Origin of the sequence: Burkholderia sp. AU19243, assembly GCF_018148075.1 — a bacterium.
Classification (GTDB): domain Bacteria; phylum Pseudomonadota; class Gammaproteobacteria; order Burkholderiales; family Burkholderiaceae; genus Burkholderia; species Burkholderia latens_A.
This window is the reverse complement of record NZ_JAGSTV010000003.1, coordinates 1-55,524: the sequence shown is the minus strand read 5'-3', so window position 1 is coordinate 55,524 and position 55,524 is coordinate 1. Positions and strand designations below refer to the sequence as shown.

The window sequence follows — 55,524 nt, the reverse complement described above, 5'->3', positions numbered from 1 at the left end:
TTCGGCGGCGACCTGCGCACGTCCTTCAGCATCAGCGCGAGCGCGTCGTCGGGCGCCTTGCCCGCATAACGCGCGTAGTAGCGCTTCACGTACACCTTGCTTTCGCCGTCGACGAACTGAGCGAGGTAACGCTTGCGCTGTTCCGGATCGCCGAGCCACGACGACGACGGGCCGGCAGCCTTCAGCATCTCGTAATGGACGATGTCGCGCATCAGGCGCACGAACACGAGGTTCACCGAATGCTCGAACGCCGCATGCAGCGTCAGGATGCGGCCGTTGTCGGATTTTTCGAAGTTCGAGAACACCTGTGCGCCGCCGCCCGTGTAGAACACGTCCGGGCTCGCCGAGTACTTGCGTTCGACCGACGCGTCGAGCATTGCCTGCAGCGAGCGGTCGCGCGTGTGCGACAGGTAGTCGAGCGCCCAGCGCGACAGCCCGTCGAGCGGATCGGGCTTCACTTGCGCGAGCTGCGCGTTCGACAGGCTGCCGTAGCGCGCGTGCAGATCGGACACGATCTGAAGGTACGTGATCAGCGTGCGCAGCTTCGCGGTCGAGCCGAGGTTGATGCGACCGCCGCGGTTCACGTCGAACGGCTGGTTCACGCTGTCGGTCTGCACGCGCAGCAGGTTCGCGCCGTTGCGATGCTCGTACAGCGTGAAGCTGTACGTAAGGTGCGACGGGTCGTCCTTCGGTGCGAGCATTTCGAAGCCGTACAGGCCGGCCGCCTGGGCGCCGTCGCGGGTCGACGCCTGCGCGAGCCGCTCGGCGACCGCCTGCTGTACGCCGTTGTCGAGCGTGCTGGTCGCTTCCAGGTCGAGCTGGTCGAGCTGGTACAGGTCGCTGATCCCGAGCGCGGCCAGCAGCGACGCGCGCGCGGACGACACGGCCTTGCGCGACACGAACGACTGCACGCGCGCCGCGGGCGGCGGCGCGCTGCGATCGATCCGCGCGGCGAGCGCGGCATCGCGCAGCGCGGGCGAGATCACGCCGCCGTTCGACAGCAGCCGAAGATAGCTGTCGGTCAGCTTCTGCAGCGCCGGATAGCCGCGATTCAGGAAGTACGACGGCGCGCGCTGCGCGATGATCAGCGACAGCACCTCGCGAAACGCCTTGCCTTGCTCGTCGACGTTGTCGCCGGTCGTCGGCGCGGACAGGATGCGATTCACGTCGTTGAAGTCGCGGCCGTACCACGCGGCGAGGCCATCGCCCAGGCCGGTGATTTCGCCGATGTGCGGCCGTGCGGCGAGCGGCACCGAATTCAGGTAGCGCACCAGAATTCCGCGCCGCGCGAGCATCGTCTGCGGGCCGTTCATATACGCAAGCACGGACGCGGATGCAATCTGCCGCAGCTTCTCCGGCGGCGTCGCCGTACGGCCGTCAGGCGAATGGCGGAACTTCTCGATCTGCGTCGCTAGCGTGCTGCCGCCGGGGCGCGCCTGGTGATGGTTGACGACGTGCAGCGCCTGATCGGCGAGCGCGCGGCTGAAGCGTCCCCAGTCGATCGCCGGATTGCGGTTCGGCTGGTTCGGGTCGAGCAGGTAGCGATCCTCGATGAACATCAGCGAATCGGCGACCACGCGCGGCACCGTGTCGAAATCAGCGTACACGCGCTGCGGGAACACCGTCGCGAACAGCGGCGCGCCGGTCGAGTCGAACAGCATCAGCCCGGTCTGGTCTTTCTCTTCATAAGGCAGGAACAGCCCGTGATCGGCGAGCGCCAGCATCCGGTCGGAATCGCGCGCCTGTTTGCCGACGACAAAGCCGTGCGCGAGCAAACGCTGCTGGAATGCAGGAATCATCGAATAGCCGAGGCGCTGATCGTACGGCCCGTTCGCGGGAAAGCGGATGTGGTCGCTCGCGCCCGCCTCGACGGTGTAGCCGACGTCACGGGTGAGCTCGGACAGATAGTGGGCCTGCAGGCGCGACGTCTCGATCTCGGTCATCACGAGCCGCGCGAGGATCGCGATCGCGATCACCAGCGCGGCCAGCAACGACCACTTGATCCACGTCCAGACCGATGCAGTCCCGGTCACCCGCGGCAGGATGCGATTCAGCGGCCGATTCATGGCGGCGTCTCCCTGAAGGCGCGGGCTCCGGCCGCACCTCATTAAGGATTAGTGTAGTCCTCCGCAGCGGGCTGCCAAGGGCGTTCACTACTGAGATGCGCGGGCGCAACGCGCATGCCCGCGACCGCGCAGCGCCGGTGCTGCACTGCCGCTGTGCATGCGGACCCGGTTCAACGTTTGCGCGTTTCGCGCGGGACCGCGTGCATGCTGCGCGCGGCGGCAGACGGCCGGGGCGCCGACGTTCCGACTGCGCGTGTCGCGGTGTTGCACACAAACAGGGCCGGATTATCGTTGCCGATTCAGGGGTGGCGCATGACGCCGCTACGGGTTTCCGAGATGGTCCGGCGCCGGCTGCCCACGGGTACGATCACCGGTTGTGCGGCGATTGCCGCTTTGGCTCCGGGGGTTCCATGTCGATTCATCCCGTCGCGCTCGTTTGCGCGGCAATTCTCGGAATGCTGCTGTTCGGGCTCGGGCTGTTCGTATCGGTCACGCGCTTTCGGCACACGACCGGTTGCGGGTGCACCTCCGATCCGGACAACGGGCTGCACAAGGTCGTGCGTGCGCACGGCAACACGGCCGAGTACGCGCCGTTTCTCGCGGTGCTGTTTCTCTATTTCGGTGCACACGATCCGTCGCGCGCCGTTTTGTCGTTGATCGTCGCGGCTACCGTTTGCCGGTGTCTGCTCGTGATCGGACTGCTCGCGTGGCCGACGATGGCGACGCCGAATCCCGCTCGCTTCGTCGGCGCGTTCGGTACGTATCTGTGTGGCGCCGCGCTATGTGTCGCGCTGTTGTTCTGATGGTCTGATCGCAGAACGCCGCTGCGCTGAACCGCGTGCATCCGGCGAGCTGTCCCCCGCGCGACGATATCCTCGCGACACGCCCGCCACCGACAGGCGGATTCCGACTGCCCGTGCGTGGCTCGACGCCGTGCTGCGCGGCGTTTTCCGAGGGAGAGCGGAACCATGAGCCGCAAATCATTCTGAAGGGCGACGCGACCGACCATGGCGACGTCGTGCTCGACGGGATCGCCAATTCGTCGTTCGACGGCCGCGAACTCGCGTATCTCGGCGCGCCGGTGTTCTGCGCCGCGTGCAAGACGGAGGGCGTGATCGTGTCCGACGGCGGCGAACGGACGATGACCGTGATGGGAAAGGTCGTCGCGCTCGAACACGACCTGTGCCAGTGCCTCTGCACGCCGCAGCCGAAGCCGATTCCGTCGCAGGGGACGGGCACCGTGTCGGGCTGAAGCCCGGCGAATCTGCACGACGCCCGCGGCGCGGCGTCGATCTTCAGACGCTGCCTTCGGTCTCGATCACGAGAATGCGCGCGTCGCCAAGCGGATGCGCGACGTGTTCCGTGCCGGCCGTCGCGTGGAATACGTCGCCCGTTTCGAGCACCGTCGCGTGCTCGATGCCTGCTTCCCGGTAGCGCATCTCGACACGGCCGTCGAGCACCGCGAAAACTTCTTCTCCGTCGTTCAGGTGCCAACGGTAAGGCTGATCGGTCCAGTGCAGACGCACCGTGATGCCGTTCAGATTCGCGATTTCCAGCGCGCCCCACGCGCGCTGCGCGGTGAATTCCGTGCTGCGGATGATCTTCATCGATAGGTTCGTGAGTGCGATTGCGAGGGATGGCGGCCAGGCGGGCCGCACATGTTTCCTGCGTGCGTGCCTGCCTGCCGATTGCCGTGTGCGGATTAGCGCGACGTCGCGCGCAACGCGGCGTCGATCGTCTTCCTGCGCTTGTCGAGCCCGGCCGCGGAGCGCTCGGTCACGCGCGCAAGGACCGACGCCGGCGCGGTGTCCGGCGAACCGGCATCGAACGGCGGTGCCGGCGCGTATTCGAGCTGCAGTTGAATCGCCTGCGCCTCTTCGTCGCCGACAAGCTCGGCGGCGATCGTCAACGCGAAATCGATGCCGGCCGTCACGCCGCCGCCGGTGATCAGGTTGCCGTCACGGACCACGCGTTCGCGCACCGGTACCGCACCCAGCGGTTCGAGCAGCGAATGAAACGCCCAGTGCGTCGTCGCGCGGCGCCCGCGCAGCAGGCCGGCGACGCCGAGCAACAGCGCGCCGGTGCAGACCGACGTCACGTAGCGTGCCGAGGCCGCACGCTGCTGCACGAACGCGATCGTCGCGGCATCGAGCAGCAGATCGTTGATGCCGATTCCGCCCGGCACGCAGATCACGTCGAGCGGCGGGCAGTCGTCGAACGTGCAGGTGGGCGCGAGCGCGAGGCCGCTGCTCGACGCGACCGTGTCGCGCGATTTCCAGACCAGATGGACGGCCGCGTCGGGCAGTGACGCGAGCACGTCGTGCGGGCCGGTGAGATCGAGCTGCTGGACGCCGGGAAACACGAGAAGGCCGATATGCAGGGTCATGCGAACACTCCGACGGAAAGGGAAGGCGCCGCGGCCGGCGCTCGATGGACAGATCGATTGTAGGCGCGTAGTGTTTGGCGAAATTGCCATATCGCCCACGATTTCAGCCAACGCTCATGTCCGCCTCGCCACGCCCGATCCTGATCCTCGCGTTTCCCCGTGCGCAGTTGCTCGACGTCACCGGGCCGCTGCAGGTGTTCGCCTCCGTCAACGAACTCGCGCAAGAGCGCGGTCAGCCCGCACCGTATGCGCCGCGCGTCGTTGCCGCCGAGGCCGGGCCGATCGAGACGTCGTCCGGCCTCGTCGTGATGGCCGACTCGCTGCGCTCGGCCGGGCGGCCGGACACGGTGATCGTCGCGGGCGGCAAGGGTGTGCACGCGGCGTCGACGGACGCGCGGATGGTGCGTTGGGTACGGCAGCAGGCGCAGCGCGCGCGACGCATTGCGTCCGTCTGCACCGGTGCGTTCCTGCTTGCCGAGGCTGGCCTGCTCGACGGGCGGCGCGCGGTCACGCATTGGGCGCGCTGCGGCGAATTCGCCGCGCGCTATCCAAACGTGCGTGTCGAGCCCGATCCGATTTTCATCCGCGAAGGTACGTTGTGGACGTCGGCCGGCGTGACGGCCGGCATCGACCTCGCGCTCGCGCTCGTCGAAGAGGATCTCGGACGCGCGGTCGCGCTCGACGCCGCGCGCGAACTCGTCGTGTTCCTGAAACGGCCGGGCGGGCAAGCGCAGTTCAGCGCGATGCTGTCGATGCAGCGCACCGACGACCGCTTCGGCGAACTGCATGCGTGGATCGCCGAGCACCTGGCCGCCGATCTGTCGGTGCCGGCGCTCGCCGAGCGCGTCAGCATGAGCGAGCGCAGTTTCGTGCGCCACTATCGCGCGGAAACCGGGCGTACCCCCGCGCGGGCGGTCGAGCAGATCCGTGTGGAGGCCGCGCAGCGCCTGCTTGGCGAAACCGCGTGGCCGGTCAAGCGAATCGCGACGCGCTGCGGCTTCGGTTCCGAGGAAACGCTGCGGCGCAGCTTCGTGCGTGTGCTCGGCGTGTCGCCGCAGGGCTATCGCGAGCGGTTCGTGCGGTAGCGAGGCGACGGGCGGCAACCGGCGCGCAGCCGTCGTCGCGCGCAACTGCACGAAAACGGATCAGTTTCGACTCCGAAGCGTGTCGACTGTTCGGGCGATGGGAACAATGGACCGGGGCTTGTGCCGTGCCCGCCGCGCGCTCTATTCTGTCCCGTTGGCGATTCGAAGGGGGCGCAGCATGGACCGCATCCAGGCAATGGAAGTTTTCACCCGCGTGGTCGACGCGAACAGTTTTACGCGCGCGGCCGAAACGCTCGCGATGCCGCGCGCGTCGGTCACGACGATCATCCAGAATCTCGAGGCGCTGCTCGGCGTGCGCCTGATGCACCGGACGACGCGCCGGCTGTCGCTGACGCCGGAGGGCGCCGCGTACTACGAGCATTGCATGAAAATCATCTCGGAGATCGCGGAAGCCGACGCGAGCTTCCAGACCGGCAACCGCAAGCCGAGCGGCGTGCTGCGCGTGCACATGCCGAGCTCGCTCGGGCGGCGCGTGGTGTTGCCGTCGTTGTCGATCTTCCGGCAGCGCTATCCGGACATCACACTCGACCTGGGCCTGTCGGACCGATACGTGGATCCGGTCGAGGAGGGCATCGACTGCATGATCCGGGTTGGGCCGCTCGAGGATTCGTCGATGGTTGCGCGGCGGATCGGGATGCTCAAACGCGTGACGTGCGCGTCGCCCGACTATCTGGCGCGCCAGGGCGAGCCGCAGGAGATCGCCGACCTGGCTGACCACCATGCGGTGAATTTCCGGGCGAGTCACGGTGCGCGCGCGATTCCGTGGGTGTTCATGATCGAGGGCAAGCCGGTGGAGGTACGGATGAACGGCACTGTGACGGTCAACGATTCGGATGCGTACGTGACGTGCGGGCTCGAAGGGTTCGGGATGATCCAGCCGACGCTGTTCATGGTGCTGCCGCACCTGCGCGACGGCTCGCTCGTCGAGGTGCTGCCCGACTGCAATCCGAAACCCAAGCCGATTTCGATCGTGTATCCGCACAACCGGCATCTGTCGCAGAAGGTGCGCGTGTTCGCGGACTGGATGGCGGAGCTGTTCGAGTCGACGCCGGCGCTGGAGGGCGGCGAGAACTGGCGCGGGAAGGTGCGGGCCGAGGCGCCGGATGTGCGGCGCGGGGCGGTGGTGGCGTAGCGGCGGTGCGCACGCGGCTCGGACGAGTCGCGGCGCAGGGCACCTGCGTGCGTCGCGCCGGATGACGCAATGAAAAAAGCCGCTGATCCTTGCGGAACAGCGGCTTTTCGCATTTGGTGGCGAATCAGGGACTCGAACCCCGGACCTGCGGATTATGATTCCGTCGCTCTAACCGACTGAGCTAATTCGCCGAAGACTTGAATTATGTCGATCTACCGTGAGGCTGTCAACACCTTTTTCGATCTTTCCCGAAAAAAGTTGCCGGCGGCCCGTTCGGGGCAGGCTAGCGGGTGGGAGGCGCCCGCTAGCCAATCTCAACGATCTCAATCCTGCGCGTAGATGTTGGAGTCCTTCGTCTCCTTGACGAACAGCAGACCGATCACGAACGTGGCCAGCGCGATCACGATCGGATACCAAAGGCCCGAGTAGATGTCGCCCTTGGCGGCGACGATCGCGAACGCGGTCGCCGGCAGGAAGCCGCCGAACCACCCGTTGCCAATGTGGTAAGGCAGCGACATCGACGTGTAGCGGATCCGCGTCGGGAACATCTCGACCAGCATCGCGGCGATCGGACCGTAGACCATCGTCACGTAGATCACGAGGATCGTCAGGATCACGATCGTCATCGGCCAGTTGAGCTGCGCCGGATCCGCCTTGGCCGGGTAGCCTGCCGCCTTCAGCGTCGACGCCAGCGTCTTGTCGAACGCCGCACCCTGCGCCTTCGCATCGGCCGCCTTGCCGTCATAGCCGGGAATCACCGTGTCGCCCACCTTGATCTCGGCGGTCGCGCCGGCCGGCGCCGCGACGTTCTCGTAGTTCAGGCCTGCCTTCGCCAGCGCGCTCTTCGCGATGTCGCACGAGTTGGTGAACTTCGACGTGCCGACCGGATTGAACTGGAACGAACAGGTGGCCGGATCGGCGACGACCGAGATCGGCGCCTTCTGCGTCGCGAGTTCGAGCTGCGGGTTCGCGTAGTGCGTGAGCGCCTTGAACAGCGGGAAGTACGTGAGCGCAGCGATCAGGCAGCCGGCCAGGATGATCGGCTTGCGGCCGATCTTGTCCGACAGCGAGCCGAAGAACAGGAAGAACGGTGTGCCGATCAGCAGCGCGATCGCGATCAGGATGTTCGCGCTCGCACCATCGACCTTCAGCGTCTGCGTGAGGAAGAACAGCGCGTAGAACTGGCCCGTGTACCACACGACGGCCTGGCCGGCGGTCAGGCCGACCAGCGCGAGGATCACGATCTTCAGGTTCTTCCACTGGCCGAACGCTTCGGTCAGCGGTGCCTTCGACGTCTTGCCCTCGGCCTTGATGCGCAGGAACACCGGCGATTCGTTCAGCTGCATCCGGATCCACACCGACACTGCGAGCAGCAGGATCGATGCGACGAACGGCACGCGCCAGCCCCAGCTGCCGAACGCCTCTTCGCCGACGAACGTGCGCACGCCGAGGATCACGAGCAGCGACAGGAACAGGCCGAGCGTCGCGGTCGTCTGGATCCACGCGGTGTAGAAGCCGCGCCGGTTGGCCGGTGCGTGCTCCGCGACGTAGGTCGCCGCGCCGCCGTACTCGCCGCCGAGCGCAAGACCCTGCAGCAGCCGCATCGCGATGAAGATCACCGGTGCGGCGATGCCGATCGACGCGTAACCGGGCAGAAAGCCGACCACGAACGTCGAGATGCCCATGATGACGATCGTCACGAGAAACGTGTGCTTTCGGCCGACGAGGTCGCCGAGCCGGCCGAATACGATCGCACCGAACGGACGTACGGCGAAGCCGGCCGCGAAGCCGAGCAGCGTGAAGATGAAGGCGGCGGTCGGATTGACCCCGGAGAAGAAGCTCTTGCTGATGTAGGCCGCGAGCGAGCCGGCCAGGTAAAAGTCGTACCACTCGAACACGGTGCCGAGCGACGACGCGAAGATCACCTTCTTCTCTTCGCCCGTCATCGGCGAGTGCGAAATTTGCCCGCCTAACGTTGCCATGAATCGTCTCCAAGTCCCTTGATAATAGATATGCGGCCGCCTTGGGTGGGCGGGCCTGTCAACGATTATTGGCACGGAAACTTACGGCGCACTGACTCGCGCGGACAAAACGACTGCGCGTTAACCCGCGAAGAATCGGCCGCTTTACGCGCCGATCATGCCGCAAACGGGCGGCAAAGCGTGCGTTCCGACGCGTTCGCGACGCGTCCGGTCCCGCGAGATGGTAGCCGGTGGATCACGATCGATCCGCAGCGGCTTCCGATAACGGCAGGCTGATGCGCACGAGCGTGCCGGCGAGGCGCGGGGCGTGCTGGTACACATGATCGTCGAGCGTCAGCGTGCCGCCGTGCTGTGCGGCGATCTCGCGCACGATCGCGAGCCCGAGGCCGCTGCCGTCGCCTTCGCGGCCGAGGATCCGGTAGAAGCGTTCGACCACGCGGTCTCGCTCGGCAGCCGGGATGCCAGGCCCGGTGTCCTCGACTTCGAGATGCACGCGCCGCGCCGCCGGCTCGGCCCGCACGCGCACCGTGATGCGGCCGCCTTCGGGCGTGTAGCGGATCGCATTGTCGACGAGGTTGCCGAGCATCTCGCGCAGCATCACCGGGTTGCCGTCGACGTCGAGCGGCGCGTCGTCGTCCGGGCCCTCGTAACCGAGGTCCATGCGTTTCGCGAGCGCGGCCTGCACCCAGTCGCGCACGGTGCGCCGCGCGAGCGAACCGATCTCGACCGGCTCGAACGTGAGCCCGCTCGCGCGGTTCTCGGCGCGTGCGAGCGCGAGCAGTTGCGTGACGAGCCGCGCGGCCTGCTCGGAACTGGTCGCGATCTGCTCCAGCGAGCGCTGCACGTCGGGAGGCACGGGGTGGCGCAGCGCGAACTCGGCCTGCGTGCGCAGCCCCGCGAGCGGCGTCTTCATCTGGTGCGCGGCATCCGCGATGAAGCGCTTCTGCAGCGCCATGTTCTGCTCGAGACGCGCGAGCAAATCGTTGAACGACGTGACGAGCGGCTCGATCTCGGGCGGCGCGCGCTGCGCCTCGACGGGCGACAGGTCGTCGGGCCGCCGCGCGCGGATGTGCGCCTGCAGCGCATTGAGCGGCGCAAGCCCGCGCGACAAGCCGAACCAGACGAGCAGGATCGCGAGCGGCAGGATCACGAACTGCGGCAGGATCACGCCCTTGATGATGTCGTTCGCGAGCGCGTTGCGCTTGTCGAGCGTCTCGCCGACCTGCACGAGCACTGGCTGCGCACCGTTCGACTGCGGCAGCTCGACGGTCGTATACGCGACGCGCACGTCATTGCCGCGCAGCAGATCGTCGCGAAACACGACGACGCCCGGCGGCGGGCGATCCTCGTCGCGCGGCAGCGGCATGTCGGCCTCGCCTGCGACCAGTTCGCCGCGCGTGCCGAGCACCTGGAAATAAACGCTGTCGACGTTGTCCGCGCGCAGAAAGTCGCGCGTCTGCTGCGGCAGCGTCAGTTCGGCGACGCCGTTGACGGGATGAATCTGCCGCGCGAGCACGTACGCGTTGGTTTCCAGCGCGCGGTCGAACGGGCCGTTCGCGATCGTCTTCGCGACCAGATACGTGACGGCGATGCTCATGGGCCACAGCAGCAGCAGAGGCGCCAGCATCCAGTCGAGGATCTCACCGAACAGCGAGCGCGGGCGGGTTGCCTCGGGCGCTTCGATTTCGTCGGGCGGCGCGAACGGGTTCGCGTAACGCGCGTCGCGCGCGACGTCGGCGGCGGACGGCTGCTCGCCGGTCGGATGGCGGGAATGGGCCGGCGTGGCCATCGCGGGCAACGGCCGGGGTCAGCGCAGCGGCGTGCCGGCTGCCGCGGGCGGGGCCGTGGCCGGGTCGGCCGGCGCCGCGGGTGCGACTTTTTCCAGGCAGTAGCCGAGCCCGCGCACGGTGGAAATCCGCACGCCGCTCGGCTCGATCTTCTTGCGCAGCCGGTGTACGTACACTTCGATCGCGTTGTTGCTGACTTCCTCGCCCCATTCGCACAGGTGGTCGACGAGTTGCTCCTTCGACACGAGCCGGCCGATGCGCTGCAACAGCACTTCGAGCAGTCCGAGTTCGCGCGCGGACAGATCGAGCACGCGCTCGTTCGCATACGCGATGCGGCCGACCTGGTCGAACGCGAGCGAGCCATGCCGCACGACGGTCGGGCCGCCGCCTGCGCCGCGCCGCGTCAGCGCGCGCACGCGCGCCTCGAGCTCGTTGAGCGCGAACGGCTTGGCCATGTAGTCGTCCGCGCCGAGGTCGAGTCCCTTCACGCGCTCGTCGACGCTGTCGGCGGCGGTCAGGATCAGCACGGGAAGATTGGAATTGCGTGCGCGCAGGCGCTTGAGCACGTCGAGCCCGGACATCTTGGGCAGCCCGAGATCGAGGATCAGCAGGTCGAAGGTCTGCATCGACAGCGCGGTGTCGGCCTCGACGCCGCTCTTCACGTGGTCGACCGCATAGCCCGATTGGCGGAGTGACCGGGTGAGGCCGTCCGCGAGTATGCTGTCGTCTTCGGCGATGAGGATTCGCATGTTGCTGACCGATGGCCGGCGGGCGCGCGCGCCGGCGCGGTTGTCTCCGAAGTTATCCGTGTACAACGCAGCCTGCATTGCGGGCTTGCATAAAACACTGTTTTTTTATACAGTGTCTGCATTCGTGGGCGGCGCTTGAAAGCGGGCGCGCCTCTAACAGACGCTGCTCATCATAGCAAAGGACGATTCATGGAAGATAGCAAGAAGGGCTCCGGGATGACCGCCGAGAAGAGCAAGGCGCTGGCGGCCGCACTCGCGCAGATCGAGAAGCAGTTCGGCAAAGGGTCGATCATGCGGATGGGCGACGGCGAAGCGAAGGAAGACATCCAGGTCGTCTCCACGGGCTCGCTGGGCCTCGATATCGCGCTCGGCGTCGGCGGCCTGCCGCGCGGCCGGGTGGTCGAGATCTACGGTCCGGAATCGTCCGGTAAAACGACGCTCACGCTGCAGGTGATTGCAGAGCTGCAGAAGCTGGGCGGCACCGCGGCATTCATCGACGCCGAGCACGCGCTCGACGTGCAATATGCGGCGAAGCTCGGCGTGAACGTGCCGGAGTTGCTGATCTCGCAGCCGGACACCGGCGAGCAGGCGCTCGAAATCACCGACGCGCTGGTGCGCTCGGGTTCGATCGACATGATCGTCATCGACTCGGTCGCCGCGCTCGTGCCGAAGGCCGAAATCGAAGGCGAAATGGGCGACTCGCTGCCGGGCCTGCAGGCTCGCCTGATGTCGCAGGCGCTGCGCAAGCTGACGGGCACGATCAAGCGCACGAACTGCCTCGTAATCTTCATCAACCAGATCCGGATGAAGATCGGCGTGATGTTCGGCAACCCGGAAACCACGACGGGCGGCAACGCGCTCAAGTTCTATTCGTCGGTGCGTCTGGATATTCGCCGGATCGGCTCGATCAAGAAGAACGACGAGGTGATCGGCAACGAAACCCGCGTGAAGGTCGTGAAGAACAAGGTGTCGCCGCCGTTCCGCGAAGCGATCTTCGACATCCTGTACGGCGAAGGCATTTCGCGTCAGGGCGAGATCATCGACCTCGGCGTGCAGGCGAAGATCGTCGACAAGGCCGGCGCCTGGTACAGCTACAACGGCGAGAAGATCGGTCAGGGCAAGGACAACGCGCGTGAATTCCTGCGCGAGAATCCGGAAATTGCGCTCGAGATCGAAAACCGCATTCGCGAGTCGCTCGGCGTCGCAGCGATGCCCGATGGCGTAGTCGACGAAGCCGAGGCGATGGACGAAGAAGAGTGATGGTCGGGCGCCGAGGTCCGGCTGGCGAATCGGAGTCGAGCGACGCGCCTGAAACGGCAGATCGCTCGGGCCGACGAGCCGCATCCTCGGGTGCCGACCGGCGGCGCGCGGACAGTCATGCCGCGCACCGCACCGCGACGAGGGCATCCGACGATGCCCTCGTTTCGTTTGAGATCACTGCACCGGTCGATCCGTTCGACGACGACGAATCGTTCGATGCGCACGACAGGTCGCGCCGGCGCGTGTCCGGCGTCAGCTTCCCCGGCGAGCGCACGGGCGCTGCGGCCGCTGTGGACGATAAGGCCGCGCCCCCCACCGAAGATGTTTATACGCGCAGCAGCCAGCATCCGCGGCGCACTCGCCGTGCGTCAGGCAGCGCTGCCGGCGCCGCTTCCAGCGACGAGTCCGGTGCCGCGGGGCGCAAATCGTCGAAGCCGCCGCGTTCCCTGAAGGGGCGCGCGCTCGGCTATCTGTCCCGGCGTGAATACAGCCGCGCGGAGCTCGCGCGCAAGCTCGCGCCTTACGTCGGCGAGGACGAATCCGTCGAACCGGTGCTCGATGCGCTGGAGCAGGAAGGCTGGCTGTCCGACGCACGCTTTGCCGAAAGTCTCGTGCATCGCCGCGCATCGCGCGTCGGCGTCGCGCGGATCGTCAGCGAACTGAAGCGCCATGCGGTCGGCGACAGTCTCGTCGACGAAGTGAACGCACAATTGCGCGAGACGGAGTTCACGCGCGCGCAGGCTGTCTGGCGCAAGAAATTCGGTGCGCTGCCGCAAACGCCGGCCGAGCGCGCGAAGCAGGCGCGCTTTCTTGCCGCGCGCGGTTTCTCGAGCGCCACCATCGTGAAGTTGCTGAAGGTCGGCGACGATTTTCCGCTCGACGACTGACCGGCCCGGGCACGCGCGCCGCGCGCGATTTTGCTGCAATGCAACCGTTTCCGGACAGGCGGGAATACCCGCCGTCGGGGCCGAATGCCGCAAATACCCAATATGCTAAAATCCACGGGTTTTCCTCTTCGGCCTCAACCTCCAGCATGCCGCTATCCGAGCCCGTGCCCCGTCAGTTGCGACATCGACGCGCAATCCGAGCGGAAGCCTACGAGCGCGGCGACGGCTTGTGGGACATCGAAGCCTGCCTGACCGACCACAAGCCGCGCGATGTCGCGCTTGCGTCGGGCATCCGGCCGCAGGGCCTGCCGATCCACGAACTCTGGCTGCGCGTGACTATCGATCGTGACCTCAATGTCGTCGACGCCGAAGCGTCGTCGGAATGGGTTCCGTATCCCGGTCACTGTCAATCCGCCTCTCCTGCCTATCGGGCCCTCATCGGGCTCAATCTCTTCCGCAATTTCCGCCGCAACGCGAACCGGCTGCTCGCCGGCGTCGCGGGCTGTTCCCATCTCACCGAGCTGTGCGCCGTGCTGCCGACCGCGGCGATCCAGGCGTTCGCCGGTGATGTTTGGAATGTGCGCGAGGAGGGCGGCGAAGGGCCGGACCATGACGGCGTGCACGCCGAACCGCCTTTCCAGCTCGGCCGTTGCCGGGCGCTGCGGTTCGACGGCGAGGTCGTGCGGCAGTACTACCCGCGGTGGTATGGCCCGCTCCGGCCGGATCTGCCCGGTGAAGGCAGCACGAAGGAATGAACGGAAATCATTCGAAGAAGCGTCTTAAGCGACATTTCATCCAACTCTCAGACTGAAGGGAATCACGCATGAAGATTCACGAGTACCAGGGTAAGGAAATCCTGCGGAAATTCGGAGTCGCGGTACCGCGCGGCAAGCCGGCGTTCTCGGTGGACGAGGCCGTCAAGGTGGCAGAAGAGCTCGGCGGCCCGGTTTGGGTCGTGAAGGCTCAGATTCACGCGGGTGGCCGTGGCAAGGGCGGCGGCGTGAAGGTGGCGAAGTCGATCGAGCAGGTGCGCGAATACGCGAGCCAGATCCTCGGCATGCAGCTCGTCACGCACCAGACCGGTCCGGAAGGCCAGAAGGTCAACCGTCTGATGATCGAAGAAGGCGCCGACATCAAGCAGGAACTGTATGTCAGCCTCGTCGTCGATCGCGTGTCGCAAAAGATCGTGCTGATGGGTTCGAGCGAAGGCGGCATGGACATCGAAGAAGTCGCCGAAAAGCACCCGGAACTGATCCACAAGGTCATCGTCGAGCCGTCGACGGGCCTGCTCGACGCCCAGGCAGACGAGCTCGCCGCGAAGATCGGCGTGCCGGCCGCTTCGATTCCGCAAGCGCGCGCGATCCTGCAAGGCCTGTACAAGGCATTCTGGGAAACCGACGCATCGCTGGCCGAGATCAACCCGCTGAACGTCTCCGGCGACGGCAAGGTTGTCGCACTCGACGCGAAGTTCAACTTCGACTCGAACGCGCTGTTCCGCCACCCGGAAATCGTCGCGTACCGCGATCTGGACGAAGAAGATCCGGCTGAAATCGAAGCGTCGAAGTTCGACCTCGCATACATCTCGCTCGACGGCAACATCGGCTGTCTCGTGAACGGCGCAGGCCTTGCGATGGCGACGATGGACACCATCAAGCTGTTCGGCGGCGAGCCGGCGAACTTCCTGGACGTCGGCGGTGGTGCGACGACCGAGAAGGTCACCGAAGCGTTCAAGCTGATGCTGAAGAACCCGGGCCTGAAGGCGATTCTCGTGAACATCTTCGGCGGCATCATGCGCTGCGACGTGATCGCTGAAGGCGTGATCGCCGGTTCGAAGGCCGTGAACCTGAACGTGCCGCTCGTCGTCCGCATGAAGGGCACGAACGAGGACCTCGGCAAGAAGATGCTGGCCGATTCCGGCCTGCCCATCATCTCGGCGGACAGCATGGAAGAAGCAGCGCAGAAGGTCGTCGCGGCTGCAGCAGGCAAGTAAGCGCGCTAATGAATACGCATGGCGGCGCGGCTTGCACGCGACGCCAATCGAACAGAGGTCAAAATACATGTCGATTCTGATCAACAAGGACACGAAGGTCATCACGCAGGGCATTACCGGCAAAACCGGTCAGTTCCATACGCGTGCCTGCCGTGAATACGCAAACGGCCGCGAAGCATTCGTCGCGGGCGTGAACCCGAAGAAGGCCGGCGAAGATTTCGAAGGCATTCCGATCTACGCGAGCGTCAAGGAAGCGAAGGCCGAAACCGGCGCGACCGTGTCGGTCATCTACGTGCCGCCGGCAGGTGCAGCGGCTGCGATCTGGGAAGCGGTCGAAGCCGACCTCGACCTCGCGATCTGCATCACGGAAGGCATTCCCGTCCGTGACATGATCGAAGTGAAGGACCGCATGCGTCGCGAAGGCCGCAAGACGCTGCTGCTCGGGCCGAACTGCCCGGGCACGATCACGCCGGACGAACTGAAGATCGGGATCATGCCGGGTCACATCCACCGCAAGGGCCGCATCGGCGTCGTGTCGCGTTCGGGCACGCTGACGTACGAAGCGGTTGCTCAGCTGACGGCGCTCGGCCTCGGCCAGTCGTCGGCAGTCGGTATCGGCGGCGACCCGATCAACGGTCTGAAGCACATCGACGTGATGAAGATGTTCAACGACGATCCGGACACGGATGCTGTCGTGATGATCGGCGAAATCGGCGGTCCGGACGAAGCCAACGCCGCTCAGTGGATCAAGGACAACATGAAGAAGCCGGTCGTCGGCTTCATCGCTGGCGTCACGGCGCCTCCGGGCAAGCGCATGGGCCACGCCGGCGCGCTGATCTCGGGCGGTGCCGATACGGCCGAAGCGAAGCTGGAAATCATGGAAGCGTGCGGTATCACCGTCACGCGCAACCCGTCGGAAATGGGCCGTCTGCTGAAGAAGGCGCTGTAATTTCCAACGGATTCGTCCTGCAAAAAACGCCGGCTCTGCCGGCGTTTTTTGTTATGCTCGCGCAATGAATTTGTAAGCCCCGGCCATGCGCGACGCATTGGCCGGCGACGAAGCGGGCCGCGTGCCCGACCGCCGTTCCTCCATCCGATACCACTCATGCTTGAATTCCTGACGTCGCTGCACTGGGGCGCCGTGTTCCAGATCGTCATCATCGACATCCTGCTCGGCGGCGACAACGCGGTCGTGATCGCGCTCGCGTGCCGCAACCTGCCGGCCAACCAGCGGTTGCGCGGCGTCGTGTGGGGCACTGCCGGCGCGATCCTGTTGCGGGTCGCGCTGATCGCGTTCGCGGTCGTGCTGCTCGACGTGCCGTTCCTGAAGTTCGGCGGCGGCCTGTTGCTGCTGTGGATCGGCATCAAGCTGATGGCGCCGGACGCCGACGCGCATGACAACGTGAAGCCGGCCGACCGGCTGTGGGATGCCGTGAAGACGATCGTGATCGCCGACGCGGTGATGAGCCTCGACAACGTGATCGCGATCGCCGGCGCGGCCGAGCAGGCGGATCCGTCGCACCGGCTGGCGCTCGTGATCTTCGGGCTCGTCGTGAGCGTGCCGATCATCGTGTGGGGCAGCACGCTGGTGCTGAAGCTGCTCGACCAGTTCCCGATCGTCGTCGCGCTCGGCGCGGGGCTGCTCGGATGGATCGCGGGCGGGCTGATGGTGCACGACCCGGTCGGCGATCGCTGGCCGGTGCTCGATACACCGGCCGCGGTCTACGGCGCGAGCATCGCCGGCGCGCTGTTCGTCGTCGCGGCCGGCTATGCGTTGCGCCGCCGCCGCGCGGTCTCGCACGCGCAGTGACATTGGCCGTCCGGCCGACTGCCGGGTTCGCGGCCCGCTGGCTACGATCGAAACGCCTGCCTTGTTCGGCAGGCGTTTTTCGTTTCCGGAGCCAGTCATGTTTGAAGCCTTTTCCGTTTCCCTGTTCCGCCGCATCGCCGCCGACCTGCGGCGCGCGCGCCGGCCGGCGCCGCGCTGGCGGCCGGCTGGCTTCACGCTGATCGAGCTGATGATCGTCCTCGCGATCGTCGGCGTGATCGCCGCGTACGCGATTCCCGCATACCAGGACTACCTCGCGCGGTCGCGCGTGGGCGAGGGCCTCGCGCTCGCATCGTCCGCGCGGCTCGCGGTCGCCGACAACGCTGCGAGCGGCGCTGCGCTCGATGGCGGCTACAGTCCGCCCGCCGGCACCCGCAACGTCGAATCGGTCGCGATCGACGGCGACACGGGCCAGATCACGGTGACGTTCACCGCGCGCGTCGCCGCGGCGGGCGCGAATACGCTCGTCCTGGTGCCGTCCGCACCGGACAAGGCCGACACGCCGACCGCGCGCGTACCGCTCAAGAAGGGCTCGATGCAGGCCGGCGCGATCGCATGGGAATGCTTTGCTTCCGGCAAGACGGCGTCGTCGCTGCCGGCGCCTGGAGCCGGTCCGTTGCCGACGGAGGCCGCGACGTTGCCCGGCAAGTATGCGCCGGCGGAATGCCGCGCGTAGCGTCGCAGGCGTGCAGGCCCGTGCCGGGCTGTGGGCACGGGGCGGCTCAGGCCGCGTCGGAGCCGGCCGCACCGGTGCTGCGGCATCGCAGGGCGGCACGACGGCGGCCGCACAGACCGGGGAAAGTTTTGTATAGTGCGCCGGTTGCTGACATCCGGTTCGCTCATGCCTTCTACTTTTTCCCGCTCGTTGCCGCTCGTTGCGCTGGCTGTCGCCCTGATCGTGCCGTACGCGATCACGAATCACACGTATCCGATCCCGACCTTCTATTCCGAATTTGCCGCGCTGGTGCTGTACTTGCTGTTGGGGCTCTCCGTCGTGCTGCTCGCGCGCACCGGCCGCCCGACGCAGCCGTTCGCCGCACCGGCCGCGTTCGTCGCGCCGCTCGGGTTCGCCGCGGTGTTGATCGCGCAGGTTGCGCTGATGCCGCTGAAGGTTCCGTCGATGAACTGGCTGGCGGTCGGCTATCTGGCCGCCGCGCTGGTTGCGATGCAGGCCGGCTATACGCTGGCGCGCGAAGGGCTCGCCGAAGCCGCCGCGCGCATGATGGCTGGCGCGCTGCTCATCGGCGGGGTATTTGCGGTCGCGAGCCAGGTCGTCCAGCTGTTTCATCTCGAGTCTGCGGTGTCGCCGTTCGTCGTCGTGTACAACATCGCCGTCGATCGCCGTCCGTACGGCAACATGGCGCAGGCGAACCACCTGGCGAGCTACATCGCGTTCGCGCTCGCGGGCGCACTGTATCTGGTGCAGACGCGTCGCCTCGCGGCATGGGTATGGCTCGCGCTGTCGATCGTGCTGTCGGCCGGCCTCGCGCTGACGGTGTCGCGCGGCCCGTGGCTGCAGGTCGCGGTGATGGTGGTTGCGGGCTTCTGGATGGCATGGGTCGAGTCGCGCCGCGCGCCGGGCAATCGCCGCGCATGGTTGATGCCCGTTGTGCTCGCCGTGGTGTTCGTCGCGGTGAACGTCGCGGTGCGCTGGGCCAACGTGCATTTTCATCTCGGGCTCGCCGAGTCGGCGGCCGAACGCATGCGCGACGCCGGCCAGATCGCGCCGCGCCTCGCGTTGTGGAAGTACGGGCTCGCGATGTTCCGCGAGCATCCGCTGCTCGGCGTCGGCTGGGGCGAATTCCCGTCGCATCAGTTCGCGCTCGCGCGCACGCTTGGCGGGGTCGAGATCGCGAACAACTCGCACGATATCTTCATCGACTTGCTCGCGAAGTCCGGCATCGCCGGCCTCGGCGTGCTGGTCGTCGCGCTCGTCGCGTGGTTCGTGCGCGCGGTGCGCGCGCCGCAGTCGAGCACGCGCGTGTTCGGCTTCGCGCTGATCGGCATCCTGCTGATGCATGCGCTCGTCGAATACCCGCAGCAGTACATGTTCTTCCTGCTGCCGGCGATGTTCGTGATCGGCCTGCTCGACGTGAAGCCGCTGCGCATCCTGCCGGGCCGCGCGGCGTTCGCGCTGTTCGCGGTGCTGTCGGTCGGCGGCGTGCTGGCGGCGGTGCCGGTGCTGCGCGACTACCAGCGCGCGGAAGTGCTGTATTACGGCAGCGATCCGGCCGCGCAGTACCGCGACGCGCCGTCGTTGCTGTTCGGCGCATGGGGCGACTACGGCGCGGCGACACTGCTGACCATTTCGCCGGACAACCTGCCGCTGAAGCTCGCCGCGCACGAGCGCGCGATCGCGCTGCTGCCCGGCGAAACGGTGCTGCGCCGCTATGCGGCGCTGCAGGCGCTGGCCGGCCGCGAAGCCGACGCGCTCGATACGGTCGCGCGGCTGCACGTGTTCGCGAAGGAGTTGAAGGACTGGCCGCAGCAGCTCGCGTCGCTGTACAAGCTGTGCGACCAGCAGCCGGCGCTGAAGTCGTTCAAGGCGGCCGTCGTCGCGAAATACGGCGAAGTCCCGGCCGATGCGGACGACGACGACTCGGAAGACGATTCCGAGTAATCCCGCGCATCGCCGGGCGGGGAATCCCGGCGCGCGTTGGGGCGGGGCAAAGCGGGGGAGCGGTGGCCACCCTTGGCCAGGCGGCGATTGTTTCCCGTCGAGAACGGGTAGTCGCGGAACCTGGCGCGATGCGCGTCAATCATTGTCAAATCGCCGCCGCGGCAGCCGCGGCGCGTGCACAATGCGCGAAAGCGTTCGCATACCGGGCCGGTGCACGCGCCCAAGCGAACGCGGCCCGCAGAGCCGGGAATTCGTGAAGCAGGATCGCGGCCGATGCACTCGGCGGCCGCGCGGCCGTAACGGAGCGCCGGTCCGATGGCCGCGGCGCGGGGCGACACATGCGGTGCGGCTACTCACGTCCGCCGCCGCAGGCTCGCCGGGAACAGTACTCAAGAACGACATTCGACCATGGTCCTTCGCTCCACATTCGTGATCCTGCCTGCCGTCGCCGTGCTGTTTTCCGGCTGCGCGATGCTGTCGTCTTCGCAGGAAAGCAGGCTGACCTGCCACATTCCGCGTGCAGTCTATCCGGAGAGCGCGAAACCGCTCACGCGTCCGGTCACCGTACTCGTGCGCGCGCTGATGACGACTTCCGGCGAAGCGCAGAACGTAACCGTGACGACGAGCAGCCGCAATGCGGCGGCGGATCGCGCCGCCGTCGACGCGATGACGCATGCGACGTGCGCGCAAACCGGCGCGACCGCGAATCCGTTCCTGCTCACGCAACCGTTCGTATTCGAACCGCGGCGCGCGGAATGACGGCGCGGCCGGTGCGCGTGTTCGTGCCGTGACGCGACGCCCAGGCCGCTTGTCGTGATTACCCGCCGGGCGCGATCGCAATACCGCTTCATTACGCGGGCGACGCCTGGTGCCGCGGCATCAGATCCGCGCCGCGACACGCGACGCTCTGGAGCCGCTCAGCCCGCCGCATCCTCCGCCTTCCAGTCCCCCGACTTCCCGCCGCGCTTCTCCCTGACGCTCACGTCGGTGATCACCATCCCGCGATCGACCGCCTTGCACATGTCGTACACGGTCAGCAGCCCGACCTGCACGGCCGTCAGCGCTTCCATCTCGACGCCGGTTCGTCCGAACGTCTCGACCTGCGCGACGCAGTGCACGCCCGGCAACGCGTCGTCGAGCTCGAAGTCGACGGCCACGCGCGTCAGCGCGAGCGGGTGACACAGCGGAATGAGGTCGGCGGTGCGCTTCGCGCCTTGAATGGCGGCAATGCGCGCGACGCCGAGCACGTCGCCTTTTTTCGCCTTGCCGTCGCGGATCAGCGCGAACGTCGCGGGCAGCATCCGGATCGTGCCGCGCGCGATCGCGATGCGTTGGGTTTCCTGCTTGCCGCCGACGTCGACCATGTGTGCGTGGCCGGCGGCGTCGAAATGCGTCAGTCCTGACATGTCTTGCTCCGATCTCGGGTTTCGCGGCCGGGCGATCCGCCGCATCCCGCGCCGGGCCGCAAACATCCGCAACGTTTCAACGGGCGCCTATCATAGCAGCGGGCCGCGCGGCGCCGGACGTGCAGATCGCGCATCCGGCGCGCGGAACAGCCGCGATCGCGCCGGTACAATGACCGGGATCCTCAGACCAAACGCCGCGATACGCGCCCGGCGCGCGGACGGCGTCGCTTTCAACCTGCCATGCGTGTCAAACAGTTGCTTGCCGTGCTGTTGTCGGCGGCGCTCGCGGTGCCGCCGACCGGCTATGCGCAGCGTGCGTCCGCGCTGCCGCTCGAGCCGGCGGACGGCGCTTCGCCGCCTCTTTCGACGGTGCCGGCCGGCATCGCGACCGGCGTATTCGGCACTTACGGCGGCGCGGAAAGCCGCTTTTCGGGCGCGGGCGCCGACGGCGCATCCGCACCGGTCGCTAGCCTGCGCGCCCCGCTGCGCGCGCTGGAGCTGCCCGATCTCGGGGACGGCTCCGGCGGTTCGCTCACGCCGCAGGCAGAGCGCCGCCTCGGCGAGCGCGTGATGCGCGAGGTGCGGCGCGACCCCGACTACCTCGACGACTGGCTGGTGCGCGACTATCTGAACGCGATGGCGGCGCGGCTCGCGGCCGCGGCGGCGGCGCGCTACATCGGCGGCTACGCGCCCGCCTTCGATCTGTTCCCGGTACGCGATCCGCAGATCAATGCATTCTCGATGCCGGGCGGCTTCATCGGAATCAACAGCGGGCTGGTCGTCACGACGCAGACGGAATCGGAACTTGCATCGGTGGTCGGCCACGAGATGGGGCACGTGCTGCAGCGGCACATCGCGCGGATGATCGGCGCGAACGAAAAGACGGGCTACACCGCGCTCGCGACGATGCTGCTCGGCGTGCTCGCCGGCGTGCTCGCGCGCAGCGGCGATCTGGGCAGCGCGATCGCGATGGGCGGCCAGGCATACGCGGTCGACAACCAGCTGCGCTTTTCGCGGTCGGCCGAGCGCGAGGCCGATCGCGTCGGGTTCCAGCTGCTTGCTGGCGCCGGTTACGACCCGTACGGAATGCCGGGCTTCTTCGAACGGCTCGAACGCGCATCGATGGGCGACGCCGGCGTGCCGGCCTACGCGCGCACGCACCCGCTCACGGGCGAACGGATCGCCGACATGGAAGACCGCGCGCGCCGTGCGCCTTACCGGCAGCCGCGCCAGTCTGCCGAATACGGGTTCGTGCGCGCGCGGCTGCGCATCCTGCAGAACCGCGCGCCGAACGACATCGCGGCCGAAGCGCGCCGGATGCAGCTCGAGATCGACGATCGCACCGCGCCAAACGTTGCCGCGAACGACTACGGAATCGCACTCGCGAACATGCTGCTCGGCCAGTTCGACGCGGCGGACAAAGCGCTCGCGGCGGCACGCGCGGCTTTCGACGCACGCGAGCGGCACGCCGACGAGCCGGCCACGAGTTCGCCGAGCCTCGACGTGCTGGCCGCGGACATCGCCCGCCGTGCCGGCCGGACCGACAGCGCGGTGCGGCTCGCGGCGCTCGCGCAGCAACGATGGCCGGCGTCGCACGCGGCAATCGTCGCGCATCTGCAGGCGCTGCTTGCGGCGCGCCGCTTCGCCGAAGCGCAGGCGCTCGCACGCACGCAGGCGAAGGCGGACCCGGAGCAGCCGGACTGGTGGGACTACTTCGCGAAGGCCAGCGATGGCCGGGGCGACGTGCTGGCGCGGCGGCGCGCGCTCGCGGAAAAGCTCGCGCTCGACGGCGCATGGCCTTCGGCGATCCGTCAGCTGAAGGAGGCGCGTGACGCGAAGGACGTGTCGTTCTACGACCAGTCGATCATCGGCGCCCGGCTGCTGGAATTCGAGGCGCGCTACAAGGAAGAGCGCGAGGACGAGAAGAACGGCCGCGGATGACGGCCGTCAGGCGATGGCGGCAGTTGTGCGTTCAGCATTCGCCGCTGCTGCCGTCGGCCGACGCATCGCGATCGCAATGCGCGCGGCGCGCGGGGCTCGCGACGAAGCCGAAGGTTGCGGGCACGTCGGCACACGCGACGGTACCGAGCGGCAGCGCGTGCCCGTCGCGCCAGCGCAGCACCGGCGGTGTCGCGTCGAAGTCCGCGTGATCGGCGAACAGGCCGAGGTCGTGGTCGTGCAGCGCGGCGATGCGCGGCGGTGTGCCGGCCGCGCGAAACAGCACGCCGCCCGCGTCGTCGAGCCACGCAGCTTCCGGTTCGAACGGCGCGCCGGTTTGGTCCGTCAACGCGAGCTGCCCGTCATGCTCGGCCAGGCGCACGATCCATGGCGTATACGCGAGTTCGACGTACACGCGCTGCGGGCCGTTCTGGAAGAACCACTGGCCCTGCGCATCGCACTCGTAGTTGCGTGCGATGAACGCGTTCAGAGCCGCATGCCGGATCGGCGAGCCGAGTTCGCCGGCGGCCTGCGCGGCGTCGTCGCGCAGCCGCCATTCGCCGCGCCGGTCGAGCAGCAGCCACCCGGTGCAGTGCGGAACGTTCGGCCACTTGGCGATGGCCTGCCTGACGATGTCATCCATGGTCGACGAATTTCGAGCAGTAGCCGAACACCCGCGCCGACAGCCAGTCGAGGCGGCCCGGGAACGGACCGGTCATGAATCCCGCGTGGCCGCCATGGGCGGGCTGATCCAGTTCGACGGCCGGTGACACGTCGGCGGCGCTCGGCAGCGCCGATTCGGGCAAAAACGGATCGTTGCGGGCGTTGAGGATCAGCGTGGGCACGTCGATTGCACGCAGCAACGGGCGCGTCGTCGCCTGGGTCCAGTAATCGTCGGCGTTCGCGAAGCCGTGCAGCGGTGCGGTTACGACTTCGTCGAAGTCGCGCATCGTCACGGCCCGCAGCATCGCGTCGCGGTCGAACAGCCCCGGGTACTGCTCGAGCTTCGCGAGCCCCTTGCGTTTCAGCGTCTTCAGGAAGCTGCGCGTGTACACCATCGCAAAGCCCTGCGACAGTGCGCGGCCGCCGGCATGCACGTCGATCGGCGTCGAGATCGCGGCGGCGGCGTGCACGATCGACGTGTCGCTGCGGTGCTCGCCGAGCCAGCGCAGCAGCACGTTGCCGCCGAGCGAGACGCCGGCCGCGACGATCGGCCCGCGATGCTGTGCGGCGAGCCGGCGAAGGATCCAGTCGACCTCGGCACTGTCGGCGAGATGGTAGAAACGCGGCTGCCGATTGAGCTCGCCGCTGCAACTGCGAAAGTGCGGGACAACCGCATGCCAGCCCTTCGTGCGCGCGGCCGACATCATCGCGAGCGCATAGTGCGACGCGGAGCTGCCTTCGAGTCCGTGGAACAGCACGAACAACGGCGCGTCGGGCGGCGGCGCTGCGCTGTCGAGATGCGCGACCCAGTCGAGATCGATGAAGTCGTGGTCGGGGGTTTCCCATCGCTCTCGTCGGTACGCGACGGTCGGTCGTCGCGCGAACAGCGCGGGCACGATGGTTTGCACATGGCTGTTCGGCAGCCAGCGCGGTGCGCGATAGCGCAATGAATCGTCGTCGGGGGCCGGGGCCCCGCTCAGCGGCGAGGTGGGCGGAGAAGCCGTACTCATGATCGCCCCGCTAATGCGTTGCTTCGTTCTTCGTCAGTGCAGCGGACCCTGCCCGTGACGGATCTTCGCGGCGAATTGTCCGGCCGCCTGTTCGGGAATCGGACTCGCGTGGATGTGCGCGATCCGCCACTCGCCGCGCTCGTGGATCATCACGTACGTAGCGAAAACCATGTCGGGTTCGGCCGTCAGGTCGGCCTGCTGATGCGCTTCGGCGATCGTGTACACGACGGTGCCGAGGCTATCGTATACGCGGATGTCGAGCGGTTCGATCGTCACCGGGCGCGTCGCGAGGCGATTGCCGAGCCCGCTGCGGATCTGGTCGAGGCCGTGCAGATGCTCGCCGTCGGCCCACACGCAGCTGGCGAAGTCCTCGTCGATCCACAACCCCAGCAGCGCGTCGAGATTGGCATCGGCGACGGCCTGGTAGTAGGCGTTCAGCGTATCGGCAGCGGCTTCGAAAAGGCGGGCAAAGCGTGGCATCGGGGTTGTCTCTCGCGCGCGTCGCGCGCCGTATTCAGCACGGCGGCCCGGGTGGGGCCGCCGTACACCGGTGAATCGGATTGCCCGGCGCATCGTGCGACGCCGCCGGCCAGGGTCAGCGCTGCCCGACGAGCATGCCGCGCAAATCGCCGAATACCTGCTCGGGCCCGAGTTCGCGCAGGCAGTTCAGATGGCCGAGCGGGCACTCGCGTTCGAAGCAGGGACTGCATTCGAGATGCAACCATTGTACCTTCGCCAGCTCCGACAGCGGAGGGGTGTGGCGCGGATCCGTCGAGCCGTACAGCGCGACGAGCGGCCGGCGCAGCGCGGCGGCCACATGCATCAGCCCCGAATCGTTGGTCACGACCGCGTTCGCGCGCGCGATCAGCGCACATGCTTCGGACAGCGACGTCTGCCCGCACAGGTTGCGCACGTTCGGCGCATGGTCGGCGATCGCCTGCGCGGCGGCCGCGTCCTTCTGCGAGCCGAGCGCGATGATCTGCGTGTACGGGAACGACTGGTGAACGATTGTCGCGAGCGTCGCGAAATGCTCGGGCGGCCAGCGTTTGGCCGGGCCGTATTCCGCGCCGGGGCAGAATACGACGAGCGGCTTTCTCGTATCGAGATTGAAACGCGCGGACACGCGCGCCGTCTCGTTCAGGTCCGCGTCGAGGCGCGGCGCCGGCAGCGTCTTCATCGACTCGGGCAGCTTCGCACCCGGCGCGTACGCGAGCGCCGCGTAGTGCGTCGTCATCGGCGGCCGCTCGGCCGACTTGTCGGGGTTCGCGTGGCGCACGTTGAGCAGCCCGTAGCGGTGCTCGCCGGTGTAGCCGATCCGCAGCGGGATGTTCGCGAGCCACGGGATGACCGCGGACTTCAGCGAATTCGGCAGCACGTACGCCGCGTCGTAGCCGACGTCGCGCAGGTCGCTCGCGAGCTGCCAGCGGCGCAGCAGTTGCAGCTTGCCGTGCGCGAGGTCGGTCGCGTAGACATCGTGGATCTCGGGCATCCGCTCGAGCACCGGCGCGACCCACGTGGGTGCGACGGCATCGATCGCGATGCGGGGATGGAGCTTCTTCAGCAGCGCAAAAAGCGGCTGCGCCATCAATGCGTCACCGATCCAGTTCGGTGCGATAACCAGCGCTCGACGCATCAGGTCGACTTCCGATGTCGTAATGAAGCGCGGCGCGCAGGCGCCGCGTTCGGGTTGTCAGAACAGGAAAAGGGCGGCGCGCCGGGCCTCCGGCTGCGCCGCCTCGCGTGCGGCGGGCCCGCAGGCCCGGATCCGGGCTCAGTGGCCCTTGACCACCTCGCCGTCGCGCAGCTTGTAGCGCGTGCCGCAGTACGGGCAGCGCGCCTCGCCGTGCGAGACGTCGATGAACACGCGCGGGTGCGCGCTCCAGCGCGCCATGGCCGGATTCGGGCAGTAGGCGGGAAGATCCTTGGCCGTCAGTTCGACCAGCGGCATTTCCTTGATTTCACTCATGAGACTTTCTCTTATCACTCTTTTGTGGGGCGGTCGGTCGCGCGGCGCGCTCAGACCTTGGTCAGCCAGTGCGCGTACTTCGCGTTCTTGCCCGACACGATATCGAAAAACGCCGACTGGAGCTTTTCCGTGACCGGGCCGCGCGCGCCGCTGCCGATCGTGCGGTTGTCGAGCTCGCGGATCGGCGTGACCTCGGCGGCCGTGCCCGTGAAGAACGCTTCGTCGGCCGTGTAGACCTCGTCGCGCGTGATGCGCTTCTCGATCACCTCGATGCCGGCGTCTTTCGCGAGCGTAATGACGGTGTCGCGCGTGATGCCGTCGAGGCACGACGACAGATCGGGCGTGTACAGCTTGCCGTTGTTCACGAGGAAGAAGTTCTCGCCGGAGCCTTCCGACACATAGCCGTCGACGTCGAGCAGCAGCGCTTCGTCGTAGCCGTCGGCGGTTGCTTCCTGGTTCGCGAGGATCGAGTTCACGTACCAGCCCGACGCCTTCGCCCGCACCATCGACACGTTCACGTGGTGGCGCGTGAACGACGACGTCTTCACGCGGATGCCCTTCGCGAGGCCGTCCTCGCCGAGGTACGCGCCCCACGGCCACGCGGCGATCGCGACGTGGATCGTGTTGCCCTTCGCCGACACCCCGAGTTTTTCCGAGCCGACCCAGATGATCGGGCGCAGGTAGCAGGACTCGAGCTTGTTCTCGCGCACGACTTCGAGCTGAGCGGCTGCGAGCGTTTCGCGGTCGAACGGCACGTCCATCTGGAAGATCTTCGCCGAATTCAGCAGACGTTTGGTGTGCTCCGGCAGGCGGAAGATCGCGGTGCTGCCGTCGGCCGTCTTGTACGCGCGCACGCCCTCGAAGACGCCCATGCCGTAGTGCAGCGTATGGGTCAGGACGTGGATCTTGGCGTCGCGCCAGTCGATCAGCTTGCCGTCCATCCAGATCTTGCCGTCGCGGTCGGCCATTGACATAGGATTCTCCTGGAAGCGGTGAGGTGCTGCGGGTTCTGTGCAGCGTTGAGCCGGAAAGACGCTTATTTTAGCGTCATTTGGCGTCGATCCGGTCGGTCGGCACAGGCCCGGGGCTATAATCGGCCGGTACCGATTCCAATAACGACGGGCCTTGCCGGCAGGAGACGCCGGCGCCCGGACGAACCGCCCGCTGCGGCCCGCTCTCCCATGCTCGCTCGATTGTCCGCCACCGACCGCTTCGCGCTGCTCCAGGGCGCCCGCGACTATTCGCCCACGCTGATGGCGATCCTGTCCTGGGGCCTCGTCACCGGCATCGCGATGAGCAAGTCAGTGATGACCCTCGGGCAGGCGAGCGCGATGTCGATCTTCGTCTACGCGGGCTCGTCGCAGCTTGCGGTGCTGCCGCTCCTCGTCGCGAAGCTGCCGGTCTGGACGATCCTGCTCACGGCCGCGATGGTCAACCTGCGCTTCGTGATCTTCAGTGCCGGGCTTGCCCCCCATTTTTCCTACCTCCCGCTGTGGCGGCGCCTCGCGATCGGCTATTTCAACGGCGACGTGATCTACCTGCTGTTCCAGAAGCAGGGCTTCGCATACGGGCACGTGCCGGGCAAGGAGGCGTACTTCTGGGGGATGGCGCTCGCGAGCTGGGCGTCCTGGCAGGTGTCGTCGCTCGCCGGCATCCTGCTCGCGAGCGTTTTTCCCGCGCGCTGGGGGCTGGAGCTGGCCGGCACGCTCGCGCTGATCCCGATCATGGTGTCGGCGGTCGCGAACCGCTCGACGCTCGCGGCCGTGGCGGTCGCGGGCATCGTGTCGCTGATCGCATTCGACCTGCCTTACCGGCTCGCGCTGCCGATCGCGGTGCTCGCCGCGCTCGCGGCCGGCTGCACCGCCGACTTTTTCGTCGAACGTGCCGACTGGCGGCGCATCAGGACCGAAACCGTGCACGAAAAGGAAATCGATTGAGCGCGACCGACATCTGGATCGTCATCGCCGGGATGACGATCGTCACGGCCGTCACGCGGGCGCTGTTCCTGCTCGGCGGCGAACGCACGGTGCTGCCCGAGCGTGCGCAACGCGCGCTGCGCTATGCGCCGGCTGCCGCGCTCGTTGCGGTCGTGCTGCCGGACGTGCTCGAAACGCCGGCCGGGCTGTCGTTCGCGCTGTCCAACCATCCGTTCTACGCGGCGCTCGCGGGCCTGGGCTGGTATCTGTGGCGACGCAGCATGCTGGGCACGATCGTGATCGGCATGGTCGTCTTTACCGTCTTGCGCCTGGCCTCCTGACCGGCGGTCGTTGCTGCCGCCCGTACGCGTGCGCGTTCAGCGGCGTGTGCTGCTGCGGTGCAGCAACCGGTCGGCGCACACACGCGATCCCAAATAGGCGGAATTCGCCGCCGCACGGGTCAGTCTGCCGGATGGATCGGCTAGAATGCCCGTTCGAGATTTTTACCCGTGCGCGTCATGCGAACCGCCAGCCACGGCCGCATCCGGCGCCCTTTCGCGGCAGCCCGCGCACGTCCAGCGTGAACCCCCTTTCCCCATCCACTACTTCAATCTGTTCAACATGAGCCAAGTCAAGCGTCTTACCGACCTGATCGCCGCCGGCCAGCTCGCCGGCAAGCGGGTGTTCATCCGCGCCGACCTGAACGTCCCGCAGGACGATCACGGCAACATCACCGAAGACACGCGGGTGCGCGCGTCCGTGCCGGCCATCAAGGCCGCGCTCGACGCCGGCGCGGCCGTGATGGTCACGTCGCACCTCGGCCGTCCGACCGAAGGCGAATTCAAGCCGGAAGACTCGCTCGCGCCGGTCGCGAAGCGCCTCGGCGAACTGCTCGGCCGCGACGTGCCGCTCGTCGCGAACTGGGTCGAGAACGGTGTGAACGTCGCGCCGGGCCAGGTCGTGCTGCTCGAGAACTGCCGCGTGAACAAGGGCGAGAAGAAGAATTCCGACGAGCTCGCGCAGAAGATGGCGAAGCTCTGCGACGTATACGTGAACGACGCGTTCGGCACCGCGCACCGTGCTGAAGCGACCACCCACGGGATCGCGAAGTACGCGCCCGTCGCATGCGCGGGCCCGCTGCTTGCTGCGGAACTCGACGCGCTCGGCAAGGCGCTCGGCAACCCGGCGCGTCCGCTCGTCGCGATCGTCGCCGGTTCGAAGGTGTCGACCAAGCTGACGATCCTGAAGTCGCTCGCCGGCAAGGTCGATCAGCTGATCGTCGGGGGCGGCATCGCGAACACGTTCATGCTGGCGGCCGGCCTGTCGATCGGCAAGTCGCTCGCGGAAGCCGATCTCGTCGCCGAGGCGAAGGCGATCATCGACGAAGCGCGCGAGCGCGGCGCGTCGGTGCCGATCCCGACCGACGTGGTCACCGCGAAGGAATTCTCGCCGACGGCCGCGGCCACGGTGAAGCAGGTCGCCGACATCGAAGCGGACGACATGATCCTCGACATCGGCCCGGATACGGCGCGCGCACTCGCGAGCCAGCTCGAGAAGGCCGGCACGATCGTGTGGAACGGCCCGGTCGGCGTATTCGAGTTCGACCAGTTCGGCAACGGCACCAAGACGCTCGCCGAAGCGATCGCGAAATCGTCCGCGTTCTCGATCGCGGGCGGCGGCGACACGCTTGCGGCCATCGCGAAGTACGGCATCCACGACCAGGTCAGCTACATCTCGACGGGCGGCGGCGCCTTCCTCGAGTTCCTCGAAGGGAAGAAGCTGCCGGCGGTGGAAGTGCTCGAAACGCGGGCGGCCTGAGCGTGGCGGCGCGCGCAGGGGTAGCGAGGGCCGCGCGCTCCGCGAAAGCGGAGCAGCCGGCCGGCGCGGGCAAGCGCACACGCGCGCCCGCGCGGGCGAACTCGGCCCCGCGCGCACCGGCGGCCGCCGGCGACGCGGTCGTGCAGCACCACGAGATTCAGAACAAAGCGATGCCGGGCGCAAGCACCGGCACGCCCCCCGGAACGGCCGCCGCTGGGCCCGCCGATTCCGGCTCTCGCAGCGTTTCACCCAGCGCATCCACCTTGATCCAGAAGAGGAGTTTCATGCAGCGCGCCACCAAGATAGTCGCCACGATCGGCCCGGCCTCCAGTTCGCCGGAGATTCTGCTGCAGATGATGCAGGCGGGCCTCGACGTCGTGCGGCTCAATTTTTCGCACGGCACGGCCGACGATCACCGCCAGCGCGCCGAGATGGTGCGCGAGGCCGCCCGCAAGGTCGGCCGCGAGATCGCGATCATGGCCGACCTCCAGGGTCCGAAGATTCGCGTCGGCAAGTTCGAGAACGGCAAGACCACGCTGGCGCCCGGCCAGCCGTTCATCCTCGACGCGGGCTGCGAGCTCGGCAACGACGAGCGCGTCGGCCTCGACTACAAGGAGCTGCCGCGCGACCTGAAGCCGGGCGATCTGCTGCTGCTGAACGATGGCCTGATCGTGCTGACCGTCGAGCGCGTGCTCGGCGACGAGATCCACACGATCGTCAAGGTGGGCGGCGAACTGTCCAACAACAAGGGGATCAACCGCCAGGGCGGCGGCCTGTCGGCGCCCGCGCTGACCGCGAAGGACATGGAGGACATCCGCACTGCGATGTCGCTCGGCGCGGATCTGGTCGCGGTGTCGTTCCCGAAGAACGCGACCGACATGGAAATGGCGCGCCAGCTCGCGAACATCGCAGGCGCGCCGTACGGCATCAAGCCGAAGATGATTGCGAAAATCGAGCGTGCGGAAGCGATCCCGGCGCTGCAAAGCATCCTCGACGCGTCCGACGGCATCATGGTCGCGCGCGGCGACCTCGCGGTGGAAGTCGGCAACGCGGCCGTGCCGGCGCTGCAGAAGCGGATGATCCGGATGGCGCGCGAGTCGAACAAGCTCGTGATCACCGCGACGCAGATGATGGAATCGATGATCTACGCGCCCGTGCCGACGCGTGCGGAAGTGTCGGACGTCGCGAACGCGGTGCTCGACGGCACCGACGCGGTGATGCTGTCGGCCGAGACGGCCGCCGGCAAGTACCCGGTCGTCACGATCGAGACGATGGCGGCCGTGTGCGTCGAGGCGGAAAAGTCCGAGCACGTCGAGCTCGACAAGGATTTCCTCGACCGCACGTTCACGCGCATCGACCAGTCGATCGCGATGGGCGCGCTGTTTACCGCGTACCACCTCGGCGCGAAGGCGATCGTCGCGCTGACCGAATCGGGTGCGACCGCGCTGTGGATGTCGCGCCACTACACGCACGTGCCGATCTTCGCGCTGACGCCGCGTGTCGGCAGCGAACGCACGATGGCGCTGTACCGCAACGTGACCCCGCTGCACGTCGACTTCAACAGCGACCGCGACTCGGCGCTGCAGGCGGCGCTCGAGATCGTCGTCAAGCAGGGCTACGTGCAGCACGGCGACATGGTCGTGCTAACCGTCGGCGAGCCGATGGGGCAGGCGGGCGGCACCAACACGCTGAAGATCGTGCGGGTCGGCGAACATTACTGAGATTGGGCCCGGGTGACGGCGGGCACGGGCCGGTCCGACGACCGGCCGCACCGCTGCCCGAGTCGATCCGGCACCTTTTTTTGATCCAAAGCCGCGCGGGGTCCGATGCCCCGCGCGGCTTTTTTTCTGTTTTTTGGCCGGATTGTGCCGTGCGAAGGTAACAAATTGCGAGCGCGCGCCCCCGGGCGGTCGGAAACGGAGGCGCTTCGCGATAAAATGCGGCTATTCGACGCTCAGCCGCGCCGTGCCGTCCCGGGTCAGCCCGGAGCGAGCGCCGGGCCGGCGTCAGGGCGCACCGGTTTTCATTCCAAGGAGTTCCACAATGCCTCTCGTATCAATGCGTCAATTGCTGGACCACGCGGCAGAGCACGGTTACGGCCTGCCGGCCTTCAACGTGAACAACCTGGAGCAGGTCCAGGCGATCATGGCGGCGGCGGACCAGGTCGGCGCGCCCGTGATCATGCAGGCATCGGCCGGCGCGCGTAAGTATGCGGGCGAGCCGTTCCTGCGCCACCTGATCGAAGCGGCGGTCGAGTCGTATCCGCACATCCCGGTCGTGATGCACCAGGACCACGGCCAGTCGCCGGCGGTCTGCATGGCCGCGATCCGCAGCGGCTTCACGAGCGTGATGATGGACGGTTCGCTCGAAGCGGACGGCAAGACGGTCGCCTCGTACGAATACAACGTCGACGTGTCGCGCAAGGTCGTCGAGATGGCGCACTCGATCGGCGTGACGGTCGAGGCCGAACTCGGCGTGCTCGGCTCGCTCGAGACGATGAAGGGCGACAAGGAAGACGGCCACGGCGCGGAAGGCACGATGACCCGCGAGCAGCTGCTGACCGATCCGGAGCAGGCAGCCGACTTCGTCAAGCTCACGCAGTGCGACGCGCTCGCGATCGCGATCGGCACGTCGCACGGCGCGTACAAGTTCACGAAGAAGCCGACGGGCGACATCCTGTCGATCCAGCGCATCAAGGAAATCCACGCGCGCATTCCGAACACGCACCTGGTGATGCACGGTTCGTCGTCGGTGCCGCAGGAGCTGCTGGCCGAGATCCGCGAATTCGGCGGCGACATGAAGGAAACCTACGGCGTGCCGGTCGAGGAAATCCAGGAAGGCATCAAGCACGGCGTGCGCAAGATCAACATCGACACCGACCTGCGTCTTGCGATCACCGGCGCGATCCGCCGCTACCTGTTCGAGAACCCGGGCAAGTTCGATCCGCGCGATTACCTGAAGCCCGCGCGCGAAGCGGCGAAGAAGGTGTGCGTCGACCGCTACCTTGCATTCGGCTGCGAAGGCCAGGCCGCGAAGATCAAGCCGGTCGCGCTCGAGAAGATCGCCGAACAGTACAAGTCCGGCGCGCTCGCGCAGGTCGTGCGCTGAGACTGTAGTACGATTGCCCCGCCCGGTTTCGCCGCCGGTCCGGGGCAGGCTGCCCCGGCGCCGGATCCGATCCGGCCCTGACAGCCATTTCGACCGGCCGAACAAAGGCCGGCCGGCAGCCGCGGGCGCGAGCGCCCGCCGGTTCGCCGACGCATTGCAAGACCGCCGTTCCCGCCTGCCGCGGGGAACGGCGTTTCCCTTTTTGTTTGGCTCCTTATCTGCGAAAAGACGATGTCTACCCTTTACGAATCCACGCTCCGCTCGCTGCCGCTCCTCGGTCGCGGCAAGGTCCGCGACAACTACGCGGTCGGCAACGACAAGCTCCTGATCGTCACGACGGATCGCCTGTCGGCATTCGACGTGATCATGGGCGAGCCGATTCCGAACAAGGGCCGCGTGCTGAACCAGATGGCCAATTTCTGGTTCGACAAGCTCGCGCACATCGTGCCGAACCACCTGACCGGCGACGCGCCGGAATCGGTCGTCGCGGCTGACGAAGTCGAGCAGGTCAAGGGTCGCGCGGCCGTCGTCAAGCGCCTCGAGCCGATCATGATCGAAGCGGTCGTGCGCGGCTACCTGGCCGGCAGCGGCTGGAAGGAATACCAGGCGTCGGGCGCGGTGTGCGGCGTGCAGCTGCCGGAAGGCTTGCAGAATGCGCAGAAGCTGCCCGAGCCGATCTTCACGCCGGCCGCGAAGGCCGAGCTGGGCGAGCACGACGAGAACATCACGTTCGAGGAAACCGAGCGCCGCATCGGCACCGAGCTGGCCGCGACGATCCGCGACATCTCGATCAGGCTGTACAAGGAAGCAGCCGACTACGCGGCGACGCGCGGCATCATCATCGCCGACACGAAGTTCGAGTTCGGCCTCGACAATCACGGCAAGCTGTACCTGATGGACGAAGTGCTGACGGCGGACTCGTCGCGCTTCTGGCCGGCCGACCAGTACCAGGTCGGCACCAACCCGCCGTCGTTCGACAAGCAGTTCGTGCGCGACTGGCTCGAGGCGCAGCCGTGGGGCAAGACCGCGCCGGCGCCGGCGCTGCCGGCCGACGTCGTCGAGAAGACGGCCGCGAAGTACCAGGAGGCGCTCGAGCGCATCACCGGCCAGCCGCTCGCCTGAGCGAAGGAACGCACGAAAATGACTGAAGTCCAGACTGCCCACACGCACAGCGCGCCGCTCGTCGGCGTGCTGATGGGTTCGAGTTCCGACTGGGACGTAATGAAGAACGCGGTCGCGATCCTGCAGGAATTCGGCGTGCCGTACGAAGCGAAGGTCGTGTCCGCGCACCGGATGCCCGACGAGATGTTCGACTATGCAGAGAAGGCGCGCGAGCGCGGGCTGCGCGCGATCATCGCGGGCGCCGGCGGTGCCGCGCACCTGCCCGGCATGCTGGCCGCGAAGACGACCGTGCCGGTGCTCGGCGTGCCGGTCGCGAGCAAGTACCTGAAGGGCGTCGATTCGCTGCACTCGATCGTGCAGATGCCGAAGGGCGTGCCGGTCGCGACGTTCGCGATCGGCGAGGCCGGCGCCGCGAATGCGGCACTGTTCGCGGTGTCGATCCTGTCCGGCACGTCGGTCGACTACGCGAACCGCCTCGCCGCGTTCCGTGTGCGCCAGAACGAAGCCGCGCATGCGATGGTGCTGCCGCCGCTCGCATGACGGCGCACCGCGGCCGCTGCGCGCTTCGGGCGGCCGCCTGATCTTCCTACTGCGGCGGGCCGTACCCGCCGCAACCGACCACTGACATGACCGCAACTCCTGATTCCGTTTCCCCGATCCTGCCCGGCGCGTGGCTGGGCATGGTCGGCGGCGGCCAGCTCGGCCGCATGTTCTGCTTTGCCGCCCAGTCGATGGGCTATCGCGTCGCGGTGCTCGATCCCGATCCGGCGAGCCCTGCGGGCGCGGTCGCCGACCGCCACCTGCGCGCGGCCTACGACGACGAAGCCGCGCTCGCGGAGCTCGCCGGGTTGTGCGACGCCGTGTCGACGGAATTCGAGAACGTGCCGGCCGCGAGCCTCGATTTCCTCGCGCGCACCACCTTCGTCGCGCCGGCCGGCCGCTGCGTCGCGGTCGCGCAAGACCGGATCGCGGAGAAGCGCTTCATCGAGGCGTCCGGCGTACCGGTCGCGCCGCATGTGGTGATCGAATCGGCGGCGGCGCTCGCCGCGCTCGACGATGCGGCGCTGGTCGCGGTGCTGCCGGGCATTCTGAAGACGGCGCGGCTCGGCTACGACGGCAAGGGCCAGGTGCGAGTGAACACCGCGCAGGAAGCGCGCGATGCGCATGCGGCGCTTGGCGGCGTGCCTTGCGTGCTCGAAAAGCGCCTGCCGCTGAAGTACGAAGTGTCCGCGCTGATCGCGCGTGGCGTCGATGGCCGCTCGGCCGCATTCCCGCTCGCGCAGAACGTGCACCACAACGGCATCCTGGCGCTGACCGTCGTGCCGGCGCCGGCCGCCGATGCGGCGCGCGTCGAGGAGGCGCAGCGGGCAGCGGTCCGGATCGCCGATACGCTCGGCTACGTCGGCGTGCTGTGCGTCGAATTCTTCGTGCTGGAAGACGGCTCGTTCGTTGCGAACGAAATGGCGCCGCGCCCGCACAACTCCGGCCACTATACGGTCGATGCGTGCGCGACCAGCCAGTTCGAGCAGCAGGTGCGCGCGATGACGCGCATGCCGCTTGGCAACCCGCGCCAGCATTCGCCCGCCGCGATGCTGAACATCCTCGGCGACGTATGGTTTCCGAATGGGGCCGAGGCCGACCCCGTCACGCCGCCGTGGGACACGGTCGCCGCGATGCCGGCCGCACACCTGCACCTGTACGGCAAGGAAGAAGCGCGCGTCGGCCGCAAGATGGGCCACGTGAATTTCACGGCCGAGACGCGCGACGGCGCCGTCGCTGCCGCCAACGCGTGCGCGCAACTGCTGCGCGTGCCGCTCGACTGAGGCGGCAGCCGATGTCGATCGATCTTCCGAACCCGGTGACGCCCGCGCAGATCGACGCGGCCGCCGCGCTGCTCGACGCGGGCCAGCTCGTCGCGTTTCCGACCGAAACCGTGTACGGGCTCGGCGGCGATGCGGCGAACCCCGAAGCCGTCGCGCGCATCTACGCGGCCAAAGGGCGTCCGGCGAACCATCCGGTGATCGTGCATCTGCCGCCGGGCGGCGATCCCGGCTACTGGGCCGACGACCTGCCGGCCGATGCGCGCGCGCTGATCGATGCATTCTGGCCGGGGCCGCTCACGCTGATCCTGAAACGCCATGCGCGCATTCCCGATGCGGTCAGCGGCGGTCAGGATTCGGTCGGCTTGCGCTGCCCGTCGCATCCGGTCGCGCAAGCGCTGCTGGCCGCGTTCAGCGCGCGGCGCAGCGGCCACGGCGGAGTGGCGGCGCCGTCCGCGAACCGCTTCGGTCACGTGAGTCCGACCACCGCGCAGCACGTGCGCGACGAATTCGGCGACACGGTGCACGTGCTCGACGGCGGCGCGTCCGAAGTCGGCATCGAATCGACGATTCTCGACCTGTCGCGCGGCTTCCCCGCGCTGCTGCGGCCCGGCCACGTGACGCCGCAGCAGATTGCCGACGTGCTCGGCCGCGCGCCGCGTCTGCCGGACGGCAGCGACGCGACCGCGCCGCGCGCATCCGGCACGCTGAAGGCGCATTACGCGCCGCGCACGCCGCTCGCGCTGCTGCCGTTCGACGCGCTCGAGCCGCTGCTCGCGGCTGCGCAGGTCGACGGCGAACGCGTCGCGCTCGTCGCACGCGCATCGCGAGCAGGGCGCTGGGCGCAGGCCGACGGCGTGCATTTCGTCGCGGCGCCGGAAGATCCGCAGGCCTATGCGCGCGACCTGTACGGGATGCTGCGCGCGCTCGACCGTGCGCAGGTCGCACGCATTCTCGTCGAGAAGCTGCCGGAGACCATCGAATGGATCGCCGTCAACGACCGTCTCGGCCGCGCGGCCGCGGCGTTCGAAGCGCGCGACTGACGCAGCAGCCGTTCGCAGCCCTTCGCATCGCTCCCGCAAACGAAAAACGCCTGACCGGCGCGAACCGGTCAGGCGTTTTCGTTTTGGGCGCGTGGCCGGCGGCTTACTTGCCGACGCCGGACTTCGCGATCTGCTGTTCGACGTACTGCGCGAACAGCGCGTGCAGGCGCGTGGTCGGGTGCACCGTATCGGCGAACATGTAGGTCTGGTCTGCATTCGCGACCGTGTACGTTTGCGGCGAGCAGAACAGCGACGAACCGAACGCGGTCGCATTCGCGACGCCGTACTGCGTCGCGGCCTGGACCATCGCCTTCAGGTTGCACGCCGTATCCGTGTTCTTCACGCTGAAGCCGTTCGCCTGATAGTTGGCCGCGATGCCGTCCTGCCACGTGAACGAGTCGATTACCGCGTACTTCGTCGTGTCGACCTTCAGCGCGGCCAGCGTGCCGACCAGCGTCTGGTTGAAGAGGCCCGACAATTGCGTGAACACTGCCTGCGTGCCGCCTTGCAGCGCGAGCGGCGTGCCGCCGATATCCGGCACGTTCGCGACGAACACGTGCGTCGCGCCGGCCGCGACGATCTGCTGGACGATGCCGCCGAGCTGCTGCGCGGCAAGGCCGATAGCCTGCGCGGCCGCGAGTTGCGCGGCCGGCGTGTTGCCTTGCGCCTGCGCGACCTGCGCCTGATAGAAGATGTCGTTCGCGCCGCCGTTGATCAGCACGATCTGGCCGGCGTTGAAGCTGCCGTGCTGCGACAGGTACTGTTTGACCTGGTCGGCGATCGGCGTCGTCGTCGCTTGTGCGTAGTCCGAGTTTGCGACGCTCGCATCCGCGTGGCCGATGCCCGGCTGCAACGTCACGCGCGAGCCGCCCTGCGCATAGCCGAGCCCGCCGGTCGCCTGCAGCGGAATGCCGAAGCCGCCCTGGTTCGCGGGCTGCAGCGTGTCGCCGTAGTACTGCGCGACGTCCTGCGTCCACACCTGGCCCGGATTGGTCGTGAAGCGGCCGCCGCCGAAGCCGAGCTTGATCTGCGAGTAGGTGCCGACATCCGACAGGCTGTCGCCGAACGACACGATCTGCATCTTCACGCCGGACGGCGGCGTGTTCGATGCACTGCTGCTGTTGTTGTCGTCACCGCCGCCGCATGCGGCGAGCAGCGCGAGCGCAGCGCCCGCGATCGCGACCTGCGCGGTGCGCAGCAGGCGTTGGCGGCTGCGCGACGGAGTGGATTGTTGCGTCTGCATCGATGGATCTCCTCGTAGATATGGCCCGATGTGTTGTGCATCTGCCGCGTGCCCGCTCAGGTTCGGACTGCGCGGCGGCCGTTGGCTGAAGCGGTTTATTGGTCGCGCACGGCCGCAAGCGGCGCGGTGCGCGGATCGTGATTCGCGGCCTCGGCGATCTGCGCATGATAAGCGCTCGCCCATTCGGGCGGGCCGAAAATCGCGCGCAGCTTGTTGCGCCATCCGCGCACGCGGATCGCGTCGGCCGCCATCGACACCCACTCGTGAAACGTCGCGACGAGCGGATTGTTCGAGCCGAGCGGCTCGACGATCCCGTATCGCGGCGGATCGTCGGACGCTTCCTCGACGAAGCTGCCGAACAGCCGATCCCAGATCACGAGCACGCCCGCGTAATTGCGGTCGATATAGCGCGGGTTGCGGGCGTGGTGCGCGCGATGAATCGACGGCGTGTTGAACACGTATTCGACCCAGCCGAGCTTGCCGATCGCCTGCGTGTGCACGAAGAACTGGAACGCGAGATTGATCAGCACCACGCCGACGATCTGCTGCGGCGGAAAGCCGAGCAGCGCAAGCGGAAGCCAGAACACCCACATGCCGGCGACCGGATACATCAGGCTCTGCCGGAACGCGGTCGAGAAATTCATCCGCTCGGACGAGTGGTGTACGACGTGCGCGGCCCACAGCCAGCGCACGCGATGGCTCGCGCGATGGAACACGTAATAGAGCAAATCCTGGCCGACGAACAGCACCGCGAACGACAGCCAGCCGTCGTGCCACGTGAACAGCCGGAAATGTGCGTAGCAGTACGCATAAACGGGGATCACGAACAGCCACGCGAGCTTGTCGGCGCCCTGGTGCATCAGCGCGAGCGCCGCATTGCACAGCGTGTCGCGCCACGCATAGACGTGATCCTGCGCACGCGTGCGCGCGAGGTGCCAGGCTTCCCACGCGATGCACAGCAGGAAGACGGGCGCCAGCGCGAGCAGAAGCAATTCGACGTCGAATCGCATGGACGTGTCTCCTCCTTTCCCCTGCAAGCCGTGAGGCCGGGCGTGCGGCCCGTTGTAGATATCGGTCAGGCCAACAGCCTACGCAATCGCCACGCACTAGGCGAGGGGGCAGCGTAGAGGGTTCCCTCTGAGGACAGGGTTTCTACGGAAGCCGCGCGGCGCGTGGCCGGGCGGTGTGGCCCTGTTTGCGGGCGCGGACGACGGGCAGCGCGCGGCGCACCGCAGCAGCTGGCCGTTTCAAACGGCGAACGGTGAATTCGATGGCGGGGCCGCGACCGCCGTTCCGCTACGCGCCGGGCATCCGATGCCGGCCAACGGACGCCGCAACGCGATCGCGAGCGGCGGCATGCTGCCGCGTTGTCGCGTATGCGGGGTCAGCGTGCGCCCGCGTAGACCCATTCGAGCAGCGTGTCGTGCGCGGCGCGCGCGGCTTCCGCATGATCGTCGTTGATGAAGCTGACGACGACGTAGCTCTGGCCGTCGGCGCCGGCCACGTAGCCCGCGATCGCGCGCACGTCGCGCAGCGTGCCGGTCTTGATGTGCGCGTTGCCGAGCACGCCCGCGTTGGTCAGGCGGTTCTTCATGGTGCCGTCGATGCCGGCGATCGGCAGCGAATCGATGAACGCCTGCGCGACCGGGCTCGCGTTCGCCGCCTGCAGCAGCGCGGCGAGCGACAGCGCGCTCACGTGCTCGTCGCGCGACAGGCCAGAGCCGTTGTCGAGTTCGAGGTCGGGCATCGCGATGCCGCTTTTCTGCAGGAACGCGTGAATCGCGCGGCTCGACTGCTCGGGTGTCGCGGGCGGCTTGCCGGCGACCGCGCCGATCGTCAGAAACAGGTTGCGCGCCATCACGTTGTTGCTGAACTTGTTGATGTCGTAGACGATGCTGCCGAGCACCGGACTGTGGTGCACGGCGAGCGGCCGCGCGGCGCTTGGCACCTTGCCTTCGGTGACCGGGCCCGCGATCGTGCCGCCGTCCTGCTGCCACAGCGCGAGGAAGCCGCGCGCGAAGAACGTCGTGTGATCGAGGATCGCGAGGTTGGTCGTGTGCGAGCCGCAGCGCAACGGATAGTCGCCGGCGAACGAGGCGGTCACGATCCCGCCGTTGCCCGCGGACAGCGTCGGACGTGCGGCCGCGGCGGCCGCGCCGCACGAGCCCGTGCCTTCGACGAGCTGATTGTCGATCGACAGGTTCGCGAGCGGCGGCAGCATGTCGACGGCAACCTTGCCGTCGTCGCCGGGCGTGACCGTGAACGAGACGGCCTTGAACGCGTACAGCAGCGGATCGGGGCCGACGTTGTACGGCGCGCTCACGTCGTCGTCGAACGACGGCAGGTCGCGCGTCGATGCGGCGAAATAAGTCTTGTCCAGCACGAGGCCGCCGGCCACGCGTTTGACGCCCGCCTTGCGCAGCTTGTCGACGAGGTCGATCAGTTCCTCGGGCACGAGCTTCGGATCGCCGGTGCCCTTGATGTACAGGTTGCCCTGCAGGGTGCCGTCCGGGTCGACCGGACCGTCCGCATATGCGGTGGTGCGCCAGCGGAAGTCGGGGCCGAGCATCGACAGGCCCGAATAGGTCGTGACGAGCTTCATCGTCGACGCCGGCAGCATCGGCCGGCTCGCGTTCCATGCAATGAGCGGCTCGGGATCGCCGACGCGCTCGACGACCACGCTCATCGCCGAAGCCGGCACCTTCGCGCGCTGCAGCGCGACGAGCACAGACGCGGGCAGGCCGGCGGCGCGCGCGGCGGGCGACACGATCGCTGTCTTGCGTGCTTCCTTGTGGGATTTCTTGCGAGCCTGCGCGGGCGGCGCGAATGCGAGGGCCGTGCAGGTGGCGACGACGGCGGCCGCGCGCAGGCAGACGCGGGCACGCGGGACGAAGCGGGCGGAAAGAGCGGAAATCGGCATGTGCGAATACGGGAAAAGCGCAGGGTCGGGGGCAGGGCGCGCGCGGCGCCGGAGCGCACATTGTAGAGACAACTGCGCGCACGGCCGCCGCAAACTGCCTTTCTGTTGCATTGCAGGGAGCACCCGGGATTCGCGGCGCTACAATGGTCGCCATGTTTCACTCGTCCCATGGGTTCCGGTTCCGATGCGGATTCTGCTAGTTGAAGACGATCGAATGATTGCCGAGGGCGTGCGCAAGGCGCTGCGCGCCGACGGCTTCGCGGTCGACTGGGTGCAGGACGGCGACGCCGCGCTCACGGCGCTCGGCGGCGAAACGTACGACCTGCTGCTGCTCGACCTTGGCCTGCCGAAGCGCGACGGCATCGACGTGCTGCGCACGCTGCGCGCGCGCGGGTTGTCGCTGCCGGTGCTGATCGTCACGGCGCGCGACGCGGTGGTCGATCGCGTGAAGGGCCTCGACGCGGGCGCCGACGACTACCTGGTCAAGCCGTTCGACCTCGACGAGCTCGGCGCGCGGATGCGCGCGCTGATCCGCCGCCAGGCCGGCCGCAGCGAGTCGCTGATCCGCCACGGCGCGTTGACGCTCGACCCTGCGTCGCACCAGGTGACGCTCGACGGCGCGCCCGTCGCGCTGTCCGCGCGCGAATTCGCGCTGCTCGAGGCGCTGCTCGCGCGGCCGGGCGCGGTGCTGTCCAAGAGCCAGCTCGAGGAGAAGATGTACGGCTGGGGCGAGGAGATCGGCAGCAACACCGTCGAGGTCTACATTCACGCGCTGCGCAAGAAGCTCGGGTCGGACCTGATCCGCAACGTGCGCGGGCTCGGCTACATGGTCGTCAAGGAAAGCTGACGCGTGAGGTCGATTCGTCATCAATTGCTGGTCTGGCTGCTCGCGATCGTGGTCGCGGGCGTGTGCGCCGCGGGCTGGCTGATCTACCGGCAGGCGCTCGCCGAAGCGAACGAACTGTTCGACTACCAGTTGCAGGAAATCGCCGCGGCGCTGCCGTCGGAACCGTTCTCGCAGGTGTTCGGCTCGCGCACCAACGGCGACGAAGGCATCGTGATCCAGATCTGGAACCGCAACGGCGTGCTGATGTACTTCTCGCATCCGCGCGCACCGATCGCGCCGCGCGCGGAACTCGGCTTTTCGACCGAGCGCACCGATCGCGGCGAATGGCGCGTGTACGGCGCGATCGTCGGCGACAACGTCGTGCAGCTCGCGCAGCCTCTGTCGGTGCGCAACCGGCTCGCCGCAAACGTCGCGCTTCGCACGCTGTGGCCGCTGATCGTGCTGCTGCCGTTCCTCGGCGCGGCAGTCTGGATGATCGTCGGTCGCGGGCTCGCGCCGCTCGGCCGCGTGACGCGCGCGGTCGAGGCGCGCCGCCCGGAAGCGCTCGATCCGCTGCCCGACGCGCGGCTGCCGCTCGAGGTGCAGCCGCTCGTGCGCGCGCTGAACGGGCTGCTCGCGCGCTTGTCGGCAGCCCTCGACACGCAGAAGGCGTTCGTCGCCGATGCCGCGCACGAACTGCGCACGCCGCTCGCGGCCGTGCAGATCCAGGCGCAGCTCGTCGCACGCGCGAAGGACGACGCATCGCGCCGCGAGGCGGTCGCGGATCTGCAGGACGGCGTCACGCGCGCGACGCGCCTCACCGAACAGCTGCTCGCGCTCGCGCGCGCGGAGCCCGACGGCGCGACCGTGCGCGAGCCGGTCGACCTGCACGCGCTGCTCGCCGAATGCGTGGCCGCGCACGCGCCGCTCGCGCAGCGGCGCGGCATCGACCTCGGCTTCGAGGAGGCGCGCGCGGCGACCGTCAGCGCGGACATCAGCGCGCTGCGCGTGATGTTCGGCAACCTGCTCGACAACGCGGTGAAATACACGCCGGACGGCGGGCGCATCGACGTGTCGCTGACGCGCGATGCGGCCGGCCGCGCATGCGTGCAGATTGCCGACAGCGGGCCCGGCATCCCGCCCGACGAGCGCGAGCGCGTGTTCGACCGGTTCTACCGCGACAGCTCAGCACGCGCGCGCGCCGATGTGTCGGGCAGCGGACTCGGGCTCGCGATCGTCAAGCGGGTCGCGGCGCAGCAGGGTGCGACGGTGTCGCTCGGCGACGCAGCCGCGGGCGGGCTGCTCGTAAGCGTCGTGTTCCGCGACGCGGAAATGCCGCAGCCGGCGCCGCAAGCGTCCGAATCGGCGTGAGCTGCCGCTCCGGCAGCGGCTTAAGCCCCGCTTAAGGCCGATTAAGCCTCCTTTAAGTCAGGGTCGTTACGCTGCGACCTAACAAAGAGGAGGTCCTACGATGAACACCCGATTCCTTGCGCGCGGCGCCGTCGCGGTCGCCGTGGCGGCCGCGCTGTCCGCCGGTTATGTCGCGGGTACCCGCCATGCCGATCCGCAGATCATCACGCCTGCGCAGGCTGCCGCGCTGATGCCGGCCGAAGCCGCGGCGAAGACCGGTATCCCCGATTTCTCCGGGCTGGTCGAAACCTACGGCCCGGCGGTCGTGAACATCAGCGCGAAGCACGTCGTGAAGCAGGTGTCGCGGCGCGTGCAGCAGCCGCAGCTGCCGATGGATCCGAGCGATCCGTTCTACCAGTTCTTCAAGCACTTCTACGGTCAGGTGCCGGGAATGGGCGGCGACGCGCAGCCGGACGACCAGCCGAGCGCGAGCCTCGGTTCGGGATTCATCGTCAGCTCCGACGGTTACATCCTCACCAACGCGCACGTGATCGACGGTGCGAACGTCGTCACGGTGAAGCTGACCGACAAGCGCGAATACAAGGCGAAGGTCGTCGGCTCCGACAAGCAGTCCGACGTCGCGGTGCTGAAGATCGACGCGAGCGGCTTGCCGACGGTGAAGATCGGCGATCCGGCGCAGAGCAAGGTCGGCCAGTGGGTCGTCGCGATCGGTTCGCCGTACGGCTTCGACAATACCGTCACGTCGGGCATCATCAGCGCGAAGTCGCGCTCGCTGCCCGACGAGAATTACACGCCGTTCATCCAGACCGACGTGCCGGTGAACCCCGGCAACTCGGGCGGCCCGCTGTTCAACCTGCAGGGCGAGGTGATCGGCATCAACTCGATGATCTACTCGCAGACGGGCGGCTTCCAGGGCTTGTCGTTCGCGATTCCGATCAACGAGGCGATCAAGGTCAAGGACGAGCTCGTGAAGACGGGCCACGTGAGCCGCGGCCGCCTCGGCGTCGCCGTGCAGGGGCTGAACCAGACGCTCGCGAGTTCGTTCGGGCTGCAGAAGCCCGACGGCGCGCTCGTCAGCTCGGTCGATCCGAACGGCCCGGCCGCGAAGGCCGGCCTGCAGCCGGGCGATGTGATCCTTGCAGTCAACGGCTCGCCGGTCGCCGATTCGACGTCGCTGCCCGCGCAGATCGCAAACCTGAAGCCGGGCTCGAAGGCCGAACTGCAGGTGTGGCGCGACAAGGCGAAGAAGTCGATCAGCGTGACGCTCGGCGCGATGAGCGACGCGAAGGTGGCGTCGAACGACGGCGGCCCCGTCGAGCAGGGGCGCCTCGGTGTCGCGGTGCGACCGCTGACGCCTCAGGAGCGCAGCGCAACGAATCTGTCGCACGGGCTGATCGTGCAGCAGGCCGGCGGCCCGGCCGCCAGCGCGGGCATCCAGCCGGGCGACGTGATTCTCGCGGTGAACGGCCGTCCGGTCACGAGCCCCGAGCAGTTGCGCGAGGCGGTCAAGGGAGCGGGCAACAGTCTTGCTCTGTTGATCCAGCGCGATAATGCACAGATCTTCGTGCCGGTCGACCTGAGCTGACCGGCGGCCGCAACGGGCCGGCCCGGCCGGCCCGCGCGGGCGCCGCCGGCGTTCGGCGCCGAGATGTTGTGTTCCGACCCGAAAGGAGAGAGCCATGCAATATCTACGCAACGTGTCCCGATTTGCCGTCGCGGCGGCACTGGCCGCCGGCCTTGCGGTCGCCGTGCCGGCCGCGTACGCGCAATCGTCGGACGGCTTGCCCGAAGCGAGCCAGCAGGGCGATGTCAGCTTTGTGTCAGGCGGCATCGGCAAGGATCAGTCGACGGCGTTCGAGCGCAACGAAGCGGCATGGCCGCTGGCGCTGCGCTTCACCGGCAAGGGCGGTGAATATCTCGCGGACGTCCATGTGCGGATCGTCGACGGCAAGGGTACCGAATTGCTGAAGACCGATGCGCGCGGGCCGTACATGCTCGTGAAGCTGCCGCCGGGGCGCTACACGGTGCACGCGTCGTATCAGGGCAGCGACGAGACGCGCGCGGTCACCGTCGGCGCGAAGGGCGGCGCGAAGGCCGCGTTCCAGTGGAGCGCCCAGTAACGCACCGTGCGTAGGCCCGCGGCGGGTAGCGCAATCGGATTAACTTTCGCCCATAATGAGAGCCACGGCTTCGTGCCGTGGCTTTTTCGTTTCCGCGCCCGGCGTGCCCGCCGGCGCTGCCCGGAGGAGAAACGATGTCCGATGCAGCCGACCCTCGCCTCGAAATCGTGCCGAACCGCCATCGCGTGCGCGTGATCCATCGCGGCATCACGTATGCCGACTCGCACGGCGCGCTGACGGTGCGCGAGGCGGGCCTGCCGGACATTCATTATCTGCCGCGCGGCGACGTCAACATGCGCAGGCTCGTGAAGTCGAGCGTCACGACGGCGTGTCCGCTGAGGGGGCAGGCCGTCTACTTCGACCTGCAGACCGAAGACGGCGTGATCGAGAACGCCGCATGGAGTTATGAAGAACCGGCGGAGGCGGCGGCCGCGCTCGCGCACTACGTTGCCTTCGATGCCGCACGGATCGACAGTCTCGTCGAGACGTCCTGATGCGGCGCGCGTTCATCGGGGAGGCGTCATGGAACTGAACGACACGTTGCGCGTACCGCTCGCGCCGGCCGTCGTGCGCGAGGCGCTGGAGGATCTCGCACTGCTGCGCGCGAGCTTCGATCATTGCGAGTCGTTCGAGAAGCTCGCGCACGGGGAATTCGCGCTGACGATCACGGTGCCGCTCGGCCCGCTGCGCGCGCGCTACGACGTGCGTGCCCATTCGGCGGGCGAACAGGGCGATGCGCAAGGGCTGCCGCGCCGCCTGCTGAACTTCAAGGCTCGGGCCGATGGTCTGGGCGCTCTGCGCGGCCAGGTCGAACTCGTGCTGCTGCGTGAACAAGGCGACGCCGAGGCGACGCGCATCGACTACGTGGTGTGGGCGACGGCGAGCGGGCCGCTCGCCGAACTGCCGGCGCGACAGATCGAAAATGCGCTGCGTGAATGGACCGACGATTTCTTCCGCGAATTCAGTGCGGTCGTGCAGGCGAAGCACGGTCTCGTGCCAAACCGCGCGCGGACGAATGCGCCGCGCCGGCAGCACGTGTTCCTGCGTCCCGCGTCGCTGATGGCCGCGGCGAAGCGTCCGCTGCCGCATCTCGGCGGCGCGCTGAGTGGCCGGGCCGCGAGCGTCGTGCATCATCGCGAATCCGGTCCGCTGTCCGGCTGGGCGTGGGCGGCGATCGTCGTGTTCGTCGCGCTGCTGCTGTACGCGGCGCGCTGGATCAACGGCGCCTGAGCATCCGCAGCCGCTCGCGCGTTGTCTGCGAGCCGGCCATCTGCGCGCCGGCCGTCAGCGCAATGCGTCGGGCCCGGCGCCGCGAAATTCCTTCCGATAAGCCGACGGCGACGTGCCGAGTGCGCTCGCGAAATGCTGGCGCAGCGACACGCTCGACCCATAGCCGGCCGCCTGCGCGATCGCGTCGATCGATTGTCCGGTGGTCTCCAGCAGGTGCTGTGCGCGCGTGAGCCGCTCGGCCTGCAGCCATGCGGTCACGGTGGTGCCCGTCGCCTGGCGGAAGTGCCGCGTGAACGTGCGCCGGCTCATCAGCACGCGCCCGGCGAGCGAATCCACGCTGTGCGCGAGGTCGAGATGCGCGCGCACCCAGTCGAGCAGCCCCGCCAGCCGGGCGTCGCGCGGATGCGCGGCGACCGGCTGCGGCACGTATTGCGCCTGACCGCCCTGGCGGTGCGGCGGGATCACGAGGCGGCGCGCGATCCGGTTTGCGGCGTCCGAGCCGAAGCGCCGCCGCACGACGTGCAGGCAGCAGTCGAGCCCCGCGGCCGTGCCGGCCGATGTCATCAGGTTGCCGTCGTCGACGTACAGCACGTCGGGGTCGAGCTTCACACGCGGAAACCGGTGCGCGAAATCGTCGGCCCACGCCCAGTGCGTCGTGGCCGGACGTCCGTCGAGCAACCCGGCCGCGGCGAGCACGTAAGCGCCGAGGCACAGGCCGACGACCTGCGCGCCGCGCGCGGCCGCCGTGCGCACCGCGTCGACCATCGCGGCCGGCGGCGCTTCGTCCGGATCGCGCCATGCCGGCACGATGACGATGTCCGCGTCGTCGAGCGCGTCGAGCCCGTACGGCGCGGTGATCGTGAATCCGCCCGTGGTCGACAGCGGGCCGCGCTCCGCCGAACAGACGCGGAAATCGAACGCGGGCGTGGCTGCGGCGTCGCGCTCCTTGCCGAACACGACGGACGGCACCGACAAATGGAACGGGCTGATACCGTCGTATGCGATCACGGCGACGATGGTCGGGGCGAGGGCGGCGGACGACGCGGTGACGCGCATGGGCGGACTCGGGCATGGTGATGGCCCGATTCTATCGAATATTGGCTATCGGGCCACTGTCCGCATGCGCGGTGCGATCCGACAATGCGTCGCATCGCGCCGCTGTCCGTTCCGCTCCGGAGCGGGGCGGCGCAGTCCAACCGGGAGTCCTGCCATGTCGAATGCCGTGTCGTCGTCTTCTGCCGTTTCCGCTTCCCGCCGTGCACTGATCGTCATCGACGTGCAGAACGAGTACGTCACGGGCGGCCTGCCTGTCGAATATCCGCCGGTCGACGCATCGCTCGCGAACATTGGCCGCGCGATCGACGCCGCGCATGCGGCCGGCGTGCCGGTGATCGTCGTGCAGCACGTCGCGCCGGCCGGTGCGCCGATCTTCGCGCCCGGGACGGACGGTGTCGCGTTGCACCCGGTCGTTGCCGGCAGGCCCCATGCGCACCTGATCGTGAAGGCGCAGGCCAGCGCGTTCGCCGGCACCGATCTCGCCGCGTGGCTCGATGCGCACGAAATCGACACGCTCGCCGTCGCCGGCTACATGACGCACAACTGCAATGCGTCGACGGTGTATCACGCGGTGCATGCCGGGCTGACCGTCGAGTACCTCGCGGATGCGACCGGCGCGGTGCCGTACGAGAACGAAGCAGGAGCGGCGAGCGCCGAGGAGATTCACCGAGCGTACTCGGTGGTGTTCCAGTCGAACTTCGCGGCGGTGATGTCGACCGATGCGTGGATCGCCGGCATCGGCGGCGCGGCGATGCCGGCGCGCGATTCCGTCGCCGCGTCGAACCGGCGGGCCCGCGCCGGGCGCGCGAAGGCGGCGTGACGGACGCGCGCAGCGGGAAGGTCAAGAATTCGATCGGGTGGCGCATCGACCGCGTGCGGCCGGTCCATCCGGCCGCCGGCGATGAAACGGCACGCGGCGGCGTCGGCGGCGCGCTGGCCCGTCAGCCCGCTTTCAGCATCGCAGGGCTGTAACGCATCATGTCGAAGCAGCCGTCGACGAGTTGCTCCGCGTGCTGCTCGGCGTCGATCTCGTCCGGCAGCATCAGCATGTCGCGCACGAAGCCGCTGACGAGCGTGTGCAGCATCAGCGTCGCGCGCCACGTGTCGAGCCGCTCGGGCAGCAGCTTGAGCTGCACGGCCGCCGCGAGATCGGCGTCGATCGCGTGCAGCGCTTCGCTCATGCCCGCGCGATTGCGTTGCAGCAGCGGTTCCATGTCCGCGACGTATTCGCATTTCATGAACAGGATGCTGAACACGCGCCGCAACTGCGAGTCGCGCTGCACGCCGAGCAGGCACCAGATCAGGATCTTGCGGATCTTCTCGAGCGGATTGCCGCCGGGCGCGTCGAGCGGCGTGCGCTTGAGCTCGTCGATCGGCAGGAACACGCGGTCGAACATCGCATCGAACAATTCGCTCTTGTTCGCGAAATGCCAGTAGATCGCGCCGCGCGTCACGCCGGCATGCTGCGCGATGTCCGCGAGCGACGTGTGCGACACGCCCTTCTCGAAGAACACGTGCTCGGCGGCGTCGAGAATGCGGTTGCGCGTCTCGAGCGCCTCCTCCTTGGTGCGTCTGACCATGTGCAGGCCTGAATGGATCGATCGTCGGTGAATATGGGTCTGTAACGCTCGCCGCCGCCGCGCCGAGCCGCTATGCTTGCGATTGGTAATAATTCGTAAGACTGAACGGGCGGGGGCGGGCGAGCGGGCTTTTTACATACATTCGTGAATGTATATACAATACCACCCTACGATCGAATGACCCAAGTGGCAATCAGTTAATATCCCACTCTGCTGATTCCCGCCCTAGTACAAGTCCGCAGTTCGCGGCATCTCGTCGGCATGGAGGTCTCGTGCCGACTTGCTGTATCCAGTAGTCCAGCAATTCAGGTGTTCGATCAGCGCCGCGAGGCGCATCCGTGTGGCGCTCCGTCCGGGCGCCGCACTCATTCCATTGGTTATACACAGAGGTCGCTCCATGCGCGTCGAACGGGTTCCATACCGCTTACTCACTGTCGCGACGGCCGCCGTTTTCCTGGCCGCGTGCGGGAAAAAAGAATCGGCACCGCCGCCGCAAACGCCGGAAGTCGGCGTCGTCACCGTCCAGCCGCAAGCCGTACCGGTCTTCACCGAACTGCCGGGCCGCACCAGTGCATTCCTCGTCGCGCAGGTCCGCGCGCGGGTCGACGGCATCGTGCTGCGTCGTGAATTCACCGAAGGCAGCGACGTCAAGGCCGGCCAGCGCCTCTACAAGATCGATCCCGCGCCGTACCTCGCGCAGTTGAACAGCGCGAAGGCGACGCTCGCGAAGGCGCAGGCGAACCTCGTCACGCAAAACGCGCTGGTCGCGCGCTACAAGGTGCTGGTTGCCGCGAATGCGGTCAGCAAGCAGGACTACGACAACGCGGTCGCCACGCAAGGGCAGGCGGCGGCGGACGTCGCAGCCGGCAAGGCAGCGGTCGAGACCGCGCAGATCAACCTCGGCTATACGGACGTCGTTTCGCCGATCACCGGCCGCGTCGGCATTTCGCAGGTGACGCCGGGCGCGTACGTGCAGGCGAGCCAGGCGACGCTGATGTCGACGGTGCAGCAGCTCGATCCGGTCTATGTCGACCTCACGCAGTCGAGCCTCGACGGGCTGAAACTGCGTCAGGACGTGCAGAGCGGCCGCCTGAAGACGAGCGGCCCGGGTGCGGCGAAGGTGTCGCTGATTCTCGAGGACGGCAAGACGTACTCGGAGCCGGGCAAGCTGCAGTTCTCCGATGTGACCGTCGACCAGACGACCGGTTCGGTCACGATCCGCGCGGTGTTTCCGAACCCGGGCCGCGTGTTGCTGCCGGGGATGTTCGTGCGCGCACGCATCGAGGAAGGCGTGAACGAGAACGCGTTCCTGGTGCCGCAGATCGGCGTCACGCACGACCAGAAGGGCCAGGCGATCGCGATGGTCGTGAACGCGAGCAACAAGGTCGAGCCGCGTCCGTTGAAGACGACCGGCATCCAGGGGCAGAACTGGATCGTCGAGGGCGGTCTGCAGGCGGGCGACCGCGTGATCGTGCAGGGCGTCGACAAGGTGCGTCCGGGTGCGACCGTGAAGTCGGTTCCGGCGCAGCTGCCGGCCGCCTCGGCGGCATCGGGCGTTGCAGCCGCATCCGCGGCGCCGGCCGCGGCCGGTTCGGGCGCCGCAGCCGCTTCGGGTGCCGCCGCCTCGGGCGCAGCACCGGCGAGCGCCGCCGCTGCGTCGAGCGCGCAATAACAGGGAGCCTGTTTCATGGCAAAGTTTTTTATCGATCGCCCGATCTTCGCGTGGGTGATCGCCATCATCCTGATGCTGGCCGGGGTTGCGGCGATCTTCACGCTGCCGATCGCGCAGTATCCGACGATCGCGCCGCCGTCGATCCAGATCACCGCGAACTACCCGGGCGCTTCCGCCAAGACGGTGGAAGACACGGTGACGCAGGTGATCGAGCAGCAGATGAGCGGTCTCGACAACTTCCTGTACATGTCGTCGACGAGTGACGACTCGGGCAACGCGACCATCACGCTCACGTTCGCGCCGGGCACCAACGCCGACATCGCGCAGGTTCAGGTGCAGAACAAGCTGTCGCTCGCGACGCCGGTTCTGCCGCAGGTCGTGCAGCAGCTCGGTCTGTCGGTGACGAAGTCGAGCAGCAGCTTCCTGCTGGTGCTCGCCTTCAACTCCGAAGACGGCAGCATGAACAAGTACGACCTCGCGAACTTTGTCGCGTCGCACGTGAAGGATCCGATCAGCCGCCTGAACGGCGTCGGTACCGTCACGCTGTTCGGCTCGCAGTACGCGATGCGGATCTGGCTCGATCCGAACCGCCTGACGAACTACGGCCTCACGCCGGTCGACGTGACGAGCGCGATCACCGCGCAGAACGTGCAGATCGCGGGCGGCCAGATCGGCGGCACGCCGGCGAAGCCCGGCACCGTGCTGCAGGCGACGATCACCGAATCGACGCTGCTGCAGACGCCCGAGCAGTTCGGCAACATCCTGCTGAAGGTCAACCAGGACGGCTCGCAGGTTCGCCTGAAGGACGTCGCGCAGATCGGCCTCGGCGGTGAAAACTACAACTTCGATACGAAGTACAACGGTCAGCCGACCGCGGCACTCGGTATCCAGCTCGCGACCAACGCGAACGCGCTCGCGACCGCGAAGGCCGTGCGCGCGAAGATCGACGAGCTCGCACCGTTCTTCCCGCACGGCCTCGTCGTCAAGTATCCGTACGACACGACGCCGTTCGTGAAGCTGTCGATCGAGGAAGTGGTCAAGACGCTGCTCGAAGGTATCGTGCTCGTGTTCCTCGTGATGTATCTGTTCCTGCAGAACCTGCGGGCGACGATCATCCCGACGATCGCGGTGCCGGTCGTGCTGCTCGGCACGTTCGCGATCATGTCGCTGGTCGGCTTCTCGATCAACACGCTGTCGATGTTCGGCCTCGTGCTCGCGATCGGTCTGCTGGTGGACGATGCGATCGTGGTGGTCGAGAACGTCGAGCGCGTGATGGCGGAAGAAGGGCTGTCGCCCAAGGAGGCGACCCGCAAGGCGATGGGCCAGATCACCGGCGCACTCGTCGGCGTCGCGCTCGTGCTGTCGGCGGTGTTCGTGCCGGTCGCTTTCTCCGGCGGTTCGGTGGGCGCGATCTATCGGCAGTTCTCGCTGACGATCGTGTCCGCGATGGTGCTGTCGGTGCTCGTCGCGTTGATTCTGACGCCCGCACTCTGCGCGACGATCCTCAAGCCGATCCCGCAGGGCCATCACGAAGAGAAGAAGGGCTTCTTCGGCTGGTTCAACCGCACGTTCAACAACAGCCGCGACAAGTACCACGTCGGCGTGCACCACGTGATCAAGCGCTCGGGCCGCTGGCTCATCATCTATCTGGTCGTGATCGTCGCGGTCGGGCTGCTGTTCGTGCGCCTGCCGAAGTCGTTCCTGCCCGATGAGGACCAGGGCCTGATGTTCGTGATCGTGCAGACGCCGTCGGGTTCGACGCAGGAAACGACTGCGCGCACGCTCGCGAACATTTCCGACTACCTGCTGAAGGACGAGAAGGAAATCGTCGAATCGGCGTTCACGGTCAACGGCTTCAGTTTTGCCGGCCGCGGCCAGAACTCCGGTCTCGTATTCGTGAAGCTGAAGGACTACTCGCAGCGTCAGCACGCGAACCAGAAGGTCCAGGCGCTGATCGGCCGGATGTTCGGCCGCTACGGCAGCTACAAGGACGCGATCGTGATCCCGTTCAACCCGCCGTCGATTCCGGAACTCGGCACGGCCGCCGGCTTCGACTTCGAGCTGACGGACAACGCCGGTCTCGGCCACGACGCGCTGATGGCCGCGCGCAACCAGTTGCTGGGGATGGCCGCGAAGGATCCGACGCTGCAGGGCGTGCGTCCGAACGGGCTGAACGATACGCCGCAGTACAAGGTCGACATCGACCGCGAGAAGGCGAACGCGCTCGGCGTGAGCGCGGATGCGATCGACCAGACGTTCTCGATCGCGTGGGCGTCGAAGTACGTGAACAACTTCCTCGACACCGACGGCCGGATCAAGAAGGTGTACGTGCAGGCCGACGCACCGTTCCGGATGACGCCGGAGGACATGAACATCTGGTACGTGCGCAACGGGTCGGGCGGGATGGTGCCGTTCAGCGCGTTCGCGACCGGTCACTGGACGTACGGTTCGCCGAAGCTCGAGCGTTACAACGGCGTATCGGCAATGGAAATCCAGGGTCAGGCCGCACCGGGCAAGTCGACGGGCCAGGCGATGACCGCGATGGAAGGGCTCGCGAAGAAGCTGCCGGTCGGTATCGGCTACTCGTGGACGGGCCTGTCGTTCCAGGAAATCCAGTCGGGCTCGCAGGCGCCGGTGCTGTACGCGATTTCGATCCTCGTGGTGTTCCTGTGTCTCGCCGCACTGTATGAAAGCTGGTCGATTCCGTTCTCGGTGATCATGGTGGTGCCGCTCGGCGTGATCGGTGCACTGCTCGCGGCGACGATGCGCGGCCTCGAGAACGACGTGTTCTTCCAGGTCGGTCTGCTGACCACCGTGGGCTTGTCCGCGAAGAACGCGATCCTGATCGTGGAATTCGCGCGCGAACTGCAGATGACGGAGAAGATGGGGCCGATCGAGGCCGCGCTGGAAGCGGCGCGCCTGCGGCTGCGTCCGATCCTGATGACGTCGCTCGCGTTCATTCTCGGCGTGATGCCGCTCGCGATCAGCAACGGCGCGGGTTCGGCGAGCCAGCACGCGATCGGTACCGGCGTGATCGGCGGGATGATCACCGCGACGTTCCTCGCGATCTTCATGATCCCGATGTTCTTCGTGAAGATTCGTGCGATCTTCAGCGGCGAGAAGGAAGACGTCGACGAGGCGCTGCGCCTGGCTCAGGAGCACTCGCATCACGAAGAGAAACCGGGCAACGGCGACGAAGGCAACAAGGGACAGTGATGATGCAAAAACACGCTTTGACTGCAATCGCAGTCGCGCTCCTGGCCGCGGGCTGCACGCTGGCGCCGCATTACACGCGGCCCGACGCGCCCGTCGCGCAGGCATACCCGTCGGGCGGCGTCTATGCGACGCAGCCCGGCGCTGCCGGCGCGCGCAGCGCGAACGGCCAGGCGGCGACCGCCATCGGCTGGCGCGAATTCTTCGTCGATCCGCGCCTGCAGCGGCTGATCGAGATCGCGCTGAAGAACAACCGCGACCTGCGCGTCGCGGTGCTGAACATCGAGGCGTCGCGCGCGCAGTACCAGATCACGCGCGCGGGCCTGTTCCCGACGCTCGACGGTACGGGCACCGGCAACATCCAGCGCGTGCCGCGCGGCGTGTCGCAGACCGGCGCGCCGTACATCTCGCGCACCTACAACGTCGGGCTGTCCGCGTCGTGGGAGCTCGACCTGTTCGGCCGCGTGCAGAGCCTGAAGGACCAGGCGCTCGCACAGTATCTGGCAACGTCGTACGCGCGTCAGGCGACCGAGATCTCGCTCGTGTCGCAGGTCGCGGACCAATATCTGACGCTGCTGTCGACCGAGGATCTGCTGAAGGTCACGGAAAACACGCTGAAGACCGCGCAGGCGTCGTACGACCTGACGAAGCTGCAGTTCGACAACGGTACGGGCTCCGAGCTCGACCTGC

The 55,524-nt window shown here is 67.6% G+C and carries 52 protein-coding genes and 1 tRNA gene (1 of these 53 only partly in view); 33 read left to right on the top strand and 20 right to left on the bottom strand.

Annotation, left to right across the window (positions count from 1 at the left end; genetic code table 11):
• Positions 1-2,066, bottom strand: partial view of a transglycosylase domain-containing protein gene (locus KDW55_RS06475; protein WP_212197897.1) — the 5' portion only. The gene continues 1,042 nt to the left of window position 1, outside the view; 2,066 of the gene's 3,108 nt are visible here — the first part of the coding sequence; it begins with the start codon at positions 2,064-2,066; its stop codon lies beyond the left edge, outside the window.
• Between the two features lie 410 nt (positions 2,067-2,476).
• On the opposite strand from KDW55_RS06475, the gene KDW55_RS06470 reads away from it, so the two are divergent.
• The gene (locus tag KDW55_RS06470; RefSeq protein ID WP_069241729.1) at positions 2,477-2,869 is read left to right on the top strand and encodes an MAPEG family protein; all 393 of its coding nucleotides are present in this window, start codon (positions 2,477-2,479) and stop codon (positions 2,867-2,869) included.
• Positions 2,870-3,045: 176 nt separating this feature from the next.
• Positions 3,046-3,318: a PAAR domain-containing protein gene (locus KDW55_RS06465; protein WP_212197922.1), complete on the top strand. Its 273-nt coding sequence runs from the start codon at positions 3,046-3,048 to the stop codon at positions 3,316-3,318.
• Between the two features lie 43 nt (positions 3,319-3,361).
• Here KDW55_RS06465 and KDW55_RS06460 read toward each other — a convergent pair whose 3' ends face one another.
• Positions 3,362-3,673 (bottom strand): cupin domain-containing protein, encoded by a 312-nt coding sequence (locus KDW55_RS06460; protein WP_212197896.1) that lies wholly within the window; start codon positions 3,671-3,673, stop codon positions 3,362-3,364.
• Between the two features lie 95 nt (positions 3,674-3,768).
• Positions 3,769-4,452 (bottom strand): DJ-1/PfpI family protein, encoded by a 684-nt coding sequence (locus tag KDW55_RS06455; RefSeq protein ID WP_069241727.1) that lies wholly within the window; start codon positions 4,450-4,452, stop codon positions 3,769-3,771.
• Between the two features lie 116 nt (positions 4,453-4,568).
• Between KDW55_RS06455 and KDW55_RS06450 the strand changes: the two genes are divergently transcribed.
• Both KDW55_RS06450 and KDW55_RS06445 read left to right on the top strand, forming a co-directional pair.
• Positions 4,569-5,537 (top strand): GlxA family transcriptional regulator, encoded by a 969-nt coding sequence (locus KDW55_RS06450; protein ID WP_040141808.1) that lies wholly within the window; start codon positions 4,569-4,571, stop codon positions 5,535-5,537.
• Between the two features lie 178 nt (positions 5,538-5,715).
• Complete coding sequence (locus tag KDW55_RS06445; RefSeq protein ID WP_059548642.1) at positions 5,716-6,690, top strand: LysR family transcriptional regulator; 975 nt, start codon at positions 5,716-5,718, stop codon at positions 6,688-6,690.
• Between the two features lie 114 nt (positions 6,691-6,804).
• Here the strand turns inward: KDW55_RS06445 and KDW55_RS06440 are convergent.
• The 4 genes from KDW55_RS06440 to KDW55_RS06425 all read right to left on the bottom strand — a co-directional run bounded on the left by KDW55_RS06440 (position 6,805) and on the right by KDW55_RS06425 (position 11,208).
• Positions 6,805-6,881: transfer RNA gene (locus tag KDW55_RS06440), tRNA-Met, on the bottom strand.
• 132 nt (positions 6,882-7,013) lie between these two features.
• Positions 7,014-8,672: an MFS transporter gene (locus KDW55_RS06435; protein ID WP_040141804.1), complete on the bottom strand. Its 1,659-nt coding sequence runs from the start codon at positions 8,670-8,672 to the stop codon at positions 7,014-7,016.
• A gap of 235 nt (positions 8,673-8,907) precedes the next feature.
• Entirely contained in the window at positions 8,908-10,461 is a 1,554-nt protein-coding gene (locus KDW55_RS06430; RefSeq protein ID WP_069241722.1) for a sensor histidine kinase, read from the bottom strand.
• A gap of 18 nt (positions 10,462-10,479) precedes the next feature.
• Positions 10,480-11,208, bottom strand: a complete 729-nt coding sequence (locus tag KDW55_RS06425; protein ID WP_069241721.1) for a response regulator transcription factor — start codon at positions 11,206-11,208, stop codon at positions 10,480-10,482.
• Positions 11,209-11,397: 189 nt separating this feature from the next.
• On the opposite strand from KDW55_RS06425, the gene recA reads away from it, so the two are divergent.
• The 9 genes from recA to KDW55_RS06380 all read left to right on the top strand — a co-directional run bounded on the left by recA (position 11,398) and on the right by KDW55_RS06380 (position 20,552).
• Entirely contained in the window at positions 11,398-12,468 is a 1,071-nt protein-coding gene (recA, locus tag KDW55_RS06420; protein ID WP_040141800.1) for a recombinase RecA, read from the top strand.
• The gene (recX, locus tag KDW55_RS06415; RefSeq protein ID WP_069241720.1) at positions 12,468-13,355 is read left to right on the top strand and encodes a recombination regulator RecX; all 888 of its coding nucleotides are present in this window, start codon (positions 12,468-12,470) and stop codon (positions 13,353-13,355) included. The genes recA and recX overlap by 1 nt, the downstream gene beginning before the upstream one ends.
• Positions 13,356-13,501: 146 nt before the next feature.
• Positions 13,502-14,110 (top strand): DUF2889 domain-containing protein, encoded by a 609-nt coding sequence (locus KDW55_RS06410; RefSeq protein ID WP_040141796.1) that lies wholly within the window; start codon positions 13,502-13,504, stop codon positions 14,108-14,110.
• Between the two features lie 68 nt (positions 14,111-14,178).
• Positions 14,179-15,345 (top strand): ADP-forming succinate--CoA ligase subunit beta, encoded by a 1,167-nt coding sequence (gene sucC, locus KDW55_RS06405; RefSeq protein WP_040141794.1) that lies wholly within the window; start codon positions 14,179-14,181, stop codon positions 15,343-15,345.
• Between the two features lie 67 nt (positions 15,346-15,412).
• Positions 15,413-16,294 carry a succinate--CoA ligase subunit alpha gene (sucD, locus tag KDW55_RS06400; RefSeq protein ID WP_010090788.1) on the top strand — a complete coding sequence of 294 codons (882 nt, stop codon included), beginning with the start codon at positions 15,413-15,415 and terminating at the stop codon, positions 16,292-16,294.
• Positions 16,295-16,450: 156 nt separating this feature from the next.
• Positions 16,451-17,155: a TerC family protein gene (locus tag KDW55_RS06395; RefSeq protein WP_212197895.1), complete on the top strand. Its 705-nt coding sequence runs from the start codon at positions 16,451-16,453 to the stop codon at positions 17,153-17,155.
• Between the two features lie 97 nt (positions 17,156-17,252).
• Entirely contained in the window at positions 17,253-17,849 is a 597-nt protein-coding gene (locus KDW55_RS06390) for a pilin (protein WP_040141790.1), read from the top strand.
• 165 nt (positions 17,850-18,014) lie between these two features.
• Positions 18,015-19,793: a Wzy polymerase domain-containing protein gene (locus KDW55_RS06385; RefSeq protein ID WP_059548620.1), complete on the top strand. Its 1,779-nt coding sequence runs from the start codon at positions 18,015-18,017 to the stop codon at positions 19,791-19,793.
• A 408-nt stretch (positions 19,794-20,201) separates the two neighbouring features.
• A complete protein-coding gene (locus KDW55_RS06380; RefSeq protein WP_040141786.1) occupies positions 20,202-20,552 on the top strand; it encodes a TonB family protein in 351 nt (116 codons plus the stop codon).
• A 158-nt stretch (positions 20,553-20,710) separates the two neighbouring features.
• Here KDW55_RS06380 and moaC read toward each other — a convergent pair whose 3' ends face one another.
• Positions 20,711-21,199, bottom strand: a complete 489-nt coding sequence (gene moaC, locus KDW55_RS06375) for a cyclic pyranopterin monophosphate synthase MoaC (RefSeq protein WP_040141784.1) — start codon at positions 21,197-21,199, stop codon at positions 20,711-20,713.
• 240 nt (positions 21,200-21,439) lie between these two features.
• Here moaC and KDW55_RS06370 point away from each other — a divergent pair, with 240 nt between their 5' ends.
• Positions 21,440-23,140 carry a M48 family metalloprotease gene (locus tag KDW55_RS06370; protein WP_212197894.1) on the top strand — a complete coding sequence of 567 codons (1,701 nt, stop codon included), beginning with the start codon at positions 21,440-21,442 and terminating at the stop codon, positions 23,138-23,140.
• Between the two features lie 31 nt (positions 23,141-23,171).
• Here the strand turns inward: KDW55_RS06370 and KDW55_RS06365 are convergent, their stop codons facing one another.
• From KDW55_RS06365 to KDW55_RS06340, 6 genes are all read right to left on the bottom strand, one after another.
• Positions 23,172-23,780 carry a DUF2946 family protein gene (locus KDW55_RS06365; RefSeq protein ID WP_069241716.1) on the bottom strand — a complete coding sequence of 203 codons (609 nt, stop codon included), beginning with the start codon at positions 23,778-23,780 and terminating at the stop codon, positions 23,172-23,174.
• On the bottom strand, positions 23,773-24,810 hold the full coding sequence (locus KDW55_RS06360) for a hydrolase (protein ID WP_040141778.1): 1,038 nt from the start codon (positions 24,808-24,810) through the stop codon (positions 23,773-23,775). The genes KDW55_RS06365 and KDW55_RS06360 overlap by 8 nt, the downstream gene beginning before the upstream one ends.
• Before the next feature lie 33 nt (positions 24,811-24,843).
• Positions 24,844-25,290, bottom strand: a complete 447-nt coding sequence (locus tag KDW55_RS06355; RefSeq protein WP_040141776.1) for a nuclear transport factor 2 family protein — start codon at positions 25,288-25,290, stop codon at positions 24,844-24,846.
• A 115-nt stretch (positions 25,291-25,405) separates the two neighbouring features.
• Positions 25,406-26,443 carry a lipopolysaccharide heptosyltransferase II gene (gene waaF, locus KDW55_RS06350; protein WP_040141774.1) on the bottom strand — a complete coding sequence of 346 codons (1,038 nt, stop codon included), beginning with the start codon at positions 26,441-26,443 and terminating at the stop codon, positions 25,406-25,408.
• A 138-nt stretch (positions 26,444-26,581) separates the two neighbouring features.
• The gene (locus KDW55_RS06345; RefSeq protein WP_006749970.1) at positions 26,582-26,776 is read right to left on the bottom strand and encodes a zinc-finger domain-containing protein; all 195 of its coding nucleotides are present in this window, start codon (positions 26,774-26,776) and stop codon (positions 26,582-26,584) included.
• A 50-nt stretch (positions 26,777-26,826) separates the two neighbouring features.
• Positions 26,827-27,750, bottom strand: coding sequence for a branched-chain amino acid transaminase (locus KDW55_RS06340; protein WP_212161780.1), 924 nt, complete (start codon positions 27,748-27,750; stop codon positions 26,827-26,829).
• Positions 27,751-27,957: 207 nt separating this feature from the next.
• Between KDW55_RS06340 and KDW55_RS06335 the strand changes: the two genes are divergently transcribed.
• From KDW55_RS06335 to KDW55_RS06325, 3 genes are all read left to right on the top strand, one after another.
• Complete coding sequence (locus KDW55_RS06335) at positions 27,958-28,713, top strand: AzlC family ABC transporter permease (RefSeq protein ID WP_040141770.1); 756 nt, start codon at positions 27,958-27,960, stop codon at positions 28,711-28,713.
• A complete protein-coding gene (locus KDW55_RS06330; protein ID WP_040141768.1) occupies positions 28,710-29,033 on the top strand; it encodes an AzlD domain-containing protein in 324 nt (107 codons plus the stop codon). Before KDW55_RS06335 ends, KDW55_RS06330 begins: the two co-directional genes overlap by 4 nt.
• A 280-nt stretch (positions 29,034-29,313) precedes the next feature.
• Entirely contained in the window at positions 29,314-30,510 is a 1,197-nt protein-coding gene (locus tag KDW55_RS06325) for a phosphoglycerate kinase (protein ID WP_040141765.1), read from the top strand.
• A gap of 157 nt (positions 30,511-30,667) precedes the next feature.
• Here the strand turns inward: KDW55_RS06325 and KDW55_RS29590 are convergent, their stop codons facing one another.
• Positions 30,668-30,796: a hypothetical protein gene (locus KDW55_RS29590; protein WP_257785755.1), complete on the bottom strand. Its 129-nt coding sequence runs from the start codon at positions 30,794-30,796 to the stop codon at positions 30,668-30,670.
• Here KDW55_RS29590 and pyk point away from each other — a divergent pair.
• The 6 genes from pyk to KDW55_RS06295 all read left to right on the top strand — a co-directional run bounded on the left by pyk (position 30,795) and on the right by KDW55_RS06295 (position 37,603).
• Positions 30,795-32,231, top strand: coding sequence for a pyruvate kinase (pyk, locus tag KDW55_RS06320; protein ID WP_040144787.1), 1,437 nt, complete (start codon positions 30,795-30,797; stop codon positions 32,229-32,231). The genes KDW55_RS29590 and pyk overlap by 2 nt on opposite strands.
• 322 nt (positions 32,232-32,553) lie before the next feature.
• On the top strand, positions 32,554-33,618 hold the full coding sequence (gene fba, locus KDW55_RS06315; protein WP_040141763.1) for a class II fructose-bisphosphate aldolase: 1,065 nt from the start codon (positions 32,554-32,556) through the stop codon (positions 33,616-33,618).
• 231 nt (positions 33,619-33,849) lie between these two features.
• Positions 33,850-34,740: a phosphoribosylaminoimidazolesuccinocarboxamide synthase gene (locus KDW55_RS06310; protein WP_040141761.1), complete on the top strand. Its 891-nt coding sequence runs from the start codon at positions 33,850-33,852 to the stop codon at positions 34,738-34,740.
• Positions 34,741-34,758: 18 nt separating this feature from the next.
• Positions 34,759-35,280 carry a 5-(carboxyamino)imidazole ribonucleotide mutase gene (gene purE, locus KDW55_RS06305; protein ID WP_011885906.1) on the top strand — a complete coding sequence of 174 codons (522 nt, stop codon included), beginning with the start codon at positions 34,759-34,761 and terminating at the stop codon, positions 35,278-35,280.
• An 86-nt stretch (positions 35,281-35,366) separates the two neighbouring features.
• Complete coding sequence (locus KDW55_RS06300; protein ID WP_069241712.1) at positions 35,367-36,563, top strand: 5-(carboxyamino)imidazole ribonucleotide synthase; 1,197 nt, start codon at positions 35,367-35,369, stop codon at positions 36,561-36,563.
• 11 nt (positions 36,564-36,574) lie between these two features.
• On the top strand, positions 36,575-37,603 hold the full coding sequence (locus KDW55_RS06295; RefSeq protein WP_040141757.1) for an L-threonylcarbamoyladenylate synthase: 1,029 nt from the start codon (positions 36,575-36,577) through the stop codon (positions 37,601-37,603).
• Between the two features lie 103 nt (positions 37,604-37,706).
• Here the strand turns inward: KDW55_RS06295 and KDW55_RS06290 are convergent, their stop codons facing one another.
• The 3 genes from KDW55_RS06290 to dacB all read right to left on the bottom strand — a co-directional run bounded on the left by KDW55_RS06290 (position 37,707) and on the right by dacB (position 41,766).
• Positions 37,707-38,846: an SGNH/GDSL hydrolase family protein gene (locus KDW55_RS06290; RefSeq protein ID WP_040141755.1), complete on the bottom strand. Its 1,140-nt coding sequence runs from the start codon at positions 38,844-38,846 to the stop codon at positions 37,707-37,709.
• Between the two features lie 95 nt (positions 38,847-38,941).
• A complete protein-coding gene (locus KDW55_RS06285) occupies positions 38,942-39,856 on the bottom strand; it encodes a sterol desaturase family protein (protein WP_212161779.1) in 915 nt (304 codons plus the stop codon).
• Between the two features lie 374 nt (positions 39,857-40,230).
• The gene (gene dacB / locus KDW55_RS06280; protein ID WP_069241709.1) at positions 40,231-41,766 is read right to left on the bottom strand and encodes a D-alanyl-D-alanine carboxypeptidase/D-alanyl-D-alanine-endopeptidase; all 1,536 of its coding nucleotides are present in this window, start codon (positions 41,764-41,766) and stop codon (positions 40,231-40,233) included.
• A 184-nt stretch (positions 41,767-41,950) separates the two neighbouring features.
• On the opposite strand from dacB, the gene KDW55_RS06275 reads away from it, so the two are divergent.
• From KDW55_RS06275 to KDW55_RS06250, 6 genes are all read left to right on the top strand, one after another.
• On the top strand, positions 41,951-42,613 hold the full coding sequence (locus tag KDW55_RS06275) for a response regulator (protein ID WP_059465693.1): 663 nt from the start codon (positions 41,951-41,953) through the stop codon (positions 42,611-42,613).
• A gap of 3 nt (positions 42,614-42,616) precedes the next feature.
• Positions 42,617-43,963 carry an ATP-binding protein gene (locus tag KDW55_RS06270; RefSeq protein WP_040141748.1) on the top strand — a complete coding sequence of 449 codons (1,347 nt, stop codon included), beginning with the start codon at positions 42,617-42,619 and terminating at the stop codon, positions 43,961-43,963.
• Between the two features lie 100 nt (positions 43,964-44,063).
• Positions 44,064-45,548: a DegQ family serine endoprotease gene (locus KDW55_RS06265; protein ID WP_059548603.1), complete on the top strand. Its 1,485-nt coding sequence runs from the start codon at positions 44,064-44,066 to the stop codon at positions 45,546-45,548.
• Positions 45,549-45,642: 94 nt separating this feature from the next.
• A complete protein-coding gene (locus KDW55_RS06260; RefSeq protein ID WP_212149887.1) occupies positions 45,643-46,083 on the top strand; it encodes a carboxypeptidase-like regulatory domain-containing protein in 441 nt (146 codons plus the stop codon).
• A 134-nt stretch (positions 46,084-46,217) separates the two neighbouring features.
• The gene (locus KDW55_RS06255; protein ID WP_040144786.1) at positions 46,218-46,577 is read left to right on the top strand and encodes a DUF427 domain-containing protein; all 360 of its coding nucleotides are present in this window, start codon (positions 46,218-46,220) and stop codon (positions 46,575-46,577) included.
• A 28-nt stretch (positions 46,578-46,605) separates the two neighbouring features.
• Positions 46,606-47,313 carry an SRPBCC domain-containing protein gene (locus KDW55_RS06250; protein WP_069241707.1) on the top strand — a complete coding sequence of 236 codons (708 nt, stop codon included), beginning with the start codon at positions 46,606-46,608 and terminating at the stop codon, positions 47,311-47,313.
• Between the two features lie 54 nt (positions 47,314-47,367).
• Here the strand turns inward: KDW55_RS06250 and KDW55_RS06245 are convergent, their stop codons facing one another.
• Positions 47,368-48,369: a helix-turn-helix domain-containing protein gene (locus KDW55_RS06245; protein ID WP_212161778.1), complete on the bottom strand. Its 1,002-nt coding sequence runs from the start codon at positions 48,367-48,369 to the stop codon at positions 47,368-47,370.
• Between the two features lie 154 nt (positions 48,370-48,523).
• Here KDW55_RS06245 and KDW55_RS06240 point away from each other — a divergent pair, with 154 nt between their 5' ends.
• Positions 48,524-49,189 (top strand): cysteine hydrolase family protein, encoded by a 666-nt coding sequence (locus tag KDW55_RS06240; protein WP_059548599.1) that lies wholly within the window; start codon positions 48,524-48,526, stop codon positions 49,187-49,189.
• A 121-nt stretch (positions 49,190-49,310) separates the two neighbouring features.
• Here the strand turns inward: KDW55_RS06240 and KDW55_RS06235 are convergent, their stop codons facing one another.
• Positions 49,311-49,949 carry a TetR family transcriptional regulator gene (locus KDW55_RS06235; RefSeq protein WP_040141734.1) on the bottom strand — a complete coding sequence of 213 codons (639 nt, stop codon included), beginning with the start codon at positions 49,947-49,949 and terminating at the stop codon, positions 49,311-49,313.
• 397 nt (positions 49,950-50,346) lie between these two features.
• Between KDW55_RS06235 and KDW55_RS06230 the strand changes: the two genes are divergently transcribed.
• The 3 genes from KDW55_RS06230 to KDW55_RS06220 all read left to right on the top strand — a co-directional run.
• On the top strand, positions 50,347-51,621 hold the full coding sequence (locus KDW55_RS06230; RefSeq protein ID WP_040141732.1) for an efflux RND transporter periplasmic adaptor subunit: 1,275 nt from the start codon (positions 50,347-50,349) through the stop codon (positions 51,619-51,621).
• A gap of 15 nt (positions 51,622-51,636) precedes the next feature.
• Entirely contained in the window at positions 51,637-54,837 is a 3,201-nt protein-coding gene (gene bpeB / locus KDW55_RS06225) for an efflux RND transporter permease BpeB (RefSeq protein ID WP_040141730.1), read from the top strand.
• Positions 54,837-55,524 (top strand): TolC family protein (locus KDW55_RS06220; protein ID WP_212197893.1); only part of this gene is annotated, 688 nt, incomplete at its 3' end. The genes bpeB and KDW55_RS06220, both read left to right, overlap by 1 nt.

What these genes read in the sequence shown, in the direction of transcription:
- KDW55_RS06335 (WP_040141770.1), top strand. Translation starts at nt 27,958, where the DNA reads ATGCTCGCTCGATTGTCCGCCACCGACCGCTTCGCGCTGCTCCAGGGC.
- KDW55_RS06255 (WP_040144786.1), top strand. Translation starts at nt 46,218, where the DNA reads ATGTCCGATGCAGCCGACCCTCGCCTCGAAATCGTGCCGAACCGCCAT.
- KDW55_RS06290 (WP_040141755.1), bottom strand. Translation starts at nt 38,846, where the DNA reads ATGCAGACGCAACAATCCACTCCGTCGCGCAGCCGCCAACGCCTGCTG.
- KDW55_RS06285 (WP_212161779.1), bottom strand. Translation starts at nt 39,856, where the DNA reads ATGCGATTCGACGTCGAATTGCTTCTGCTCGCGCTGGCGCCCGTCTTC.
- KDW55_RS06435 (WP_040141804.1), bottom strand. Translation starts at nt 8,672, where the DNA reads ATGGCAACGTTAGGCGGGCAAATTTCGCACTCGCCGATGACGGGCGAA.
- moaC (WP_040141784.1), bottom strand. Translation starts at nt 21,199, where the DNA reads ATGTCAGGACTGACGCATTTCGACGCCGCCGGCCACGCACACATGGTC.
- KDW55_RS06410 (WP_040141796.1), top strand. Translation starts at nt 13,502, where the DNA reads ATGCCGCTATCCGAGCCCGTGCCCCGTCAGTTGCGACATCGACGCGCA.
- KDW55_RS06450 (WP_040141808.1), top strand. Translation starts at nt 4,569, where the DNA reads ATGTCCGCCTCGCCACGCCCGATCCTGATCCTCGCGTTTCCCCGTGCG.
- KDW55_RS06425 (WP_069241721.1), bottom strand. Translation starts at nt 11,208, where the DNA reads ATGCGAATCCTCATCGCCGAAGACGACAGCATACTCGCGGACGGCCTC.
- KDW55_RS06370 (WP_212197894.1), top strand. Translation starts at nt 21,440, where the DNA reads ATGCGTGTCAAACAGTTGCTTGCCGTGCTGTTGTCGGCGGCGCTCGCG.
- KDW55_RS06295 (WP_040141757.1), top strand. Translation starts at nt 36,575, where the DNA reads ATGTCGATCGATCTTCCGAACCCGGTGACGCCCGCGCAGATCGACGCG.
- KDW55_RS06235 (WP_040141734.1), bottom strand. Translation starts at nt 49,949, where the DNA reads ATGGTCAGACGCACCAAGGAGGAGGCGCTCGAGACGCGCAACCGCATT.
- KDW55_RS06455 (WP_069241727.1), bottom strand. Translation starts at nt 4,452, where the DNA reads ATGACCCTGCATATCGGCCTTCTCGTGTTTCCCGGCGTCCAGCAGCTC.
- sucD (WP_010090788.1), top strand. Translation starts at nt 15,413, where the DNA reads ATGTCGATTCTGATCAACAAGGACACGAAGGTCATCACGCAGGGCATT.
- pyk (WP_040144787.1), top strand. Translation starts at nt 30,795, where the DNA reads ATGCAGCGCGCCACCAAGATAGTCGCCACGATCGGCCCGGCCTCCAGT.
- purE (WP_011885906.1), top strand. Translation starts at nt 34,759, where the DNA reads ATGACTGAAGTCCAGACTGCCCACACGCACAGCGCGCCGCTCGTCGGC.
- KDW55_RS06360 (WP_040141778.1), bottom strand. Translation starts at nt 24,810, where the DNA reads ATGAGTACGGCTTCTCCGCCCACCTCGCCGCTGAGCGGGGCCCCGGCC.
- KDW55_RS06240 (WP_059548599.1), top strand. Translation starts at nt 48,524, where the DNA reads ATGTCGAATGCCGTGTCGTCGTCTTCTGCCGTTTCCGCTTCCCGCCGT.
- fba (WP_040141763.1), top strand. Translation starts at nt 32,554, where the DNA reads ATGCCTCTCGTATCAATGCGTCAATTGCTGGACCACGCGGCAGAGCAC.
- KDW55_RS06250 (WP_069241707.1), top strand. Translation starts at nt 46,606, where the DNA reads ATGGAACTGAACGACACGTTGCGCGTACCGCTCGCGCCGGCCGTCGTG.
- KDW55_RS06390 (WP_040141790.1), top strand. Translation starts at nt 17,253, where the DNA reads ATGTTTGAAGCCTTTTCCGTTTCCCTGTTCCGCCGCATCGCCGCCGAC.
- KDW55_RS06310 (WP_040141761.1), top strand. Translation starts at nt 33,850, where the DNA reads ATGTCTACCCTTTACGAATCCACGCTCCGCTCGCTGCCGCTCCTCGGT.
- KDW55_RS06380 (WP_040141786.1), top strand. Translation starts at nt 20,202, where the DNA reads ATGGTCCTTCGCTCCACATTCGTGATCCTGCCTGCCGTCGCCGTGCTG.
- KDW55_RS06230 (WP_040141732.1), top strand. Translation starts at nt 50,347, where the DNA reads ATGCGCGTCGAACGGGTTCCATACCGCTTACTCACTGTCGCGACGGCC.
- KDW55_RS06300 (WP_069241712.1), top strand. Translation starts at nt 35,367, where the DNA reads ATGACCGCAACTCCTGATTCCGTTTCCCCGATCCTGCCCGGCGCGTGG.
- dacB (WP_069241709.1), bottom strand. Translation starts at nt 41,766, where the DNA reads ATGCCGATTTCCGCTCTTTCCGCCCGCTTCGTCCCGCGTGCCCGCGTC.
- KDW55_RS06265 (WP_059548603.1), top strand. Translation starts at nt 44,064, where the DNA reads ATGAACACCCGATTCCTTGCGCGCGGCGCCGTCGCGGTCGCCGTGGCG.
- KDW55_RS06325 (WP_040141765.1), top strand. Translation starts at nt 29,314, where the DNA reads ATGAGCCAAGTCAAGCGTCTTACCGACCTGATCGCCGCCGGCCAGCTC.
- KDW55_RS06385 (WP_059548620.1), top strand. Translation starts at nt 18,015, where the DNA reads ATGCCTTCTACTTTTTCCCGCTCGTTGCCGCTCGTTGCGCTGGCTGTC.
- recX (WP_069241720.1), top strand. Translation starts at nt 12,468, where the DNA reads ATGGTCGGGCGCCGAGGTCCGGCTGGCGAATCGGAGTCGAGCGACGCG.
- KDW55_RS06395 (WP_212197895.1), top strand. Translation starts at nt 16,451, where the DNA reads ATGCTTGAATTCCTGACGTCGCTGCACTGGGGCGCCGTGTTCCAGATC.
- KDW55_RS06345 (WP_006749970.1), bottom strand. Translation starts at nt 26,776, where the DNA reads ATGAGTGAAATCAAGGAAATGCCGCTGGTCGAACTGACGGCCAAGGAT.
- KDW55_RS06340 (WP_212161780.1), bottom strand. Translation starts at nt 27,750, where the DNA reads ATGTCAATGGCCGACCGCGACGGCAAGATCTGGATGGACGGCAAGCTG.
- KDW55_RS06365 (WP_069241716.1), bottom strand. Translation starts at nt 23,780, where the DNA reads ATGGATGACATCGTCAGGCAGGCCATCGCCAAGTGGCCGAACGTTCCG.
- KDW55_RS06460 (WP_212197896.1), bottom strand. Translation starts at nt 3,673, where the DNA reads ATGAAGATCATCCGCAGCACGGAATTCACCGCGCAGCGCGCGTGGGGC.
- KDW55_RS06445 (WP_059548642.1), top strand. Translation starts at nt 5,716, where the DNA reads ATGGACCGCATCCAGGCAATGGAAGTTTTCACCCGCGTGGTCGACGCG.
- KDW55_RS06275 (WP_059465693.1), top strand. Translation starts at nt 41,951, where the DNA reads ATGCGGATTCTGCTAGTTGAAGACGATCGAATGATTGCCGAGGGCGTG.
- KDW55_RS06355 (WP_040141776.1), bottom strand. Translation starts at nt 25,290, where the DNA reads ATGCCACGCTTTGCCCGCCTTTTCGAAGCCGCTGCCGATACGCTGAAC.
- sucC (WP_040141794.1), top strand. Translation starts at nt 14,179, where the DNA reads ATGAAGATTCACGAGTACCAGGGTAAGGAAATCCTGCGGAAATTCGGA.
- KDW55_RS06430 (WP_069241722.1), bottom strand. Translation starts at nt 10,461, where the DNA reads ATGGCCACGCCGGCCCATTCCCGCCATCCGACCGGCGAGCAGCCGTCC.
- KDW55_RS06245 (WP_212161778.1), bottom strand. Translation starts at nt 48,369, where the DNA reads ATGCGCGTCACCGCGTCGTCCGCCGCCCTCGCCCCGACCATCGTCGCC.
- recA (WP_040141800.1), top strand. Translation starts at nt 11,398, where the DNA reads ATGGAAGATAGCAAGAAGGGCTCCGGGATGACCGCCGAGAAGAGCAAG.
- KDW55_RS06470 (WP_069241729.1), top strand. Translation starts at nt 2,477, where the DNA reads ATGTCGATTCATCCCGTCGCGCTCGTTTGCGCGGCAATTCTCGGAATG.
- KDW55_RS29590 (WP_257785755.1), bottom strand. Translation starts at nt 30,796, where the DNA reads ATGAAACTCCTCTTCTGGATCAAGGTGGATGCGCTGGGTGAAACGCTG.
- KDW55_RS06260 (WP_212149887.1), top strand. Translation starts at nt 45,643, where the DNA reads ATGCAATATCTACGCAACGTGTCCCGATTTGCCGTCGCGGCGGCACTG.
- waaF (WP_040141774.1), bottom strand. Translation starts at nt 26,443, where the DNA reads ATGCGTCGAGCGCTGGTTATCGCACCGAACTGGATCGGTGACGCATTG.
- bpeB (WP_040141730.1), top strand. Translation starts at nt 51,637, where the DNA reads ATGGCAAAGTTTTTTATCGATCGCCCGATCTTCGCGTGGGTGATCGCC.